General features: G+C 75.3%; 48 protein-coding genes and 1 tRNA gene (1 of these 49 cut by a window edge). 31 read left to right on the top strand and 18 right to left on the bottom strand.

Annotated elements, in window-relative coordinates:
- Positions 1-66 precede the first annotated feature (66 nt).
- On the bottom strand, positions 67-897 hold the full coding sequence (locus tag ACQKQD_RS11330) for an outer membrane protein (RefSeq protein ID WP_427508406.1): 831 nt from the start codon (positions 895-897) through the stop codon (positions 67-69).
- A gap of 1,008 nt (positions 898-1,905) precedes the next feature.
- Here ACQKQD_RS11330 and ACQKQD_RS11325 point away from each other — a divergent pair.
- Together ACQKQD_RS11325 and ACQKQD_RS11320 are read left to right on the top strand one after the other, a co-directional pair.
- Positions 1,906-2,388 (top strand): DUF2721 domain-containing protein, encoded by a 483-nt coding sequence (locus ACQKQD_RS11325; RefSeq protein ID WP_020095112.1) that lies wholly within the window; start codon positions 1,906-1,908, stop codon positions 2,386-2,388.
- A gap of 222 nt (positions 2,389-2,610) precedes the next feature.
- Positions 2,611-2,790, top strand: a complete 180-nt coding sequence (locus ACQKQD_RS11320) for a hypothetical protein (RefSeq protein WP_020095111.1) — start codon at positions 2,611-2,613, stop codon at positions 2,788-2,790.
- Positions 2,791-2,809: 19 nt separating this feature from the next.
- Here ACQKQD_RS11320 and ACQKQD_RS11315 read toward each other — a convergent pair whose 3' ends face one another.
- From ACQKQD_RS11315 to ACQKQD_RS11300, 4 genes are all read right to left on the bottom strand, one after another.
- Positions 2,810-3,070, bottom strand: coding sequence for a hypothetical protein (locus ACQKQD_RS11315; RefSeq protein WP_427508405.1), 261 nt, complete (start codon positions 3,068-3,070; stop codon positions 2,810-2,812).
- A 337-nt stretch (positions 3,071-3,407) separates the two neighbouring features.
- The gene (locus ACQKQD_RS11310) at positions 3,408-3,782 is read right to left on the bottom strand and encodes an energy transducer TonB (protein WP_427508404.1); all 375 of its coding nucleotides are present in this window, start codon (positions 3,780-3,782) and stop codon (positions 3,408-3,410) included.
- Between the two features lie 173 nt (positions 3,783-3,955).
- A complete protein-coding gene (locus tag ACQKQD_RS11305; protein ID WP_056530693.1) occupies positions 3,956-4,198 on the bottom strand; it encodes a hypothetical protein in 243 nt (80 codons plus the stop codon).
- 36 nt (positions 4,199-4,234) lie between these two features.
- Positions 4,235-4,411, bottom strand: a complete 177-nt coding sequence (locus tag ACQKQD_RS11300) for a hypothetical protein (protein ID WP_020095107.1) — start codon at positions 4,409-4,411, stop codon at positions 4,235-4,237.
- A 208-nt stretch (positions 4,412-4,619) separates the two neighbouring features.
- Between ACQKQD_RS11300 and ACQKQD_RS11295 the strand changes: the two genes are divergently transcribed.
- From ACQKQD_RS11295 to ACQKQD_RS11275, 5 genes are all read left to right on the top strand, one after another.
- Positions 4,620-4,799 (top strand): hypothetical protein, encoded by a 180-nt coding sequence (locus ACQKQD_RS11295; protein ID WP_020095106.1) that lies wholly within the window; start codon positions 4,620-4,622, stop codon positions 4,797-4,799.
- Between the two features lie 276 nt (positions 4,800-5,075).
- Complete coding sequence (locus ACQKQD_RS11290; RefSeq protein ID WP_020095105.1) at positions 5,076-6,116, top strand: helix-turn-helix domain-containing protein; 1,041 nt, start codon at positions 5,076-5,078, stop codon at positions 6,114-6,116.
- 63 nt (positions 6,117-6,179) lie between these two features.
- Positions 6,180-6,551, top strand: coding sequence for a hypothetical protein (locus ACQKQD_RS11285; protein WP_427508403.1), 372 nt, complete (start codon positions 6,180-6,182; stop codon positions 6,549-6,551).
- Between the two features lie 134 nt (positions 6,552-6,685).
- Positions 6,686-8,083: an efflux RND transporter periplasmic adaptor subunit gene (locus tag ACQKQD_RS11280; RefSeq protein ID WP_427508402.1), complete on the top strand. Its 1,398-nt coding sequence runs from the start codon at positions 6,686-6,688 to the stop codon at positions 8,081-8,083.
- 11 nt (positions 8,084-8,094) lie between these two features.
- Positions 8,095-11,334, top strand: a complete 3,240-nt coding sequence (locus ACQKQD_RS11275; RefSeq protein WP_427508401.1) for an efflux RND transporter permease subunit — start codon at positions 8,095-8,097, stop codon at positions 11,332-11,334.
- A gap of 45 nt (positions 11,335-11,379) precedes the next feature.
- Here the strand turns inward: ACQKQD_RS11275 and ACQKQD_RS11270 are convergent, their stop codons facing one another.
- The 3 genes from ACQKQD_RS11270 to ACQKQD_RS11260 all read right to left on the bottom strand — a co-directional run bounded on the left by ACQKQD_RS11270 (position 11,380) and on the right by ACQKQD_RS11260 (position 12,278).
- Complete coding sequence (locus ACQKQD_RS11270; protein ID WP_427508400.1) at positions 11,380-11,523, bottom strand: hypothetical protein; 144 nt, start codon at positions 11,521-11,523, stop codon at positions 11,380-11,382.
- Positions 11,524-11,639: 116 nt separating this feature from the next.
- The gene (locus ACQKQD_RS11265) at positions 11,640-11,852 is read right to left on the bottom strand and encodes a TOBE domain-containing protein (protein WP_427508399.1); all 213 of its coding nucleotides are present in this window, start codon (positions 11,850-11,852) and stop codon (positions 11,640-11,642) included.
- A gap of 129 nt (positions 11,853-11,981) precedes the next feature.
- A complete protein-coding gene (locus tag ACQKQD_RS11260; RefSeq protein ID WP_091681431.1) occupies positions 11,982-12,278 on the bottom strand; it encodes a hypothetical protein in 297 nt (98 codons plus the stop codon).
- 612 nt (positions 12,279-12,890) lie between these two features.
- On the opposite strand from ACQKQD_RS11260, the gene ACQKQD_RS11255 reads away from it, so the two are divergent.
- The 11 genes from ACQKQD_RS11255 (at position 12,891) to ACQKQD_RS11205 (ending at position 35,513) form a co-directional block, all read left to right on the top strand.
- On the top strand, positions 12,891-14,000 hold the full coding sequence (locus ACQKQD_RS11255) for an ATP-binding protein (RefSeq protein WP_427508398.1): 1,110 nt from the start codon (positions 12,891-12,893) through the stop codon (positions 13,998-14,000).
- A complete protein-coding gene (locus tag ACQKQD_RS11250; RefSeq protein ID WP_427508397.1) occupies positions 13,997-16,309 on the top strand; it encodes a DUF5682 family protein in 2,313 nt (770 codons plus the stop codon). The genes ACQKQD_RS11255 and ACQKQD_RS11250 overlap by 4 nt, the downstream gene beginning before the upstream one ends.
- Positions 16,310-16,356: 47 nt before the next feature.
- Positions 16,357-20,247 carry a DUF4132 domain-containing protein gene (locus ACQKQD_RS11245; RefSeq protein ID WP_427508396.1) on the top strand — a complete coding sequence of 1,297 codons (3,891 nt, stop codon included), beginning with the start codon at positions 16,357-16,359 and terminating at the stop codon, positions 20,245-20,247.
- Positions 20,248-20,261: 14 nt separating this feature from the next.
- Positions 20,262-24,125: a DUF4132 domain-containing protein gene (locus ACQKQD_RS11240; protein WP_427508395.1), complete on the top strand. Its 3,864-nt coding sequence runs from the start codon at positions 20,262-20,264 to the stop codon at positions 24,123-24,125.
- Positions 24,122-25,252, top strand: a complete 1,131-nt coding sequence (locus tag ACQKQD_RS11235) for a VWA domain-containing protein (RefSeq protein ID WP_427508394.1) — start codon at positions 24,122-24,124, stop codon at positions 25,250-25,252. The genes ACQKQD_RS11240 and ACQKQD_RS11235 overlap by 4 nt, the downstream gene beginning before the upstream one ends.
- A 12-nt stretch (positions 25,253-25,264) precedes the next feature.
- Positions 25,265-27,250, top strand: a complete 1,986-nt coding sequence (locus ACQKQD_RS11230; protein ID WP_427508393.1) for an SWIM zinc finger family protein — start codon at positions 25,265-25,267, stop codon at positions 27,248-27,250.
- A gap of 186 nt (positions 27,251-27,436) precedes the next feature.
- Entirely contained in the window at positions 27,437-30,559 is a 3,123-nt protein-coding gene (locus tag ACQKQD_RS11225) for a hypothetical protein (RefSeq protein WP_427508392.1), read from the top strand.
- On the top strand, positions 30,556-32,220 hold the full coding sequence (locus ACQKQD_RS11220; RefSeq protein WP_091977388.1) for a hypothetical protein: 1,665 nt from the start codon (positions 30,556-30,558) through the stop codon (positions 32,218-32,220). The genes ACQKQD_RS11225 and ACQKQD_RS11220 overlap by 4 nt, the downstream gene beginning before the upstream one ends.
- 310 nt (positions 32,221-32,530) lie before the next feature.
- Positions 32,531-34,381 carry a reverse transcriptase family protein gene (locus tag ACQKQD_RS11215; protein ID WP_427508391.1) on the top strand — a complete coding sequence of 617 codons (1,851 nt, stop codon included), beginning with the start codon at positions 32,531-32,533 and terminating at the stop codon, positions 34,379-34,381.
- Positions 34,378-35,118 carry a hypothetical protein gene (locus ACQKQD_RS11210; protein ID WP_427508390.1) on the top strand — a complete coding sequence of 247 codons (741 nt, stop codon included), beginning with the start codon at positions 34,378-34,380 and terminating at the stop codon, positions 35,116-35,118. The genes ACQKQD_RS11215 and ACQKQD_RS11210 overlap by 4 nt, the downstream gene beginning before the upstream one ends.
- Complete coding sequence (locus ACQKQD_RS11205) at positions 35,115-35,513, top strand: hypothetical protein (protein WP_427508389.1); 399 nt, start codon at positions 35,115-35,117, stop codon at positions 35,511-35,513. Before ACQKQD_RS11210 ends, ACQKQD_RS11205 begins: the two co-directional genes overlap by 4 nt.
- Positions 35,514-35,545: 32 nt before the next feature.
- Here the strand turns inward: ACQKQD_RS11205 and ACQKQD_RS11200 are convergent, their stop codons facing one another.
- The 3 genes from ACQKQD_RS11200 to ACQKQD_RS11190 all read right to left on the bottom strand — a co-directional run bounded on the left by ACQKQD_RS11200 (position 35,546) and on the right by ACQKQD_RS11190 (position 37,677).
- Positions 35,546-36,646: an adenylate/guanylate cyclase domain-containing protein gene (locus ACQKQD_RS11200; protein ID WP_427508388.1), complete on the bottom strand. Its 1,101-nt coding sequence runs from the start codon at positions 36,644-36,646 to the stop codon at positions 35,546-35,548.
- A gap of 144 nt (positions 36,647-36,790) precedes the next feature.
- Positions 36,791-36,866: transfer RNA gene (locus ACQKQD_RS11195), tRNA-Ile, on the bottom strand.
- A gap of 37 nt (positions 36,867-36,903) precedes the next feature.
- A complete protein-coding gene (locus ACQKQD_RS11190; protein WP_427508387.1) occupies positions 36,904-37,677 on the bottom strand; it encodes a DNA-3-methyladenine glycosylase family protein in 774 nt (257 codons plus the stop codon).
- 141 nt (positions 37,678-37,818) lie between these two features.
- Here ACQKQD_RS11190 and ACQKQD_RS11185 point away from each other — a divergent pair, with 141 nt between their 5' ends.
- From ACQKQD_RS11185 to ACQKQD_RS11175, 3 genes are all read left to right on the top strand, one after another.
- A complete protein-coding gene (locus ACQKQD_RS11185) occupies positions 37,819-38,376 on the top strand; it encodes a metallophosphoesterase (protein ID WP_427508469.1) in 558 nt (185 codons plus the stop codon).
- 67 nt (positions 38,377-38,443) lie between these two features.
- A complete protein-coding gene (locus tag ACQKQD_RS11180; RefSeq protein WP_427508386.1) occupies positions 38,444-38,770 on the top strand; it encodes a hypothetical protein in 327 nt (108 codons plus the stop codon).
- Positions 38,771-38,864: 94 nt separating this feature from the next.
- Positions 38,865-39,131: a hypothetical protein gene (locus ACQKQD_RS11175; protein WP_020094806.1), complete on the top strand. Its 267-nt coding sequence runs from the start codon at positions 38,865-38,867 to the stop codon at positions 39,129-39,131.
- Between the two features lie 236 nt (positions 39,132-39,367).
- On the opposite strand, the gene ACQKQD_RS11170 is transcribed toward ACQKQD_RS11175, so the two are convergent.
- Both ACQKQD_RS11170 and ACQKQD_RS11165 read right to left on the bottom strand, forming a co-directional pair.
- On the bottom strand, positions 39,368-40,129 hold the full coding sequence (locus ACQKQD_RS11170) for a sigma-70 family RNA polymerase sigma factor (RefSeq protein ID WP_020094805.1): 762 nt from the start codon (positions 40,127-40,129) through the stop codon (positions 39,368-39,370).
- Positions 40,130-40,235: 106 nt separating this feature from the next.
- Complete coding sequence (locus ACQKQD_RS11165) at positions 40,236-41,240, bottom strand: SDR family oxidoreductase (RefSeq protein ID WP_427508385.1); 1,005 nt, start codon at positions 41,238-41,240, stop codon at positions 40,236-40,238.
- Between the two features lie 184 nt (positions 41,241-41,424).
- On the opposite strand from ACQKQD_RS11165, the gene ACQKQD_RS11160 reads away from it, so the two are divergent.
- From ACQKQD_RS11160 to ACQKQD_RS11135, 6 genes are all read left to right on the top strand, one after another.
- Entirely contained in the window at positions 41,425-42,609 is a 1,185-nt protein-coding gene (locus tag ACQKQD_RS11160) for a YihY/virulence factor BrkB family protein (protein WP_427508384.1), read from the top strand.
- Positions 42,610-42,986: 377 nt separating this feature from the next.
- Positions 42,987-43,697, top strand: a complete 711-nt coding sequence (locus ACQKQD_RS11155) for a Crp/Fnr family transcriptional regulator (RefSeq protein WP_427508383.1) — start codon at positions 42,987-42,989, stop codon at positions 43,695-43,697.
- Positions 43,698-43,810: 113 nt separating this feature from the next.
- Positions 43,811-45,091, top strand: a complete 1,281-nt coding sequence (locus ACQKQD_RS11150) for a LarC family nickel insertion protein (protein ID WP_427508382.1) — start codon at positions 43,811-43,813, stop codon at positions 45,089-45,091.
- Positions 45,088-45,906 (top strand): adenine nucleotide alpha hydrolase, encoded by an 819-nt coding sequence (locus ACQKQD_RS11145; RefSeq protein WP_427508381.1) that lies wholly within the window; start codon positions 45,088-45,090, stop codon positions 45,904-45,906. Before ACQKQD_RS11150 ends, ACQKQD_RS11145 begins: the two co-directional genes overlap by 4 nt.
- Positions 45,903-46,583, top strand: coding sequence for a nickel pincer cofactor biosynthesis protein LarB (gene larB, locus ACQKQD_RS11140; protein ID WP_427508380.1), 681 nt, complete (start codon positions 45,903-45,905; stop codon positions 46,581-46,583). The genes ACQKQD_RS11145 and larB overlap by 4 nt, the downstream gene beginning before the upstream one ends.
- 55 nt (positions 46,584-46,638) lie before the next feature.
- Positions 46,639-47,748 (top strand): aldo/keto reductase, encoded by a 1,110-nt coding sequence (locus tag ACQKQD_RS11135; protein WP_103985980.1) that lies wholly within the window; start codon positions 46,639-46,641, stop codon positions 47,746-47,748.
- Between the two features lie 160 nt (positions 47,749-47,908).
- On the opposite strand, the gene ACQKQD_RS11130 is transcribed toward ACQKQD_RS11135, so the two are convergent.
- Both ACQKQD_RS11130 and ACQKQD_RS11125 read right to left on the bottom strand, forming a co-directional pair.
- A complete protein-coding gene (locus ACQKQD_RS11130) occupies positions 47,909-50,185 on the bottom strand; it encodes a xanthine dehydrogenase family protein molybdopterin-binding subunit (RefSeq protein WP_427508379.1) in 2,277 nt (758 codons plus the stop codon).
- A 246-nt stretch (positions 50,186-50,431) separates the two neighbouring features.
- A complete protein-coding gene (locus ACQKQD_RS11125; RefSeq protein WP_091682586.1) occupies positions 50,432-51,001 on the bottom strand; it encodes a PepSY domain-containing protein in 570 nt (189 codons plus the stop codon).
- Between the two features lie 237 nt (positions 51,002-51,238).
- On the opposite strand from ACQKQD_RS11125, the gene ACQKQD_RS11120 reads away from it, so the two are divergent.
- Positions 51,239-51,487 (top strand): hypothetical protein, encoded by a 249-nt coding sequence (locus ACQKQD_RS11120; RefSeq protein WP_026605197.1) that lies wholly within the window; start codon positions 51,239-51,241, stop codon positions 51,485-51,487.
- Positions 51,488-51,491: 4 nt separating this feature from the next.
- Here ACQKQD_RS11120 and ACQKQD_RS11115 read toward each other — a convergent pair whose 3' ends face one another.
- Positions 51,492-52,268, bottom strand: a complete 777-nt coding sequence (locus tag ACQKQD_RS11115; protein WP_427508378.1) for a 3-hydroxyacyl-CoA dehydrogenase — start codon at positions 52,266-52,268, stop codon at positions 51,492-51,494.
- A gap of 354 nt (positions 52,269-52,622) precedes the next feature.
- Here ACQKQD_RS11115 and ACQKQD_RS11110 point away from each other — a divergent pair, with 354 nt between their 5' ends.
- The gene (locus tag ACQKQD_RS11110; RefSeq protein ID WP_427508377.1) at positions 52,623-53,351 is read left to right on the top strand and encodes an SGNH/GDSL hydrolase family protein; all 729 of its coding nucleotides are present in this window, start codon (positions 52,623-52,625) and stop codon (positions 53,349-53,351) included.
- Positions 53,348-53,665 carry a hypothetical protein gene (locus ACQKQD_RS11105; RefSeq protein ID WP_427508376.1) on the top strand — a complete coding sequence of 106 codons (318 nt, stop codon included), beginning with the start codon at positions 53,348-53,350 and terminating at the stop codon, positions 53,663-53,665. The genes ACQKQD_RS11110 and ACQKQD_RS11105 overlap by 4 nt, the downstream gene beginning before the upstream one ends.
- Positions 53,666-53,676: 11 nt before the next feature.
- On the opposite strand, the gene ACQKQD_RS11100 is transcribed toward ACQKQD_RS11105, so the two are convergent.
- Complete coding sequence (locus ACQKQD_RS11100) at positions 53,677-54,450, bottom strand: GNAT family N-acetyltransferase (protein ID WP_427508375.1); 774 nt, start codon at positions 54,448-54,450, stop codon at positions 53,677-53,679.
- 341 nt (positions 54,451-54,791) lie between these two features.
- Between ACQKQD_RS11100 and ACQKQD_RS11095 the strand changes: the two genes are divergently transcribed.
- Complete coding sequence (locus ACQKQD_RS11095; RefSeq protein WP_427508374.1) at positions 54,792-55,853, top strand: GNAT family N-acetyltransferase; 1,062 nt, start codon at positions 54,792-54,794, stop codon at positions 55,851-55,853.
- 57 nt (positions 55,854-55,910) lie between these two features.
- On the opposite strand, the gene ACQKQD_RS11090 is transcribed toward ACQKQD_RS11095, so the two are convergent.
- A protein-coding gene (locus ACQKQD_RS11090) for a sigma-70 family RNA polymerase sigma factor (protein WP_427508373.1) crosses the window boundary here: on the bottom strand, positions 55,911-55,994 show its final stretch. 636 nt of this gene lie beyond the right edge of the window; only the last 84 of its 720 coding nucleotides appear in the window; its start codon lies off the right edge, out of view; its stop codon occupies positions 55,911-55,913.

Raw genomic sequence — 55,994 nt, 5'->3', positions numbered from 1 at the left:
AGGGGATGCGGCCTGTCCAGAGGCCCGCGCGCCGTCCCGGTGGTCGGGACGGCGCGCGGGTGGATCTCAGTAGGAGCCGAACTTGTAGTTCAGGCCGGCGCGGATGACGGCGAACTCGTCGTCGCGGCGGCCGATGTTGTTGTACACCACCGGGAAGTTGTTGGCGGCGTTGATGACGAACGCACCCTGGTTGCGGGTGTTGCGGTCGAGGTTGACGTACAGGCCTTCGACCTTGAGCGTCACGGCCGAGGAGCGGAAGAAGTTCAGGAACGAGTCGGTGGGCAGGGCGTACTCGATGCCGCCGCCGACCGCGTAGCCGGTGCGGAAGCTGTCGTTGCCGGCATAGCCGCCGAAGGAGCGGTCTGCGCTGCCCGAGCCGTAGGCGAAGCCGCCGGTGCCGTACACGAGGACGCGGTCGAAGGCGTAACCGATGCGGCCGCGCACGGTGCCGAAGAAGTCGAGGCTGGAGAGGCCGCGCGGGTCGGTGACGTAGTAGCCGGGGGCCAGCGGACCGACGAGGAAGGCGTTGTTCCGGCTGCGGCCGAAGTCGAGGTACTGGGCGTCGGCCTCGACACCGACGACGATGCCGGAGCCCGGGGTGAACTGGAAGTTGTAGCCGACCTGGCCACCGCCGGTGAAGCCTTCCTGGTTGCGCTGGCTGAAGAAGGCGGTTGTGCCGTTGCCGTAGGGGGCGGGCACGCCGAAGCTGTTGGTGTTGTTGCTACTGGCGTCGAAGGCGTAGCCGGCGTTGATACCGAAGTAGGCGCCGGTCCAGGTGAAGACCGGGACGGGGGTGAACACCGGCGGCGGGGCGGCGCGGCGCGGCAGGTCGGCGGCCGAGGCGGCGCCGGTCAGGAGAGCCGTGGCGGCGCTCGCGAGCAGAAGCTTCTTGATCATCTGGTCCTCTGTCTCCCGTTGGGCGGGATGTGTGCGGGGCGGACAGAACGCCAGGACGTGCCGGGGCGATAGTGCATCGCTGCAACAGCTGGGAATCGGGTCTTTGACCCCGAAACAGCCGGGTGCGCTGGAGCACATCGCGAAATCGACTGGTCTAGCCCGAGAAGAACTTCGGTATCCGAATGTTTCCAGAAACAAAATGCCCCGTCGCGCTCGAGCGGACGGGGCTTCAGTTTGTCGGTGAACGTTCCCAGGACCAACCAGGAAGCTTCGAGGTTTAATAAATCCTACCGGTCGGCGGCCCGCAAGCCCGATCGCGATCCCGCGAGCGGTTAACATTAATTTACGGGGGTGCCCGCGCATCCCCCGGCGCGCGGGCGCGGGCGGCGCCGCAGATCTCGCGCGATCCCGTCCCGTATTGCGGGGCTTTCGGACGCCATCGCGCCTCTGTGCGGGCACCACTCGCGCGTCCGGCCGCGGATCTGCACAGATGAAACCGGCCGCCCGACTGGCCCGAGTCTTGATCGCGCATCCCCGGGTCTTGGCGCGCGGCCGCGGCCGGATCGATCTCCTCGGAACCGGCAGATCTCGCGGGGGATCGGCGGCGGCGCGGCGCCGGTCTCCCGGCCTGTGGAGAAGGCGCCGCCGCGCCGGGGCGGCGCGGCGGCCGCGGCTTTTCCGGCGCGCCGCAGGCCCTATCTGCCGGCCTCGTCGTCGGTTGAGATTTCAGGAGATGCGCATGCACCCCGTCGCGCTGCCTTCGATGCCGGCCCTCCGGGCCCGGACCGGGATCGAGGATGCCGGCCCCACGCCGGCCGGGAGGCCTCGATGACCGACACGCCGGCCCCGTATCTCGCGGTGGCGTTCCTCTCGGCGCTGTGCCTGCTCGTGGCCGGGCTGCAGGCGGAGGGCCTCCTGTGGTGATCCGCCCGGTCCGGAGCCGCGCCGCCGTCCGTCCCGGCGGCCGGCGGAGGCGGGGCGCGACGCGTCCGCCCGCGTAGCCCGCCGATGTTCGGCTTCTCCCTCAGCGCGACCGAGCCCGACAGCATCGCCCACATCATCCAGGTGGCGCTCGCGCCCGCCTTCCTGCTCTCGGCGCTGGCGACGCTGCTCAACGTGTTCTCGACCCGCCTCGGCCGGATCTCCGACAAGGTCGACAGCCTCTCGGCGGAGGCCGCCCGGGCGACGGAAGCCGAGGCCGGCCGCCTCGCCCGCCGGCTGACCTTCCTGCGGCGGCGCTCCTTCGTGCTGGACGTGGCGGTGGTCCTGGCCTCGCTGGCGGGCGGCCTGATCGGTCTGGCCGTGCTCACGCTGTTCGTCGGCGCGCTGCGCGACGCGGCGACCGCGTCCGTCCTGTTCGCCTGCTTCGGAGCGGCGCTGGTCTGCACCGTGGCGGCGATCGCGGCGTTCATGACCGAGATCCTCATGGCCGGCCGCGGCGTCCGCGACGCGGTCGACCGGCAGCAGGATCAGGTTTCGACGCCGCGGTGAGGCCCGTCCCGGATCGCCCGGACGCGCTCCGCGACCGGGGGTGGCCTCCCGGTCTTCCGGAGATCGCGGGGCGAGCCCGTGCCGCGCGCTGCGGCCGCGCCCGCCGTGCGGGCTGGGCGATCCGGAGCGAACGGGCGGTGATTTCGGTTGCGGCGTGCGCGAGCCGGGCCTTAGTCTCGCGGTGGCCCGACTCCGCCGCCGGCGACGCCCGAGTGTTCCGTCATGAGCATCGCGATCCTGATTGCCTTCGTCGCCGGCGCGCTCTGCCTCGGGATCCTGTCCGCGGTCATCCCGTTCGGGCGGCGCGAGGCCGAGGAGCTGGACGAGGCGCTCCCGTACGAGGACGAGTTCTTCGACGTGGGCGGCCCCGTGATCGATCTGGAGCCGCGCCACCTCACCTGACGGCGCGTCGGTCCGAAGCCTACCGGGCTGCCGATCCCTCGGTGCCGGACGTCGCGGCGTCCTGCCGGGCCGACCAGACCACCCGCCCGGCGGAATCCCGCAGGGCCGCCGAGCCCGCGCGGCCGGCGCGCAGCTCCGCGAAGCGGGCCTTGGCGGCGGCGACCGCCGCCTCCACGAGGGGCCCGGGAATCTGCTCGTCGTGGATGATGATGCCGCCGGCGCTTTCCCGGTGGATCATGCACTGCAGCCGGTAGGGCGCCTGGGTCTCGGGCGTGGCCATGTGGCGATCTCCCGTCCGGTCACGGGACCCGCGCGCCGCCGGAACGGGCGTGGCGCAAGGATCCCGGGCGCCGGCCTCTCTCGGTACGACGCGTCGAGCGCGATCCATACCAGATCGGTCCGGCCCGCGGGCGATCCCGCGCGGTGCCTCTCGCGCTCGCCCCCAACATCCCGCGCGGACGGGCATCGCCCGGCGGTCAGACGCCGTCCTGGCTCCGTCAGGCCGCCTCGCCCGCCGCGTCGTCGGCGTCCGGGATCGTCTCCGGATTGCCCACGAGGGCGTCGCGCTGGTCGGCCGTCGCGACGCCCTCGCGGTGTGGTCGGCCACCTTACCGCGCTCAACCGCGCCTGCGGGTGTAGCGCTCGACCACGCGCTGCCGGTGCGACGGGAGCTCCCGCAGGCGGGAGGGGCCCGCCAGGGCACGGTCCCGGGCCGCGGGGGGCCGGGGCGCGGGCAGCAGCTCCGGCGGGAACCGGGGCGTCTCGACGACGACCGCCTCCAGCACGATGGGCCGCATCCGCGGCGCGGAACGCACCGGTCGGCCAGGCCGTGCCGCGAGGGTGCCGAAGGTGCCGAGGGCCCAGAGCCCGAGGCAGAACAGGCCGATCAGGATCCCGTCCCAGGACGGCTCGGTCCGGCACATCAGGATCCCGGTGCCGGTGAGGGCGGCCGCGGCCGCGAACAGGCGCGGTGTCGGATCGGCGGAACGCATGCACCACCGTCGGTGCGGAGCCCTAGGGACGCGTGAACGGGATCGCTTGAATTGTCGACACCGCCGGATTCTCCCCAGGCTATTCCCAGGTTCTCCCCAAGTTCTCCTCAGGTTCTCCCGGTACGCACCGGCCCCGGCGGCCGGGACGGGCACCGCGGCCCGGCGGACGCGCCTCAGTCCGCCAGGCTGGACGGGGCCTGCCACGCGACGCCGGGATGCTCGCGGATGTCACCGGCCCGGGATCCGGTATCGGCGTCGCTCGTCCAGTCGCCGGGCTCGGCGACGTGGGCGATCTCGGCGTCCGGATAGGCGGCCGCCAGGAACAGGCGCGCCTCGCCCTCGGCCTCGGCCCGGACCGTCACGAGCGGCCGCTCGCCGCCCGCGTCGCGCACCTGCGCGATGAACAGCTTGGTCATGGTCTCCCTCCGGACTCGTCCGCCGGCGCGGCGGGATCAGGCCTGCAGTTCCTCGACGTGGAGGCCGCCGGCCCGCAGGTGGTTCGGGATCCGCGTGCGGTCGCGGAAGCCGGCGGCGCGCGCCATCGCGTCGAGGGCGGCCATCGGATCGAGCGCCGCGCCGCTCCAGAGAATCGCGCCCGTCGCCGCCTGCATGATCCGGAACACCTTCACGCCACGCTCCCGGTCTCGACCCTCGGACAAGCCGGGGGGACTCGCGGGTGTTCCCGACGAACCGTGGCGGGCGCGCTGCGGCCGATTCGCGCCGGCCCGGCCCCGGCGGGAACGGGCGCCGCCGGGGTGCGGTTCTCCAGCCGACGCCGGCACAAGCCGGCACGGCGACGACCCGCGTCGAGACCCCGCTCGGGATCCAAGGAGAGCCATGACCAGCCGCACCGTTCAGTCCGCCCTGCTCGCCCTCGCCCTCGTTGCCGGCAGCGCCGGGATGGCCGCCGCGCAGAGCACGCCCAACGGCAACACCTCGTCTCCCGGCGCCCCCGCGGGCGACAACAGCACCGGCAACGGCGCCACCGGCAGCGGCGCGGCCCCGAGCGGCCGGTAACCGCCGGTTAACCATAAGGGTCGAAGCCCTCGATCCTCACAACCGTGCAACTCACCGTCCCGCGGCCACCCGGCCTGCGGGACGTTTTGTTTCACGGCCCCTTGCCGGCCCCTTGCCGGCCTCTCGCCGGCCTCTCGCCGGCCTCTCGCCGACCGTGCCAGGACGGGGCACGGCGCGGAGTCCGGTGATTGGAACGGAGTGCCACTTTTCTGGGCAGACAGAATCGCCATATTGTCGGCGTGACCGGGCCGCGCTCGGTCAGGACTAACACGGGCGATGCGACCGAAACCGATCCTGCAGCTCAGGGGCGAGAGCCCGGGTCATCGTCAGGCCGACGACTGGCGCGACGCCGTCGCGCCGTTCTGGGATTTCACGATCCGCCGGGAGGACCTGCCCGATTTCCGCGGACAGTCCCGGGTCCGTCACCTCGGCACCGCGATCGTCTGCAGCGCCCGCGCCTCCGGGCTCCGGTTCGTGCGTGCGCGGGCCCTGACCGCCCGGATGGGCGTCGACCACATCGTCGCCCACATGCGCGTCTCCGGGCAGTCCCGGGTCACGATCGGCGGCCGGGAGCGGGACTGCGCCCCCGGCGACATCTGCCTGTTCGACCTGTCGCAGCCGCTCTCCGCCGCCTCCACAGACTACGAGGCCATCACGGTGGTGCTGCCGCGCCCGCTCTTCGGATCCCGGCAGAGCGGCCTCGACGCCCTGCACGGTTCGGTGATCCGGGGCGCGACCCCGTTCGGCCGGATGCTCAGCGACCACCTGCACTCCCTGAGCGCGCACGCGACCGGGTTCTCGGAGCCGGAGGCCGCGGCGGCGGCCGAGGCCACCGCCGCGCTGCTCGGCGCGGCGACCCTGGGCCTGCCGGAGGACGGAGGGGGCACGCAGCCGCCCGAGCGGGCGCCTCTGCTCGTCGCGATCCGGCGCTTCATCGAGGCCGAACTGGCCTCCGCGGACCTGTCCGCCGAGACGATCGGGCGGCGGTTCGGCGTCTCGCGGAGCGCCCTCTACCGGCTGTTCGTCCCCCTCGGGGGGGTCTCCGGCTACGTCCGGCAGCGCCGGCTCGCCCGCGCCTACCGCGACCTCGCCACCGGCGACGGGCGCTTCGCCCGCATCTCCGAGGTGGCGTATCGCTGGCGCTTCGAGAGCCCCGCGCATTTCACCCAGGCCTTCCGCGCGGAGTTCGGCTGCGCCCCCCGGGACGTCCGCGACCGGGCCGCGGCCGAGCCCGACCGGTCCCCGGCCGCGGAGCCGCCGGCCCAGGCCGAGACCTGGGCCGACTTCTACCAGTGGGTCCTCAAGCTGGCGGCCTGAGCGGGTCCGGGGCCGGAACCCGGACCTTGTGCCCCCGGCCTCGGATGGCTCATAAGGGCCGCGATGACCTTCGGGGTTCGGCATAGGCGCCCGGCCGGGGCGCGGGGCTGGTGGGCGCTCGCCGCCCGCGCGCTCGCGCTCGTCCTGGCGCTGGCCGTCGCCGCTCCGGGCGTCGGCTTCGCGGCGGATCTCGCCTTCCACGCGGGCGGCCACCACGACCGGAACCAGGGCCCGGCCCTCGACGCGCCGGCGGCGCCCGCGACCGTCGATCCCGGCCTCTCGGAGCATCTCCATTGCGGCTGCCATCAGGCGGCCCGCCTGGAGGCCACCGAGATCGCGCCCCCGGCCGCTCCGGGCCGGGTGCTGCCGGGCGCCCTCGCCCAGGGCCGCCCCTCCGTCAGTCCCGACCGCCTGCCGCGGCCTCCGCGCGCGTGAGCTGACGCCGCCCGCGGGCGGCGCTCCGCCCGGCTGCCGAACCGGCTCCGGGTTTATCCCCACGCGACACCTGAACGGGACCCTCCGGGGCCGCCGCGCGCGGCACCCCGCCCTCCCGGCCGAGCAGCTTCCCCATGCGCATCATCCTGTCCGTGGCCGCCGCCGCGGCACTCCTGGCCGCCGGCTTCGCCCTCGGCGCTGCCGCCCCCGGCGCCCCGACCCTGCCCGACCGTCTCCGGCAGACCCTCGCGTCCGTCGGGCTCGCCCGAGCCCCGGCCGACGACCACGATCAGCGCTACGCGGCGGCCGCACCGGACCGGCCCAAAGCCGCGCCCGACCTGCACGCGGGCGACGATCACGCCGGCCACGACCACGACCACGCGCACGGCGACGCGCACAACCACGAGCACGGCGACGCGCACGGCGCCGACGAGCCTCACGAGGCGGGCACGATCCGGATGCGGCCCGATCAGGTCGCCGGCCAGGACATCGTCACGCGCAGAGTGGGGGGCGGCACGCTGGCGCGCCACCTCCTCGTCCCCGGCACGATCACGCCCGACACTGACCGGATCGCCCGGGTCCCGGCCCGGGTGGTCGGGACCGTGGCCGAGATGCGCAAGCGCCTCGGCGACGCCGTGCAGGCGAACGAGGTCGTCGCCATCCTCGACAGCCGCGAGGTCGCCGACGCCAAGAGCGAGTACCTCACCGCCCAGGTCCAGGCCGAGCTGCAGACGATCAACTTCGAGCGCCAGCAGAAGCTGCTCGCCTCGCGCAGCGCCTCCGAGGCCGCGTTCGAGACCGCCCGGGCCGCCTATCTGGAGAACCGGCTCCGGGTCGACCTCGCCCGCCAGAAGCTGTCGGCGCTCGGCCTCGACGCCGCCGAGGTGGCGGCCGCCCAGAAGCGCGACGAGGCGACGCCGAACCAGTCGACGCTGCGCCGCTATCCCCTGCGGTCGCCCCTCGCCGGCCGCATCGTCGAGCGCAAGGTCGATGTCGGCACGGCGGTCGGCAAGGAGGGCGATCCGGCCGACCTCTACACGGTGGCGGACCTCTCCACGGTCTGGATCGAGCTGTCGGTGCCGACCGTGGACCTCGCCCAGGTCCGGGAAGGCGCCCGCGTGACGGTCACGCCCGGCCGGACGGGCGAGACGGAGCGCCGGGCGGAGGGCCGCGTGATCTTCGTCAGCCCCTTCCTCAACCCCGACACGCGCTCGGCCCGGGTGGTGGTCGCCCTGCCGAACCCCGACTTCGCGTGGCGGCCCGGCACCTTCGTGACCGCCGAGGTCGAGATCGCGCAGGATTCGGTCCCGGTCCGGATCCCCAAGGCGGCGGTCCAGACCGTCGAGGGCCGGAGTGTCGTCTTCGCGCGCACGGCCGAGGGGTTCGAGAAGCGGCCGGTCACCCTCGGCCGCTCCGACGACGAGGCCTTCGAGGTCACCGCCGGGCTCGAGCCCGGCGCCGAGATCGCGGTCGGCAACGCGTTCCTGCTGAAGGCCGAGCTCGGCAAGGCCGACGCCGGCCACGCCCACTGAGGAGACGGACGATGATCAGCCGCATCCTCGCCGTCTCGGTCCGCCAGCGCTGGCTGGTGCTGCTCCTCGTGCTGCTGGCCTCGGCCTTCGGCGCCGCCGCGCTCACGCGGCTGCCCATCGACGCCGTGCCCGACATCACCAACAACCAGGTCCAGATCAACACCCTGGCCCCGTCCCTGTCGCCGGCCGACGTCGAGCGGCAGGTCACCTACCCGGTCGAGACGGCGCTCGCCGGCATCAAGGGCCTTGAGTACACCCGCTCGCTCTCGCGCAACGGCTTCTCGCAGATCACCGCGGTCTTCGCCGAGTCCCTCGACATCTACTTCGCCCGCCAGCAGGTCGCCGAGCGCATCGCCCAGGTGCGGGAGGAGCTGCCCTCCGGGGTCGAGCCGCGGATGGGCCCGATCTCCACGGGCCTCGGCGAGATCTACATGTGGTCGGTCCAGTACGCGCCGCTGCCTGAGCGCGCGGCCGTGCCGGCGGGCCGGCCGGGCTGGCAGCCGGACGGGAGCTACCGGACCCCGGAGGGCCAGGCGCTCAGGACGGAACTGGAGCAGGTCGCCTACCTGCGCACGGTGCAGGACTGGATCGTGCGGCCGCAGATCAAGTCCGTCCCGGGCGTCGCCGGCGTCGACGGGATCGGCGGCTTCGAGAAGCAGTACCACGTCCAGCCGGACCCCACGAAGCTGACCGCCCTCGACCTGTCCTTCGCGGACGTCGCCCGGGCGCTCCAGGCCAACAACGCCAACCAGGGCGCCCGCTACCTGGAGGATAACGGCGAGAGCTACGTCGTGCGCGCCGCCGGCCGCCTGGAGAGCCCGGAGGCGATCGCCGACGTCGTCGTGGCGAGCCGCGGCGGCGTGCCGGTGCGGATCCGCGACGTCGCCACGGTGCGGATCGGGCGCGACCTGCGCACCGGCTCGGCGAGCGAGAACGGGCAGGAGACCGTCATCGGCACCGCCCTGATGCGGATCGGCGAGAACAGCCGCACGGTGGCGGCCGCCGTCGACGCCCGCATGGACCAGATCCGGCGGGCCCTGCCCCCCGGCATCGTCGTCCAGACCGTCCTCGACCGGACGCAGCTCGTCGAGGCCACGATCCGCACGGTGGGCAGGAACCTCGCCGAGGGCGCGGCCCTCGTGATCGTCGTCCTGTTCCTGCTGCTCGGCAACATCCGGGCGGCGCTGATCGCCGCGCTGGTCATTCCGGCCGCCATGCTGATGACCGTGACCGGCATGGTCGAGGGGAGGATCTCGGCGAACCTGATGAGCCTCGGGGCGCTGGATTTCGGGCTCATCGTCGACGGGGCGGTGATCATCACCGAGAACGCGCTGCGCCACCTCGCCGAGCGGCAACACGCCCTCGGGCGGCCGCTCGTGCTGGAGGAGCGCCTGGAGACGGTGCGGGACTCGGCCGAGGAGATGATCGCGCCGTCCCTCTACGGGCAGGCGATCATCATGCTGGTCTACGTCCCGCTCCTGACCTTCACGGGGGTCGAGGGCAAGATGTTCCAGCCGATGGCGCTGACCGTCATCCTCGCCCTGGCGGCGGCCTTCGTGCTGTCGCTGACCTTCGTGCCGGCCCTGATCGCCATCGCGCTGACCGGCCGGGTCACCGAGGCCGAGAACCCCCTCGTCCGAGGCCTGAAGGCACTCTACCGGCCCGTCCTCGCGGCGGCGATCCGGGCGCCCGCCCCGTTCGTCGGGGCGGCGCTGCTCCTCCTCGCGGGCGCAGGGCTGCTCGCCACCCGGCTCGGGACCGAGTTCATCCCGCAGCTCGACGAGAAGAGCATCGCCCTCAACGCCACACGGATCCCGTCCACCTCCCTCACCCAGTCGCAGGCGATGCAGCTCAAGGTGGAGCGGGCGATCGCCAAGTTCCCGCAGGTCGCCTACGTGTTCTCGAAGACCGGTACCGCCGAGGTCGCCACCGACCCGATGCCGCCGAATTCCTCCGACACCTTCGTGATGCTCAAGCCGCAGGCGGACTGGCCCGACCCGGGCCTGTCGAAGGCCGAGCTGCAGGAGCGGATCGAGGCGTCCTTGAGCGAGCTCGCCGGCAACGTCTACGAGTTCTCCCAGCCGATCCAGCTGCGCTTCAACGAGCTGCTCGCCGGGACACGGGGCGACCTCGCCGTGAAGGTGTTCGGCGACGCCTTCGAGCCGACGCTGGAGACCGCCAACCGGATCGCCGCGATCCTGCGCAGGATCCCGGGCGCCGACGACGTGAAGGTCGAGCAGATCACCGGCCTGCCGGTCTTCGAGATCAGGATCGACCGGACCGAGGCGGCGCGGCTGGGTCTCAGCACCGGGGCGATCCAGGACGTGATCGGCGCCGCCATGGGCGGTCGGGACGCCGGGGTCGTGTTCGAGGGCGACCGGCGCGTGCCGATCGTCGTGCGCCTGACCGATCAGGTCCGCGAGGACCGGGAGGCCCTGGAGAACCTGCCGGTCCCCCTGCCCCCGGGCGCGAACGGCAAGGCCGCCTCCGTGCTCCTGCGGCAGGTGGCGCAGTTCTCGGTGAGCGAGGGGCCGAACCAGATCAGCCGCGAGAACGGTCGGCGCCGGGTCGTGGTCACCGCCAATGTCCGCGGGCGCGACATCGGCTCGCTGGTGGCGGAGGCGCAGGCGAAGGTCGCCGCGCAGGTGACCCTGCCGGCGGGCTCGTACGTCACCTGGGGCGGCCAGTTCGAGAACCTCGCCTCGGCTCAGGCGCGGCTCACCGTGGTGGTGCCGGTGTGCTTCTTCCTGATCTTCCTGCTGCTCACCTCGGCGCTCGGCAGCGCGCGGGACGCGCTCCTGGTGTTCAGCGCGGTGCCGCTGGCGCTCACCGGCGGCATCGCGGCCCTGTGGCTGCGGGAGATGCCGCTGTCGGTGCCGGCCGCGGTCGGGTTCATCGCGCTCTCGGGGGTGGCGGTGCTCAACGGCCTCGTGATGCTGACCTTCATCAAGCAGCTCGTCGCCGCGGGCCGGCCGCTGCGGGCGGCGATCCGCGAGGGCGCCCTCACCCGGCTGCGGCCGGTGGCGATGACCGCGCTGGTCGCCTCCCTGGGTTTCGTGCCGATGGCGCTCGCCACCGGCACCGGGGCCGAGGTGCAGCGGCCGCTGGCCACCGTGGTGATCGGCGGCCTGATCAGCGCGACCCTGCTGACCCTGGTGGTGCTGCCGGCGCTCTACGCGCGGTTCGGGCGCGCCGGTCCGGCCGACCGCGCCGCGCCCACTGCGGAGCCGGTGGCGGATCGCGCCGCCTGACGGCGCCCGCGCCGCGGCCGCGCCCGTCGCCGGGCGGGACGGTCGTCAGGCGGGGAGGATGTGCAGCATCCCGCCGACCATGCCGAGAGCGCCGATGCCGATCAGCCCCACGGCGATGTAGAGCCGCATCCGGCTCTCGTCGGCGGCCGACGGCGGCCGGGGGTCTTCGGGCAGGTCGAACCAATCCATCGGGTGAGCGCAGCCGGTCGGGTGGGCGGGAGGCGCCGCCCTAGGCCGGCCGGATGACGACGGGATGACAACGGGATGACAACGGGATGACGGCGGTATACCGGCCGCGCAGGCCGCTACGGCTTCACCAGCAGCACGTTCACCGCCTTGGCGAGCACGTGGACGGTGTCGCCTTCCTCGAGGCCCAGCTCCTCCAGCGAGTCGACCGTCATGACCGAGGCCATGCGGTAGGCGGTGCCGACCAGTTCCACCTCGACCTGGGCCATCACGTCCCCGCGCTTGATCGCCGTCACCGTGGCGGGGATGTCGTTGCGCGCGCCGTGTTTCATGGGAGCTTCCGGGTTGCGCGGCCCGTCCGGCCGCCGTCCAGGCCTATCGCGGCCGGGGCCTCGGCATCAATCACGACGCCGGGTCCCCGGCCTGGAGACCGCCGGGCAGCGGCCCCGGGCAGGGCAAGATCAGCGACGGCCGGAGGCTCCGGCCGAGCCGCCATCGCTGCCGCCGGGCTGGAATCCGGCCGCGTTCGGCGGCCCCTTCATCCGGCCGTCCTGCTTCGGCATCTCCGAGCCCGGAGATCCGGTCGTCGTGCCCGTCGTCTCGCCTTTGCCCGTCGCGCCCTGGCCCGCCGCGCCCTGGCCCGTGTAGCCGGCCGCGTTGGGCGAACCCTGCATGCGGGTCCCGGTATTCTCCGCGGCCGTGGCGGCCGCGCCTGTCGCCAGGAGGCCGGCGACGGTCAGGCTGATCAGCGTCTTCATGTGCGAATCCTCAAGCGCTTCCCCAGGCCGCCTCTCCGGACGTACCGGGGCAACGCGGCCGGACGGATCCCGTTCACGCCGCCGCGACCGGACCGGCGCGGGCGCCGGGGTTGCGGGACAATACTTGCTGCGATGCGATATTTCTGCATCGAAGACGGCGCGAGCCCGTTCCGCGAGGCAATGTATTGATTTATGTACGGAGTTGAACCGCCGCGCACAATTGCAATCCGCGGCAGAATCTGTTTGAATATTCGGACGCGTTGCATTCCATCGTGGTGACTGAATTCGCTTGCGGCCTATCGGGCTCCGCGAGGAGGTCGAACATGTACGCTTTGGCCAAGACCAGAGAGAGAACCGACTGGGAGCTGGTCGTCGTCTTCGGCAGCTGGATCGTCTTCGAGATCGCGATCCTGATGCTGTGCTTGGTGTCGATGTAGGCTTTCTTCGGGACTATGCCCGATCCGCCGCGCCCCGGGCGGTGCCGGATCCCCGGCCGGGTGGCCGATGCTTGGAGATGTGCGGAGACGCTTGAGAAACCCGCGCGTGCCGGGGCATGCTCTGCCGATCGCAGGAGTCGCCGACAGGGTCGGCGCGACGGCAGGGGACGGGTGCATGGCGAAGGCGGTGCGGGCGGGCGGTGATCGCGAGGCGCGTCAGAGACCCCCGGCCGAGGACGTCCACGCCGCGGAACTCGCGCGCCTGCGCGCCGAGGATCCGGCGCCGCGGCCGCCGGGCTGGCAGCTCTCGCTCCAGGCCGTCCGGCGCTTCATCTGCGGCGACGGCGCGACGCCCGCCAAGGTGGTCTGCGCCCCGGCGCTCGTGGAGCGGGCCATGGTCACCCTGGCGACCTCCCGCGCCCTGCTGCTGATCGGCGAGCCCGGGACCGCCAAGAGCCTGCTCTCGGAACTCCTCGCCGCCGCGATCAGCGGGCGCTCGACCCTGACGATCCAGGGCGGCGCGTCGCTGACCGAGGACCAGATCCGCTACGGCTGGAACTACGCGCTGCTCGTCGCCGAGGGGCCGAGCCCGCGCGCCCTGGTGCCGGGCGCCCTCCATACCGGCCTCAGCGAGGGGCGGATCGTCCGCTTCGAGGAGCTGACCCGCTGCCCGCTGGAGGTGCAGGACAGCCTGCTCTCGGTCCTGTCCGACCGGGTGCTCGCGGTGCCCGAACTCACCGGCGCGGACGGGATGGTCTACGCCCGGGAGGGGTTCAACCTGATCGCCACGGCCAATACCCGCGACCGGGGCGTCAACGAGATGTCGGCGGCCCTCAAGCGCCGGTTCGGCTTCGAGACCGTCTTCCCGATCGCCGATCTCGACGCCGAGTTCGCCCTGGTGCAGCGCGAGGCCACCGCCCTGCTGGCCCGCTCCGGCGTGCCCCGCGCCCCGGATCCGGAGGTGCTCGAACTCCTCGTGACCTGCTTCCGGGAGCTGCGCGAGGCCGTGGACACCGAGGGCACCGGCATGGAGCGGCTCTCGTCCGTGATGAGCACCGCGGAGGCGGTCAGCGTCGCCCACGCCATCGGCGTGAAGGGCCATTTCCTGCGCGGCGATGCCGGCCGGCCGGAGGACATCGTCGCCTGCCTCGCCGGCACCGCCGCCAAGGACGACGCCGAGGACCTCGCCCGCCTGCGCCGCTACCTCGACCAGCGCGTCAGCCGCCGCTCCGGCGCGGCGTGGCGGGAGTTCTACGCGGCGCGGCACCTCCTCACCCCGCAATGAACCCCGCAACGAGCGGTCCCGCGCCGGATCCCGGCCGCCTGACCGTCATCGGCGTGCGCCACCATTCCCCGGCCTGCGCCGGGCTCGTCCGGCGCACGATCGCGGCGCTGCGGCCGGCCTGCGTGCTGATCGAGGGGCCGGTCGACTTCAACCCGCACCTGCCCGACCTCGCCCTCGGCCACGACCTGCCGGTGGCGATCTTCTCGTTCCGGGCCGACGCGGCGGGCAGCGCCGCCTCCTACACGCCGTTCTGCGCCTTCTCGCCGGAATGGCAGGCCCTGGAGGCGGGCCGGGCGGTGGGTGCCGAGACGCTGTTCTGCGACCTGCCGGCCTGGGACCCGGCCTTCGGACGCCGCGCCAACCGCTACGCCGACCCGCACGGGGCGCGCGCCGAGGCGGCCGAGCGGGCGCTGGCCGCCGCCCTCGGCGTCGCCGACCAGGACGCCCTCTGGGACGTCCTCGCCGAGGCGGCGCCCGAGGCGGAACTGCCGGCCCGGCTCGACCGCTACTTCGCCCTGCTGCGCCCGCCCGGCACGGACGATCCCGCCGAGGAGGCCCGCGAGCGCTTCATGGGCGCCTACGCGGCCCACGCCCTGCGGGCGGCCGGCGACCGGCCGGTCGTCCTCGTCTGCGGCGGCTGGCACGCGGACGCCGTCCGGCGCCACGCCGCGCGCGCGGACGGGACCCGGCCCGAGCCGGCGCCGCCGGAGCCGGACCTGCGCACCGGCAGCTACGTGGTGCCCTACGCCTATCCCCGGCTCGACCGGTTCTCGGGCTACGCGGCCGGCATGCCTGCGCCGGGCTACTACGAGCGCGTGGCCGAGTCGGGCCTCGCCCCCGCGGCCGACTGGGCGATGACGGCGATCACCGCGGCCCTGCGCGAGGCCGGGCAGGTCGTCTCCACCGCCGACCGCGTCGCCTGGCGGGTCCACGCCGAGGCCCTCGCCCGGCTGCGCGCCCATCCCGCGATCCTGCGCGCCGACCTGATCGACGCGGCCCTCGCGGCCCTGGTGAAGGACGCCCTCGACCGCCCGCCCGCCTGGGCTGCCGGCCGCGCCGCGCCCGGCCACCCGGCGCTCGCCGCGATGCTGCGGGCGCTCACCGGCCCGCGCGAGGGACGCCTCGCCCCCGGCACCCGGCAGCCGCCCCTCGTGGCCGACGTCGCCGAGCGCCTGCGCGCCGCCGACCTGGAGCCGGGGCCGGCCCGCCGCAGCGTCGACCTCGACTGGGCCGAGCCCGGCGACCGGGCGCGGGCGCACCTGCTCCACCGGCTGGTCCTGCTCGGGTTGCCGGGGATCGCCCGCGAGGGCCCGGACCGCGCCGGGCCCGGCCTGCCGCGGGAGCGCTTCACACTCGTGCGCCACCCGCACTGGCTCGGCGCCCTGATCGAGGCCTCGCTCTGGGGCGGGACCCTGGAGATGGCTGCCTCCGCCCGGATCACCGCCCGGGTCGAAGCGGCGCCCGATTCCCTCGAAATCCTCGCCGGGGCCCTGTCCGACGCGCTGTTCGCCGGCCTCACCCTGGAGGGCGAACTGCTCGCCCGCCTGAGCGCGGGCATCGCGGCGGCGCACGACGCTGCCGCCCTGGGCGCCGCCGGGGCCGGGATCGTGCGGCTGTACCGGTTCGGCGACGCCTTCGCGCCGGCGCGGCCGGCCCTGGCCCGCCTCTGCGCCGTCCTGGCGGCCCGGGCGCTCTTCGTCGTCGAGGCCGTCCAGGACCCCCGCGCGGGGCTCGGCGCGATCCCGCTGGTCCTCGCCTGCCGCGACCTGTTCCGCGAGGTCGGCGCGGAGATCCCGGGCCTCGACGACCTGCGCCCCCCGTTCTCCGCCATGCTCGGCCGCCGCCTCGCCGATCCGGCGACGCCGCCGGCCCTCGCGGGGGCGGCGCTCGGCTTCCGGGTCGCCTGCGGCGCGGCCGGATCGGACCCGGAGGCCGCCCTGGCCTGGCTGCGCCGCTTCGGCCTGCCCGCGACGCTCGGCGACTTCCTCGCCGGCCTGTTCGCCCTCGCCCGCGAGGAGATCGCCGCCGACGCGACCCTCGCCTCCGTCGAGGGTCTGGTGGCCGCCTGGGGCGACGACGACTTCCTGCGCGCGCTGCCGTCCCTGCGGATGGCCTTCGCGTGGTTCCCGCCCCGGGAGCGCGAGCGCATCGCCGTCGCGATCCTGCGCCGGAGCGGCCTCGGCGAGGCCCGGGCCGAGGTCGAGGCCCTGGCCTGGATGCGCCAGCGCGCCCGCCCGGCCGATCAGGCCGAGGCCCTGGCCCGCGAGGCGCGGGTCGCCGCGCGGCTCGCCCGCCACGGGTTGACCTGAGCCGCGACAAGGAAAATTTTACCGCCGCGCCACGGGGAGAGGACTGCATGCAGCGTTACGAGCTGACGGCGGGAACATCGGCGAAGTTCTGGGAGGCCGGAGCCGAGGACAGCGTTCTCATCGTGAGATTCGGCCGGATCGGCACGCAGGGGCAGTCCAAGACGAAGAGCTTTCCGAGCGCGCAGGCGGCCCAGGTCGAACTCGACCGGCTGGTACGGGAGAAGACCGGCAAGGGCTATCGCCCGGCGGGTGAGGCCGCGCGGGCCGGACCGGATCCGGCCTCCGGAGCGGGCGCCGCGGCGACGGGCAACGCCGCCGCATCCCCGGCGGCCGAAGCTCAGGTCGCCGAGGCCCGGTTCGCTGAGACCGGGACCGCCGGGACGTCGCCCGCCCCCGCCGCCGGCGCGGAGGCGCGCCGCGTCCCGATCTTCACCGGTACGCCCCTGCCCACCCGCAGCCGGCCCGGCGCGCCCCTCGACGCCGCCGCCGACTGGGCCGCCTTCGCGGCGCGGATCCGCCCGCTGCTGGAGGCCGCCCCGGACGAGGCGCGCGCGCCGGCCGAGGCCCTCGCCGCCCGGCTCGACAGCGCGCCGCCGGCCCTCGACCCGGACGAGGTCCGCGCCTGGCTGGAGCGGCTCGAGGCGGCCTGCCCGGCGCTGAGCCAGCGCCCCTGGGGCGCCAAGCCCGGACCGCAGGGGCCGGCGGCCCGGGCGGCGTTCACGCATCTCGCCCGCTGGCTCGTGGCCCGCTCCGGCACCGGGGGGACGCTCGTGGCCCTGCTCGACCGGCTGCGGCCCCGTCCCTCCGGCCGCTACGGCTCGCTCCCGGTCTCGGCCTGGGACATCCCCACCACCTTGGGTCTCCGGGCGGCCCTGGTCGCCGCCCCCGAGGCGGCGTACGCGGAGGCCCTGGACGCGGCCCTCCGGCTCGCCGCTTCGGACCCGGAGCCCACCCTCGCCCGCTGGCTCGCGGTGATCTTCGCGGACGACCGGCCCGGCGCCGACCACGCCCTCTCCGCCCGCGCGGTGCTGGCGCGCTGCGACCCGCCTGATCCCAAGGCCTACGGCAATTCCCACGTCGCCCTGCCGCTGATCGTCGACCTGCCGCCCGCGCAGGCCGCGCCCTGGTACGCCGCGCCGTATCACCGGGCGACGCTGGCGACCTGCGATGTCGGGGCCGAGGAGGCCGCCGCGGCGGTGATCGCCGTCGCCGACGCGGCCGGCGAGCCGGCCACCCCCGGCCTCGTCTGGCTCCTGGAGGGGGCGGTCGGCCCCGAGCGCACGATCGTCGCCCGGGCCCTGCTGGAGACCCGCGCCGCCGACGCCCTCGACGCGCTCCTACCCTTCGTGGGCACCAAGCTGGTCCGCGACGCCCTCGACGCCGCCGACGCGGCCTTCCCCGACTGGATGCTGCGGGCCTATCTGCGCGCGCTCCAGGGCAAGGGGGAGCCCGCCTACGGCCCCCGGGCCGTGACCCTCGCCGCGCGCCACGGGCACGAGACCGCCCGCGCCTGGGCGGCGGCCGAGGGCGGCCGGGGCGCGGGGCGCCTGGACCGGCTGCTCGCCGCCGGGAGCGCGCCGCAGGCGGCGCCGGAGGCCCTGCCGCCCGTGCTCCGAGACCCGCCCTGGCGGCGGCGCGGGACCGCGCGCGCCCGGTCGGAACGGGCGGTGGCGCCGATCCCGACGCCCTTCGCGCACGGCTTCGACCCCGACGAGGCCCTCGACCGCAGCACCTTCTACTTCGAGGCCGGGACGCTGGTGGAGTCCATGACGGACCTCGCGGTGCGGATCCGCGCCACCGAGGCGGAGGCCCTCTACGACATGCCGATCCCGCCGCCGGCCGAGCCCGTGCCCGCCGCCGACGCGGATCCGGCCACCGCCCTGGCCTGGCTCGACCGCCGGCTCGACCTGGACCGCGACGCGTTCACCGGCTTCTTCTACTTCAACTACGGGCCCTGGTTCCGGATGGTCGGGTGGCAGCCCGAGCCCCTGGCGCTGATGCTGTGGGAGAAGACCGGGCCGCAGCGCGCCCACTACGTCGCGTGGCGGCGCACCATCGCGGTGATGCTGTCGCGCTTCGGCGCGCGGGCCGTGCCCGGCCTCGTCCGCCTCGTCACGGCGGATCCGGCGCAGCTCCTGCCGGAGGTCGAGCCGGTGGACGCCGCCGACCTCGCCCCGGTCGCCGCCCGGGCCTTCCACCGCACCCGCAAGCTCCGGCCGGCCGCGGCCGCGTGGCTGCGCGCCCATCCCCGCACCGCCGCGCTGCGGCTCCTTCCCGAGACCCTCGGGGCCGCCGGCCCTGACCGCGACGCGGCCGACGCGGCCCTGCGCTTCCTCGCCGCCGAACCCGCGGGGCGCGCCGCCCTCGACGCCGCCGTCGCGGCCTACGCGGAGCGGGATCCCGGCGTGCCCGAAGCGGTGGCCGCCGGCGTCGACAGCGACCCGCTGGAGCAGGTGCCGTCCAAGCCGCCGAAGCTCCCCGACTGGGTGGTCCCCGCCGCCCTGCCCCGCCCGGTCCTGCGGAGCGGCGGCGCCCTGCCCGACGCCGCCGTCACCGCCCTGTGCGAGATGCTCGCCTTCTCCGACCCGCTCGCGCCCTACGCGGGCGTCGCGCAGGTCCGCGCCGCCTGCACGCCGGAGAGCCTCGACGCCTTCGCGGTCGCGCTGTTCCAGTCCTGGATCACCGCCGGCGCCAAGGCGACGGGAGAGTGGGCGATGCAGGCGCTCGCCCTGATCGGGGGCGACCACGCCGCCCGCGACCTCACCCGGCAGATCCGCGCCTGGGGGCAGGCCGGCCTCAAGCCGCGCGGCAAGGCCGGCATCGCCGTGCTCGCCGGGATCGGCACCGACGTGGCGCTGATGAACCTCAGCGCCATCGCCGAGAAGAGCCCGCTGCTGCAGCTGCGCGAGGCCGCCCGCGCCGCCATCGTCGACGCCGCCGAGGCCCGCGGCCTCGACGAGGTCGACCTCGCCGACCGGCTCTCCCCCGATCTCGGCCTCGACGCGCGCGGCGGGCTGGACCTGTCCTTCGGGGAGCGCCGGTTCCGGGTCGGCTTCGACGAGACTCTGAAGCCCGTCCTGCGCGACGCCGAGGGCCGGCGGCTCGCCGCCCTGCCCCGCCCGACCAAGGCGGACGATCCCGAATCCGCCAAGGCGGCGTCCCGGCACTGGGCGGCCGTGCGCAAGGACGCCGAGGCGGCGGCCGGCCTGCAGATCACCCGGCTCGAGGCCATGCTGGCGTCCCAGCGCCGCGTCGCCCCGGGGGTGTTCTGGCCGTTCTTCGCCGCCCACCCGCTGATCCGCCACCTCGCCGGGCGGCTCGTCTGGGGCCTCTACCCGGACGCCGCGCCCGCGACGCCGCCGGCGCACGTCTTCCGCCTCGCGGAGGATCTCTCGCCGACCGACGCCGCGGACGACGCCCTCGCCCTCGACGTCGCGGCGGCCGAGGGCGTGGTCGGCCTCGTCCACCCCCTCCACCTCGACCCGGAGGAACGGACCGCCTGGAGCGGCCTGTTCGCCGATTACGAGATCGCCCAGCCGTTCCCGCAGATCGCCCGCGAGACCTTCGCGTTCACCGAGGCCGAGCGGGGCGCCGCCGAGACCCACCGCTTCGACGGGGTCCGGGTGGGCGGCCGCCGCCTGCGGGGGCTGCGGCCCCAGGGCTGGTCGACCGACACGGGGAGCGAGCACGTCCATGCGGTGCAGCGTCCGGTCGCGCTGCCCGACGGCACCCGCCTCGTCGCGGTCCTCCGATTCGAGGACGGGTTCTGGCACCGGCCCGGCCCGGAGGGCGACGGGATCCAGACGCTGCGGACCCTGACCCTGTCGGAGACCGGCTGGCGCGCCGCGGCGGCCCACCGGTTCGGCGACCTCGACCCGGTGACCGCGAGCGAGGTCCTGCGGACGCCGAGCCTGCTCGCCGCCGCCGGCGACGCGTGAGAGGGAGACAGGCCATGGAACGCTACGAGCTGGTCGAGGGCAGCGCGGCCAAATTCTGGGAGGTCGGCGTCTCCGGCCCGACGCTCACCGTCCGCTTCGGGCGCCTCGGCACCCAGGGCCAGAGCAAGGACAAGACCTGCGCCGACGCGGCCGCGGCCGTGAAGGAGAAGGACAAGCTCGTCCGCGAGAAGACCGCCAAGGGCTACGTCCGCGCCGACGGCGCGGCTCTCGCCCCGGCGCCCGCCCCGGCACCGACCGCCGCCGCCCGGAAGCCCGCCCCGGTGCAGGCGTCCGGGCCGGCCGGCGAGACGGTTGTCGAGGGAGCCGCGGAGCCGGCCGCCGCCCCGCCGCCGGCCGAGGCCCCGCCGGAGCCCGTCCCGCCCCCCGCCCCGGCCGCGGTCTTCGCGGCGGTGCCGCTGCCGACCCGCCTGCGCCCCGGTCCGCGCCCGGACGCGGCGGAAGCCTGGCAGGCGATCGCGGCGCCGCTGGCGGCCGCGCTCGGCGATGCCGAGGCCGCGCGCCTCGCCGGAGCGCCGCCGGACCGGGACGGCCTCGCCGCCTGGCTGGACGCGATCGTCGACGCCGCGGAGGTGCGCCGACAGGGGAATCCGTCCCGGGCCGCCACCGGCGACGCCGTCCTTCGAGGGGCGCTGGAGGCGGTCCTGCGCTACGCCGTGGCCGAGGGCGGGACGGAGACCGTCGCCCGGCTGGCCGACCGCCGCCGCCCGACCCCGAAGACGCCGCGCGCCTACCAGCGCCTGTCCTGGGCCGAGCCGCTCCACCTCGCCCTGCGGGCCGCCCTCGTGCACGCCCCGGAGGCCGATTACGACGCCGCGGTCGCGCTCCTGAATGCCCGGATCGCCGAGGACCACGACTGGCCGGCGGCCTGTGCCTTCGCGTTCATCCTGGCCGACGACCGGGCCGCCCCGCACCCGCTCCAGCCCCTCGCCGTGCTCGAGGCCGCCGCCTCCGCCGGGATCGACGTCACGGCCGACACGGCCTACCTGCCGCTCCTGGCCGACGCGCCGCCGGAGGCGGTCGCGGGCTGGCGCGCCAAGCGCAGCTACCACCTCTACTTCGTCTACTGCGCCCTCGACGCGGCCGAGGCGGCCGCGACCCTGCTGGCGGTGGCCCGCGCCGCCGGGCAGCCGGCCCTGCCGGCCCTCGACTGGCTGCTGCACTACGCCCTTGACGAGCAGCGTCGCACGGTCGCCCTGGCGATCCTGTCGACGGGCGAGGCCGGGGCGCTCCCGGCCCTGCTGCCCCACCTCCACGAGAAGCCCGTCGCGGCCGCCCTCGACGCGGCGCTGGAGGCCGATCCCGCCGCGATCCTGCCCCGCTGCCTCGCGGCCCTCGCGGGCGGCCGGTCCGAGCCCGCCCTGCGCGCCCGGGTGAACCGGGCGCTCGACGCCCACGGGCTCGACACGGTCCGCGGCTGGCTCGCGGCGTCGGGCGGGCGCGGGGCCGGCATCCTCGACGCCCTGGCGGAAGCCCGCGCGGTGCCCCTCGCGGAGCCCGCCGCCTGGCCGCGGGTGCTGCGCGACCCGCCCTGGCGGGCCAAGGCCCGGACCCGGGACGACCTCGTCCTCGCCCTCGCGCCGCTGCCGACGCCGTTCGCGCACGCGGTGCCCGAGGTCGCGCCGAGCTACTGGCGCGCGCGGAACGCCGTCACCCTCGACGGCCCGGAGGCGCTGCGGGCCTTCGTGGCGGCCGCCGAGCTTTCCCATCCGACGCAGGGCTGGAGCCGGATCCCGCCCCCGCTCTCCGAGCCGCCGCGCGACGATCCGCCGGCCCTGATCGCCTGGGTCGCCGGCCGCGTCGCCCAGATCGACGAGGCCTGCCATTACTGGGCGAACTCGCCCTATCGCCAGCTGGTCGGCAGCCTGGAGCGGCAGCCCGAGCCCCTGGCGCTCGCCCTCTGGGCCCAGTCGCGCGTCGTCGCGGGATGCTTCCACGTCTCGCAGTGGCCGGAGATCGTGTGGGCGATGCTGTCGCGGTTCGGCGAGCGGGCGATGCCGGGCCTCGTCGGGCTGGTCGAGGCCGATCCGGTCGGGCTCCTGCCGGCGGTCCTGGCGGTGGACGATGCCCGCCTCGCCGGGCCCGCCGCCCGCGCCCTCACGAAGCTCAAGAAGGCCCGCGAGCCGGCCCTGGCCTGGCTGCGCCGCCATCCCGAGACCGCCCTCACCCGCCTCTTGCCCGACGCCGTGGGCCGGCCCGGGGCGCTGCGCGACGCCGGCGAGCACGCCCTGCGCGTGCTGGCGCAGGACCGGGCGGACGGCCGCGCCATCATCGCTTCCGTGGTCGCGCGCTACGCGGATCAGGCACCGGACGTGACCGAGGCGGTCGCGCAGGTGCTCGACCGCGATCCCCTCGCCCGCGTCCCCGCCAAGGTCGGCAAGCCGCCCGCCTGGGTCGTGCCGTCCATGCTGACCCGGCCGCGTCTGCGGGACGGGACCGCCCTGCCGGACGCGGCGATCCTGACCCTGTGCGAGATGCTGTCCTTCACCAACCCGGACGCCGTCTATGCCGGCGTGCCGATGGTCCGCAAGGCCTGCACCGAGGCGAGCCTCGCGGCCTTCGCGTGGGACCTGTTCTCCGCCTGGATCGCCGCCGGGACGCCCTCCAAGGACGGCTGGGCCCTGCGCGCGCTGGGCTGGTTCGGCACTGACGCCACCGCCCGCGACCTGACCCGCCTGATCCGCCGCTGGCCCGGCGAGGCCGCCCACGCCCGCGCGGTCACCGGACTCGACGTGCTGGTCGATATCGGCACCGACGTCGCGCTGATGAACCTCAACGGCATCGCCGAGAAGCTGAAGTTCAAGGGGCTCCAAGAGAAGGCCCGCCAGAAGATCGCCCAGCTCGCCGAGGCCCGCGGCCTCACCCCCGAGGAACTGGCAGACCGGCTCGCCCCCGACCTCGACCTCGACGAGCGCGGCGGCCTCGACCTCGATTTCGGCCCCCGCGGGTTCCGGGTCGGGTTCGACGAGACCCTCAAGCCCTGGGTCCGGGACGCCGCCGGCCAGAGGCTCAAGGACCTGCCCAAGCCCGCCAAGGCCGACGAGGCCGGCAAGGCCGCGGCGGCGGTGGCCCGCTGGGGCGCCCTGAAGAAGGACGCGCGGGCCGTGGCGAGCCTGCAGGTGGCCCGCCTGGAGGCGATGCTCGCCGGCGCCCGCCGGGTCCAGCCGACGGTGTTCGGCCCCTGCTTCGCCGCGCACCCGCTCGTGCGCCACCTCGCCCAGCGCCTCGTCTGGGCCACCTTCGCGGATGCCGACCCGCGGACCGGTCCGGGCCTGACCTTCCGGGTGGCCGAGGACCTGACCTTCACGGATGCCGACGACGCGCCGCTCGACCTCGACCTGACCGGGGCGGCCCCGGGCCTGATCGGCCTCGTCCATCCCCTGCAGCTCGACGCCGGGGCGCTGGCGGCCTGGGGGGCGCTGTTCGGCGACTACGAGATCGTCCAGCCCTTCCCGCAGCTCGCCCGCGAGACCTACGCCTTCACGGAGGCCGAGGCCGCCGCATCGACCACGAGCCGCTTCGCCGGGACCGTCGTGGAGGCCAACCGCCTGCGCGGCATGGCCGCCCGGGGCTGGCCCCTCGGGGCGCCCCAGGATGCCGGGGTGGTGTGGTGGATCGAGCGCGCCGTGACCTTCCCGGGCGGCGCGGCCGGCCAGGCGTCGCTGACCTTCTCGGAGGGCCTGTTCACCGGCGCGGTGGAGTTCGAGGACCGGGAGCAGACCCTCGGCGACCTGACCCTCGGCTCGCCCTGGAGCAGCCGGTCGGATCCGGGCCAGCGCGCCTTCGGCGAGCTCGCGCCGGTGACGGCGAGCGAGCTCCTGCGCGGGCCGAGCCTCCTCGCCGGGACGCGGCTGCGGTGAGCCTCGACCCGGTCACGCGCTGGCGACTCATCCTGGGCGAGGCGGCGGATTCCGCCTGCGCGGGGGCCGGTTGCGCCCTCTCGGGCGATGCGGCCGGCATGGATCAGGCGCTCGACTGGCTCTACGGCCGCGACGCCGAGGGCGCGTCGCGGGGGGAGCGCCGCCAGGGCGGGCGCGAGGGGTCGACCCTGACGGTGCCGGGCTGGATCAACGCGGTCCACACGCTCTTCCCCCGCGAGACGATCGAGCGGCTGGAGCGCGACGCGATCGAGCTCTACGCCATCGACGACGTGGTCACGAACCCCGAGGTGCTGTCCCGGGTCGAGCCGAACGAGACGCTGCTGAAGGCGGTCCTGCGCTCTAAGCACCTGATGGCGCCCGACGTGCTGGTGATGGCCCGCAAGCTCGTGCAGGAGGTGGTGCGGCAGCTGATGGAGCGGCTGGCGCGGGACCTCGCGGTGGCGTTCTCGGGGGTGCTCGACCGGCGGCGCCACACCCGCCTGCCCGGCGCCCGCGACCTCGACCTGAACCGGACGATCCGCGACAACCTGCGCCACTACGATCCCGAGAGCCGGCGGATCACCGTCGAGCGGCTGCACTTCTTCGCCCGGAACCGGCGCCAGATGCGGCCCTGGCAGGTGATCCTGCTCGTCGACCAGAGCGGGTCGATGCTCGATTCGGTGATCCACGCCTCGGTGATGGCCGCCTGCCTGTGGAAGCTCCCCGGCATCCGCACCCATCTCGTCGCCTTCGACACGGCGGTGGTGGACCTGACCCGCGACTGCGACGACGCCTGCGAGCTGCTCATGAAGGTCCAGCTCGGCGGCGGCACCGATATCGGGGGCGCCGTGCGCTACGCGGCCGGGCTGATCACCGCGCCGGAGCGGGCGATCGTGGTCCTGGTCTCCGACTTCTACGAGGGCGCGAGCGAGGCCGCGCTGGTCGAGCAGGTGCGGGCGCTCTCCGGCCAGCGGACCCGCGTGCTCGGCCTCGCGGCCCTCGATTCGGAGGCGCGGCCCGCCTACGACCGGGCGATGGCCCAGCGGCTCGTGGCGGCCGGCGCCGAGATCGGCGCGATGACGCCCGGCGAGCTCGCCGGCTGGCTCGCCGCCGCGATCCGGGCCTGAGCGGCGCCGCCGATGGCCCGCCCCGACCTCCGCGCGCTCACGGATGACGGCCTGATCCAGCTCGCCAATGCCGGGCTGGTGAAGCGGGCGCTGCGCGAGGTGGCCGCCGGCCAGGGGCCGGACCTCGCGGAGGCCGGGGACGGCACCGTCGAGGCGCGCTTCGCCGACGGCACGGTCACGCGGCTCGGCCCCGGCCGGCCTCCCGGCGAGGCCAGCTGCACCTGCCCGGCGAGCGGGATGTGCCGGCACCGGGTCGCCCTCGTCGTCGCCTACCGGGCCGCCCCGGTCGCGGACGGGCCGGCCGACGGGACCGGCGATGGGGCCGGCGATGGAGATCCCGAGGGTGCGGCGGTGCCGGCCGCGGCGCCGGTTGCCTGGGATCCCGGCACCCTCGACGGCGCGGCCCTCGAGGCGGGGCTCGGCGGCGCGGCGGCGGCGGAGCTGCGGCGCCTCCTGGCGGGTGGGATCACGGTCGGGCTGGAGCGGGGCGCCGTCCCGGCCGCGCGGCTCCCGACCGCGACCGTGCGCTTCCTCGTGCCCGACGCCGTCGGCTACGCCCGCTGCGACTGCGCGGCCGGGGGCGGCTGCGCCCACGTCGCCCTGGCGATCCGCGCCTTCCGGGAGGCCGCGGGCGCCGCCGAGATCCGCCTGGGCGGCGCGGCCCTGGCCGGAGCGGAGGCGACGCCGGCGGAGACGGACCTCACGGAGGCCGCCGACCGGGTGGTCGCCGGCCTGCTGGAGGCCGGGGTCGTGTCCGGACCGGAGGCGCACGGCGCGGCCCTCGCCCGGCTCCGGCGGGCGGCCGAGAGGCGGGGCGCCACGCAGCTCCTGCTGGCGGAGGCGGACCTCGACGGGCAGGTCGCGGCCTATGCCGGGCGCCACGCCGCCTACGACGCGGCCGTCGTCCTGGCGCTCGCCACCGAACTCCTCGGCCGCGTCCGGGGCGGCGAGGCCGCCCTCGGCCTCGGCCAGCCCTACGAGACCGCCATGGGCAAGACCCGCCTCGTCTCCCTGGGTGCCCGGCTCCTCGCCCGCGGGCGCGGCGCCACCGCCCGGGTGGCGCTGGCCGACACCGATACCGGCGCGCTCCTGGCGCTGGAGCGCGCGTTCGCGCCGGGCGAGGCCGAGGCGGATATCGCGGCCGGCCTGTCCGGGCGCCTCCTGAGCCCGGGCCTGTCCGTCTCGGGCACCGGCCAGGGCCAGATCCTGACCAGCGTCGCGCGGCGCCGGGCCGACGGGCTCCTCGCCCTCGGCCAGGGCGCACGGGGCCGCACGGCGCTGCTGCCGCGGGACGCCCTGGTGGCCCTGCCGGCCCCCCTGGCGGCGCGGGACGTCCCGTCGATCCTGCGCCGCCTCGCCGACCGGCCGCCCGTCTTCCTGCGCCCGCGCGACCGGCTGGAGGCCTTCCACGTCTTCCCCGTCGAGGCGGTCCTGGGACAGGCCTGGGCGCCCGGCGCCCAGACGTGGCAGGCCGCCGTCGCGCTGCCGGGGGCGGGCGGCACGCTGCATCTCGCCCGCGCCTACGACCCCGCCGCGCCGCACGCCCTGGACGCCCTCGCGGGCGCCTGCGCGGGGCGCTGGGGACCCGTGCGGCAGGTCGCCGGCCCGGTGCGGATCGAGGACGGCGCCCTGGTCTGCGATCCCTGGTCGGTGTCGGTCGACCGGCTCGTCGTGCCCGACCTCGCCGTCCCCGACGGCGCCGGCCACCCGATCCCGCCGGCGCCGGACCTGGGGCCGGCCACGCTCCTCGACGAGGCGGCCGCGCTCCTGGCGAACGCCCTCCATGCGGGGCGGCGGGCCTTCGCGGCCAGCGCCCGCGCCGGCGGGGCCGACTTGGTCGCACGCCTCGCCGCGACCGGCTATCCGGCCACCGCCGCGCGGTTCTCCGCCTTCCTCTCCGCCACCCTGGCGGCTCCGGGCGCGCAGTCCGAGCCCTTCGCCCGGGCCGCCCTCTGGGTCGCCGCCATGCGCGACGATCCCGGGCCGGAAGAGGCCTGATCACGGAATCGTGCGCGCGCGGTTGCCCCCTCGGTCCCGCTGGGGCAGGTTGCCGCGGCTTCGGGCGCCGCGATTCGCCGGCCGGCCCGTCCCGGTCGTTTCGCGAGGAGCCCGGATGCGAGGACCCGTCGACCGTCGCGCGCGCGCGACGCATCCCTGCCCGGCCGCGCGGGCCGGCGCGGTGGCATGAGGGTCGTCCGCGCGGCGCGCCTCCACCTGCGGGACGCCACCTCCGACAAGGTCTACGACGTCGACCTGATCGAGAACGAGGCCCTCGGGACGCCCGAGCGCTACTTCGTCAACACGCGCTACGGCCGGCGCGGCGCGACCCTGCGCGAGGGCTCCAAGACGCCCCAGCCCGTGACCGCCGAGGCGGCCGCCCGGGTGTTCGACAGCGTGGTCGTCTCCAAGATCAACGGCGGTTACCGGCGGGTCGACGGCCCGGAGACCGCCGCACCCGAGGCGACGTCCGACGGGCGCGATGGCGTGCTGCGGGCGCGGCTCTCCGCCTGCCTGCGCGAGAGCTGGGCCGAGCGTGACCGCGACCGCCTGCTCTGGCGCATCGGCGAGCTGCGGCTGGCCGCGACCGCCCCGGACCTGATCGCCCTCGCGCGGGGCCTCGGCCCGGCGCGGGCGAGCTACGCCCTGGTCTGGGCGCTCGCCCGGGCGGCGGGCGCACAGGCCGGTCCGGCGCTCGCGGCGATCGCCGCCGACGCGCCCGGGAGCGTGGTCCGCGACCTCGCCCGCTTCGCGCTCGCCGCCCCGCTCACCGGGCCCTACCGGCCGCCGGAGGCCGAGCCGGACCTGCCCGGCATGGTCGCCCGGCCGGCCGAGGCGGGCGACGTCGACGGGTTGTGCGGGGCGCTGGACGGCCTCGCCCGGCACGATCCGGGCCGGGTCGGGCCGGCCCTGGTAGCGCTCGGCCGGCGGGCGCAGGCGGCGCCCGGCCTGCACGCGACGCTCTGCGCCGCCCTGCTCCGGCTGCCGGCGCGGCCGCCCTACCTGATCGGCCTGCGGCGCCTCTTCAAGCACGCCGAGATGGCCGACGATGCCGCCCTGTTCGGCGCCACCGCCCAGCGCTTCGAGACCGCGCAGGCGATGTACCAAGCCGGCCGGAGCCACGCCTACGTCCCCGACCTCCGGCGCTACGTCGCGGTGGACGCGGCGCGCCAGGGGCCGGAGGCGCGGCTCGGCCTGTCCACCGCCACCCGCGCCTACATGAAGCGGCGGATCTGGCGCGCCCTGCGCAAGCGCGGCGCCGTCGGGGACCCGGCCTTCGCGGCGCTGGCGGCGGGCTTCCTGCTGGCCCTCGGGCCGGAGGACCTCGACCCGCCGGCGCGCTGGACCGCGTGGGGGCGGCAGCCGGACGGGACCTGGGGCCGGCAGGCCCGGGCGCGGGGGCCGCTCGCCCGCAACTGGACCGCGAGCCAGCTCCTGTATCGCCACGCCCCGGAGGCCCGGCCGCGGACGGGATCGCTGACCTTCCTGGAGACCGGCGCCGTCGATCCCGACCGGCGCGACGAGGCCTTCCCGGATCTCTGGAGCGCCCGCCCGGACCTGGCGCTCCGCCTCGCCGCGGAGGGGCGGATCGAGCCGGTGGCGCGGCTGGGCCTGCGGGTGCTGCGCGCGGACCCGCGGGCCTGCGCGGCCCTGACGGCCAGCGAGATCGGGCGCCTGCTGGCCGCCCCGCACGACGCCGTGCGGACCTTCGCGTTCCGGACCGCCCAGGCGCGCCTCGCCGCCGGGATCGCCGAGCCTGCCGAACTCGCCGCCCTGGTGGCGGCGCTGCTCGCGAGCCCGGAGCCGGAGGCGCGGGCGCTGGCCCTGCGGCGCCTCGAGGCCGGGGCGCCGGTCGCTTGGTCGGATCCCGACCTCGCCGCCGCGCTGCTCACGAGCCCGGAGCCGGACGTCCAGGCGGCCCTCCCGGGCCTCGCCGGGGCGCGGGCGCTGCCCCCCGGGCTCGCGGCGCCCCTGGTGACGCGGCTCGTGGCGTGGCTGCGGGCGATGCCGCCGGAGCCAGACGCGGCCGCGACGGCCGCGATCCGGGGCCTGCGCGCCGCCCTGCCCGTCCTGTGGCCGGACCGCGACCTGCCGGTCGCGTCCGAGACCGCCGCCGCCCTGATCGCCCACCCGTCCGCCGCGGTCAGGTCCGCCGGCCTCGCCCTCCTGGCGCAGTCCGAGGCCGGGGCCGCCGGCCTGCCGCCGGAGAGCTGTGACGCGCTGATCGACGCGGAATCCGAGGACATCCGGATCGCCGCCCTCGTCCTGCTGGCCCGCCTCGACGACGCGCGGCTCGGGCTCTACGCGGACCGGATCGTCGCCTTCGCCAGCGGGCCCGACAGCGCCGTCCGGCGGGCCGCCCGGCCCCTGGTGGTGCGCCTCGCGGCGGCGGATCCGGGCCTGGCTCCCCGCCTCGCCCGGGAGCTGATCGGCAGCCTGTTCCGCGCGGCGCCCGACGACGCCTACGCCGCCGACACCGTGGCCCTGCTGCGCGAGGCCCTGCCTGGGGAATGCGCCGCCCTCGACGACGGCACCCTGTGGCGCCTGCTGCAGGCGCGCGCGGACGGCGCCCGCCGCCTCGGCGCCGCCCTCCTGCCCGACCGGCGCGCCGAGGCCCTCAGCGTCCGCCAGATCGCCCGCCTCGGCGGCCACCCCTACCGATCGGTGCGGGACTGGGCGACGGCGGCCTTCGCGGCCGACCCGGCCCGGTTCCAGGCCGCGGCGGCCGAGGCCGTCCTCCTAGTCGAGAGCGACTGGCCCGACACCCTCGCCTTCGCCCGACACCTGTTCGACGCGTGGCCGGAGGCCGCCTGGACGCCGGAGGCGCTCGCCGTCGTCACCGACAGCGTCAAGCCGGAGGTCCTGGCCCTCGCCCGCCACCTCCTGCGCAGCCGGCTCCGGCCCGAGGACGCGGAGGCGCAGGTCCTGCGTCTCCTAGAGCACCCCGCCCCGTCGATGCACCTCCTGCTCACCGAACTCCTCACCGAGCAGGCCGTGGCGAGCGAGGCGGCCTTCGCGCGGCTGATCCCCCTCGCCCGCATCGTGATGCTGCAGGTGCTGCGCGGCCGGGTCGCCAAGGACCGGATGGCCGCCTTCCTCCGGGCCGAGGCCCTGCGCAGCCGCGCCCGCGCCGAGGCGCTGCTGCCGCTCTTCGCCGACCTGACCCTGAGTGGCACGGCCCGGGACCGCAGCGCCGCGATCCTGGCCCTGCGCGACGTCGCCGACGCGCATCCCGATCTCGCCGTGCCCCTCGTCCGGCGCCCGCCGGAGGCGCGGGGACCCGTCTCCGTCTCGGAAGAGGCCCGATGAACTTCGTCCATCGCTACCTCGGCGAGAGCCGGGCCGTCTCGGACGCGGACGCGACCCGGCTCGGCTTCGTTCCCGACACCCTGCGCGAGCCGACCTACTTCGCCGGGACGGTGGCGCGGCACCTGCCGTTCCGGGAGGCGATCTCCGCCCTGCACCACGTCGTCGTGTCGGACCTGCGCTTCAAGCCGAAGGACCGCACCGCCTACTTCGCGTGGCTCCAGGCCCACGAGCAGGAGCTCCTGGCCGAGGCCCTCGCCGAGAAGGACAGCCTGCGCGCCGAGATCGAGGCGCTGCGCGCCGAGTCCCGGGACATCGCCGCCCGCTCCGACGCGGTGATGCGGTCGTTCTACGACGCGCGGAAGCGGTACTTCGACTATCTCTACCGGGAGAACCTCGACGCCTGGATCGTGCTCGACCCGGTCATCACGGTCCATCCGGACGAGATCTTCTTCGAGGCGTTCAGCCTCGACGAATCGAGCTACGGGCGCCTGTCCTGCGACCACGACACGTTCGCGCGGATCGGCGACATGGCCTGCGGCACGACCAACATCGACTACAGCCACGCCCTCTACGACGAGTTCCAGAAGATCCGCAGCTACCGCGACACCGAGCTGGCGATCGACCCGACCGGCTTCGCGGTCCAGACCTCCGGCGAGGCCGCCTACCGCGAGGACAAGATCGACCTGCCCGATTCCTGGATGCGGGGCTTCCTGCAGGTGTCGAGCGCCATGGCGCAGCCCGCCCACGTGGTGGACCTGCACCCGGTCGACATGCACGCGATCCTGACCCGCCTCGCCGCGCGCCGGGAGCGCCACGGCCCGCGCTCCCTGCGGTTCCTGCTCGAGCCCGGCCGGCCGGTCAGCGTGCTGATCGAGCCCTGGAACGAGCGGCTGACCTTCCGGCGCTCGATCTACCGCGGGGGCGCGGCCGCGGAGATCCGCCTGTGGGGCCGGCGGCGGCTCGCGATCCTGGCCCGGACCCTGCCGCTCGCCCGGTCGGTGCGGCTGCACCTCCTCGGCACCGGGCTCCCCGCCTTCGCGGTGGTGGATTTCGGCGGCCTGCGCTTCACGCTCGGCCTGTCGGGCTGGACCGCCAACGACTGGTCCCGGGCCGGGCAGTTCGACCTGCTCGCGCCCCGGGCCGACGTCGACGCCGACACCGCCGCCCGGGTCTTCGCGGCGCTCCGGCGCCACCACGCCGCCGACACCGGGCAACTCGCCGCCGAGACCGGCCTCGACCGGTCGACCGTGGAGGCGGCGCTCGGCGGCTACGTGCAGGCGGGCCGCGCCATGTTCGACCTCGACAAGCGGGTCTACCGCCTGCGGGAGCTGACCCGGGAGCCGCTGGCGCCGGGCGCCCTGCGCTTCGCCTCCGAGCAGGAGGCCAAGGCCGACCGGTTCCTGGCGGCCGGACTGGTCACCCTCGGGCCCGTCGAGCAGGCCGGCGACAGGCGGCGCCTGAGCGGGACCGTGCTGGACGACGGCCGGAGCCTGACGCCCGCGGTGGAGCTCGATTCCGACGACCGCATGGTCGGCGGCAGCTGCCAGTGCGGGTTCTACACCCACAACCGGCTGACCCGGGGCCCCTGCGAGCACATGCTGGCCGTGCGCCGCCTCGTCCACGCCCAGGTCGAGGGCAAGCCGGTGCGGTGGCAGGCGTGAGACGGACCCGATTGATGCGGCCGCGCGCCTGGCCTATCCTCCCCGCGACGAGGGGCGTCGGCTGGGGCGGACCTTGCATTTCGGGCGGCGATTCGCCGTCCCTGCACCCTGCCCGGCAAAGCGTCACTGGCCCGCTCTTCACTGGGCCGGCACTGACCACCGGTGCGCGTTCGCGGTTTGGGTTCGCTGAACCCAAACGCGCACCGGTGGTCGTGCCGGCGTCGAGTGGACCGGGCCAGTCCCGAGACTTGACGAAGGCATCCCGGCCGACGTCCCCCGTCACGCCTCCTGCCTGCGCCGGAGGTCGCCGATGAGCCAGCAGCCCGGCAGCCTGACCCGCCAGCAGCTCTACGACCGGATCCGCGAGAGCTCGAAGGACGAGGTCATCCTCGAGGAGATGATCCGGCTCGGCTTCTGGCCGGACGGGGAAGCGCAGCCCAACCCGCCGGACGACCTGATCCGCCGCCGCGGCGAGATCGCCCGCGCCCTCGCCGACCTGCACCGGCGGGAGGCGGCGTGGCGCGACCCGGAGGCCGCCCTCAAGGAGATGCATCGCCGCCGCAAGACGGCGGCGCTGGAGCGGCGGCGCGAGACGCGGCTGCGCAACGCCCGCGACCGCCACGCGCGGGCGCAGGCGTGGCACGCGCGCCGGGAGGCGGAGATCCTCCATCTCGGCGACGGCGTCTCGGCCGGCCTCGCGCACGCGGACGCCCCGGCGCGCGGGCCCGCCCCCGGTCTCCCGCCCCTGGCGAGCCCGAAGGCGCTGGCCGAGGCCATGGGGATCGGCCTCGGCGAGCTGCGCTTCCTCGCCTACGACCGGGCGCTCAGCGCGGTGAGCCATTACCGGCGCTTCACCATCCCCAAGAAGGCCGGCGGCCTGCGCCGCATCTCGGCGCCGATGCCGCGCCTGAAGCGGGCGCAGTACTGGATCCTCGACGCACTCCTCGCCCGCGTCCCCGTGCACGCGGCGGCCCACGGCTTCGTGCCCGGCCGCTCGATCGTCACCAACGCCGCCGCCCATGTCGGGCGGGACGTCGTGGTCAATCTCGACCTCAAGGATTTCTTCCCGAGCCTCGACTACAGGCGGATCAAGGGGAAGTTCCGGGGCCTGGGCTACGCCGAGCCGGTGGCGATCGTGCTGGCGCTGCTCTGCACCGAGCCGGACGTGGACGCGGTCGAGATCGACGGCGCCCGCCTCTACGCCGCCCGGGGGCCCCGCCGACTGCCGCAGGGCGCGCCGACGAGCCCCGCGCTCACCAACCTCGTCTGCACCCGGCTCGACGCCCGGCTCGCCGGCCTCGCCGGCAGCCTCGGTTTCACCTACACGCGCTACGCCGACGACCTGACCTTCTCGGCCTCCGGCGAGGCCGCCGGGAAGGTCGGCGCGCTGCTCAAGTACGTCCACGCCATCGTCGCCGGGGAGGGCTTCACCGTCCATCCGGACAAGACCCGCGTGATGCGCCGCGGCCGGCACCAGGAGGTGACCGGGCTCACCGTCAACGAGCGGGTCGGCGTGCCCCGCGAGACCCTGCGCCGCTTCCGCGCCCTCCTGCACGGGCTCGAGCGGCACGGGCCGGCCGGGCGCCGCTGGGGCGCGGCCGGCGAGGCAGGCGTGCTCCGCGCCGCGGTCGGCTTCGCGCAGTTCGTCCGGATGGTCACGCCGGAGACCGGCGCGCCGCTTGTCGCGCAGGCCCGCGCCCTCGCGGAACGCCATTCGGCCCCGGCGACGGCGCCCCGGCAGCCGGACTTCCGCGCCCGGTCCGCGCGGGGCGCGGTGCCCCTCGCCCGCTGGTGGGTGCCGGCCCCCCGCCCCGCGCCCGAGCCGGACCCGATCCTGGCCGAGGCCGAGGCGGCCGCCGCCCGGGAGGCGGCCGAGATCGCGGCCCGCGCGGCCGCGCCGGTGCCGGGCCGCAGCGGCGTGCCGGCCTCGGGGCGCCCGCGCCTCGGCGCCCCGGAACCGGCCGCCCGCGCGGAGGCCGCGCCGGACGCGGGCGCCGAGCCCGACGACGCCCCGATGAAGCCCTGGAAGGTCGTCCTGGGGATCTTCGTCCTGTTCCAGGCGGCCGCCCTGCTGCACCCGGCGCTGGGGCTGCTCGTCCTCGCGGTCGCCCTGCTGCTCGGCCTGCGACGCCTGCTGCGCCGCTGGCGACGGCGCCGATGAGCCCGGCCCGGAGCCTCCCGGCCGGGCACCTCCGGACCAGCCTCGCCGCGCTCTTCGCCCTGGCCCCGGTCCTCTCGCTCGGACCGGGGGCGTCCCGGGCCGACGAGGCGCCCGCCGCACCCGTCTTCAACAAAGCCGAGGCCGCGGAGATCGCGGCGCCGCTGCGGCAGGACCCGGCCTTGCTGCGCAGCTTCGGCACCTGCCCGGCCGACACCTTCGCGCGGGAGCGCCCGTTCTGGCGGTGGGCGTTCGCGCCCCGCCGGCCCACCGAGCGCCGCTGCGCGCGCGAGCCCGCTTCCTGCTACGCGCTCTGCACCCGGTGGTCGAACGCGCCGGCCTGCTTCGACCTCGCCCTCGCCCTGGAGCACCACTCCCTCGACGTCGCCGACATCCTCGACAAGGAGCGGCTCTACGCCCTCGCCTGCGCGGGCGGGTTCCCGGCGGGCTGCACCAACCGGGCGGCCGGGATCCGGAACGGCGGCTACGCGGAGGATCCCTTCCGCGACGCGACGCGCGCCGACACGGATGCCTGCCTCGCCCGGAGCTTCCGTCTCGATTGCGACCGGCGCGGCGCCTGGGGCTGCGCCATGCTCGGCCAAGCCTATCGCCTCGGCGAGGGCGTCGCCGCCGAGGCGTCCCGGGCCCGGGAGGCGTTCGACATGGCCTGCGCGATCAACCCGGACTTCGCGGCCTGCACCTTCGCCAAGCGGCAGCTGGCCGAGATGGGCGCGCCGTGAGCACCGGCGACGCCGGACCGGATTCCGACGCCCTGCGGGCCCTCTACGGGCGAGTCGACCCAATGCCCGAGGGGCCGCCGGCCCCGGGCCACGCGCGCGCCTCCCTGTGCGTGGACGTGGGCGACGGGGACGACGTCGCCGCCGCCGAGCGCTGGATGCTGGCCCATGCCGGCCGGCTCACCCGCGTGCGCAGCACCGGCTGCGGCTGCTGCGTGATCGGCTGGGACATCGAGGGGCCGGCGGCGCTCGTCGCCACCCTGCCGGCGGTGCTCGGGGCGGCGTCCGACTGGGCCGGCCCGGCCGCGGTCCCGCGGCGCGCGGCGCTGGCGCGGGGCCGGCGCTTCTGGGCGCACGGGTGGGAGCGCTGGTGGGAGCGCTGGGTCCGCCGCCGCTGAGACGCGACCGACACGCGGCCCCGACGGGGAGCCTAGCGCGGTTCCGCGACGGCCTCGGCGCGGTCCAGCACCGGCGGCGCCGGCCTCTGCTCCGGGATCAGCCGGTCCGGCGCCGCGCCGCGCTCGAGGGTGGCGACCGCCAAAGGCGCGCCGCGGCCGCGCAGGGCGTGCGTCCCCAGCGCGCGGGCGCGGACGCCGTCGGGCAGCCGGTCCAGCCGGTCGAGGAGATCCTGCGAGATCAGGATGTCGACGCCCAGCGGGCGGCACAGGGCCTCGATCCGCGCCGTCACGTTCACGGCGTCGCCGAAATACGCGATCTTGTGGCGGTCGACCCCGACTTCGGCCGTGACCACCGGACCGCCGTGCAGCGCCGCCCGGAGCCGCGGGACCGTCCCGAACCGGGCTTGCCAGGCCGCGGCGTCGGCCTCGATCCGGTCGAGCACCGCGAACACGCAGGTCACGCAGCGCGCGTCCTTGAGGCCGCGCTTCATCGGCCACGTGATCATCGCGAGGTCGCCGATGAAGTCGTCCGTGGAGCCGGCGTTGCGCCGCACCGGCTCGGCGAGCGTGGCGAACACGGTGCTGAGATACTCCTGGGCGCGCAGGTCGCCGTGGGTCTCCGCGAAGGCCGTGGAGCCGACCACGTCGAGGAACAGGAAGATCCGCTCCTCCTGCACCGGCTTGTGGTAGCGGCCGATCATGAAGTTCACGAACACCTCGCCGCCGATCAGGTCGCGCATGCGCATGACGAAGACCAGCAGGGCCGACACGGCCAGCGAGTAGGCGAGGAACCGCGGCGTGATCCGCACCGCCGTGGACAGGCTGTCGGCGATGAGGCCTAAGGTCCAGACAACCAGGCCGCCGAGCGCGCAGCCGAGCGTGATCAGCACCACGTAGAGCAGTTCGGCGGCCAGCATGTAGACTAGCGCCGGCAGGCGGCGCAGCCGCGTCTGGACGCCCGACAGGGCCAGGCCGGGCACGAAGGCCAGCACCGTCCCGCCCACCGCCAGCGCGTAGACCAGGCCGGCGAGCATCGAGGCCCCGCCGACGAAGAGCAGGTTGTAGAGGAGGCCCGCCCCGCCGGAGGCGAGGAGGAGGGTCAGGGCCCAGAGCCAGCGGTACTGTGGGAGCATGGGCGATCGGCGGGGTCGAGCGTGGCGGTGGGCACGGTTGGACCTACGCGATGGCGGGGGGCGAAGGCGAGAGGGCGCAGGCGGGGGCGTTCGATCCGGGGGGTTGGGACCTGCCACCCGGCGGATCCCGCGATCGGGGAAGGCTGGTGGGCCCGGCAGGACTCGAACCTGCAACCAGACCGTTATGAGCGGCCGGCTCTAACCATTGAGCTACGGGCCCGGGAGGCGCCGACGGATAGCCGATCCCCGGCCGGCCGTCACCCGGATTTCGCCGCGCCGCGGGGGCGCCGGGCCCGGGGTGCCGGGTCCGGCCGGGCCGGCAGGTCCCCAGGCAGGTCCCCAGGCAGGTCCCCAGGCAGGTCCCCAGGCACGTCCCCAGGCACGTCCCCAGGCACGTCCCCAGGCACGTCCCCAGGCACGTCCACCGGTGCGGGCGCCGTGTCCTTGATCCGCCACAGGTAGCGGGCCAGGATCGAGCGGTACGGCGCGAAGGCGGCCGCCACCGCGGTGGTGTCGGCCTGCCCGGTGAGGCGGCGCAGGCAGCCCACCGCCGCCACGTCGCCCGCGGGCCAGATGTCCGGGTCGTGGAAGTGGAAGATGCCGACCATGTCGGCCGTCCAGGGGCCGACGCCGCGGATGCCGCACAGGATCGCCGCCCGCTCGGGATGCGGCAGGGCGGCGAGGCCCGGCCCGAGGAGGCCCGCCGTCTCGGCCGCCACGATCGCCTGGAGCGCCCGCACCTTGTTGCCCGAGATACCGCAGGCCCGCAGCAGCGCCGCGTCCCCGGCCTCGAACAGGCCCCTCGGGCTCGCGCCCGCCGCCGCGGCCGCGGCCTCGATCCGGGCCCAGATTGCCGCCGCCGCCCGGACGGAGAGCTGCTGGTTGACCACCTCGACGAACAGGCGGTCGGCGACGCACGGATGCGCCGGCGGCTCGATCCGGATCGGACGGGCCCGCTCCAGGGCGGCCCGCAGCGGCGGATGGGCGCGCGCCGCGTCCAGGAGATGGGCGTAGATGGCGGGATCCAGCATCGCCGCAGCCTTACCGGCCCGCGGGGCTTCCCGGAAGCGGGCCCGAGTCGGGCTGGAAGCGGGCCCGAAGCGGCGGTGCGGCCGCGCGCCCCGCGCCGGCCGGCCTGGACGGGACGCGCCCGCGGCCCAGGTCTCGACACCATGGCGATCTTCTTCACCGCGGACACGCATTTCGGCGACCCGCACATCCTCCGCCACCGCGGTGCTCGGTTCGGCAGCGTCGAGGCCCACGACGAGGCCCTGGTCGCCAGCTGGAACGCCGTGGTCGGCCCGGAGGACGTCGTCTGGCACCTCGGGGACTTCGCCGCCCATGCCAGCCGGGCGCATTGCGCAGCGATCTTCGCGCGGCTGAACGGCGCCAAGCGCCTCGTCCGGGGCAACCACGATTCGAACCGTGTCCTGGACCTGCCCTGGGCCGAGCCGCCGGTGGAGAGCGCCCGCCTCTCCGTCGCGGACGCGCGCGGGCGGCCGCACCGCCTGTTCCTGTCGCACTACGCGCACCGGGCCTGGCCGGGCCTGTGGCGGGAGACGCGCCACCTCTACGGGCATAGCCACGGCTGGCTCGCCGACACCACGCGCTCCTGCGATGTCGGCGTGGATGCCTGGGACGACCGCCCGGTCACCCTCGAGGCGATCCTGGTGCGCCAGGACGCGGCCGCTTGCGTGCCGGAGGAACTCGCGGCCCACGGCCTGCGCTGATGGGCGGGGACCGGCGCGCTATATCGTGCGCCGGAGCATCGACAGCCCGGCAGGAGGCCGCATCGCCATGACCGACATCCCCGCCCCGCCGCCGGGCCCGGCCGACGCCGCGACCCGGGCCGCGACTCAGGCCGCCACCGAAGCCGCCACCGAACTCGGCCTCGGGACCGACTGGGCCGCCCTCGGCGCGCCGGACTGGGACCGGGTCTGCCGCCGGGCCGGCGCGATCCTCGCCGGGCAGGGCCAGGCGCCGGCGCCCGGCTGGGACGGGGCCCTGGCGCGGACCCTCGGCCGCCCCGATCCCGCGGCCGCGCGGGACGAGCTGGCCCGCGACGCGGCCAACACCGTGCTGGCCGAGAAGGGCGAGGTCTTCGCCCCGGAGGACGATGCCTGAGGCGGACGACGAGACGCCGCCGGTCGTGCCGCCGGGCGTGCCATCGGGCGGACCGGTGGTTGCCGCGGCGGGGGTGCGGGCCGATGTAGGAGGCATGCCTTATCCCGAACACCGGCCTGAACCGCGGCCCGAGCACCGGCGTGCCGCCCCGAGACCGACCGAGCGCTACGCCCCCGGCGCGGCACCCGCCGCCCTGCGGGTGATCCCCATCGCGGGCGGCCCGACCCTCGACGCGCAGACGCGCGTGCGGCTCGGCCACCAGATGCGGGCGATGTATGATCCGGTGATCGACGAGGCGCTGGATCCCCGGCTGGCGGAGCTGCTGCAGCAGCTCGATGCGGATCGGGGCGGCTCGACCTGAGATCGGGGGCGGGCGTGTCCGGCCCGCGCATCCGCTGCGGCTTCCGGTGAAGAGGCTCCCATCGGTGGATCGGGGGGGTGTCACACCGATGGGAGCCCGGCCGAGTCGACGGATCGACCCAACCCGCCCCATATCGCCCAGGCGGCGGCCCGGGCGCTTTCACCTAAGTCAATTTGCTTGCGAATACGGCCGTCGAAGTGTCGAATTGGCGTATTCGATCGTGAGAATCGTCGCGATCAGGCCGAGGTGCCGGTCACCGAGAGCATGACCCCGTCGCTGCCGATCTCGTCGCCGCCGTAGCCGAGCATGCGCGCGAGTTGCTCGCGGGCGCGCCAGACCCGGCTCTTCACGGTGCCGATCCGGCAGTTCATGACGACGGCGGCCTCCTCGTAGCTCAGGTTCTCGATCGCCACGAGGACCAGCGCCTCCCGCATCACCGGCGCGAGCCGATCCAGGGCCGCGCGCACGTCCTGCAGGTCGAGATGGCCCCCCTGCTCGGGGATGCTGGTCAGCCGGTCGGCGTAGCTGCCGTCGGTGTCGGCGACCTCGCGGCCCTGCTTGCGGTGCTGGCTGTAGAAGACGTTGCGGAGGATCGTGAACAGCCACGCCTCCAGGTTGGTCCCGGGGGTGAATCCGCCGCGGCCGCGCCAGCCGCGCAGCAGGGTGTCCTGCACGAGATCGTCCGCCGCGGCCGGGTCGCGCGTCAACGAGACCGCGAACCGGTGCAGCGCCGGCACCACCTGCAGCAGGCCCGCGCGGAACGTTCTGTCGCGCTCGCCCTCGGCCTGCGCGAGGGCGGTCTCCAGGCGCGCGAGCAGGTCGGCGAAGGGGTTCGCATCCCTGTCCGAGTCGAGGTCGATCCGGTCGTAGGCGCGACCGAGGAGCGTGCCGAGATGGGCGCGCACGGCCTCCGGCAGGCCGAAGCGGGTCTCGTCCCCGGCCTCCTCTGCGACATCCGCGATGGGATCGAGGAGCGATGGGCCTTCGGTGTCGGGCATTCGGTCCGGTCGTCGGCGGGCGGGCCGGTCAAGCCCTGAGGACCGGTTGTGGCGCGCCCCGGCCGCCCATGCCGCAACATGGGTTAACGCCTGTCCCGAACAGGGCTCAGCCGCGGGCGCCGAACCGCCGCGCCGCCGCGAGACCGGCGAGGACGGCCGCGCAGGCCCCTGCGGCGGCGAGCCCCGTGCCGAGGGCCGTACTCAGGGTTCCGGCATCGGGGACGCCCTTGCGGGCGCGCCAGCCGCCGTCGGCCCGCGTGCCCTCCGGCGTCGGCGCGCGCAGGGCCCCGTGCGTGCGCGGCCCGGGTTCGGCCCGGTCGAGGGCCCACCGGAACCCGGCACCCATCAGGTGCTCGGTCGGGTACGGAGCCAGCGCGTAGCCGACCTGCGCGAGGCGGGCCGGCCAGCCGACCGCGACCTCGTCGCGCGGGTGGCGCATGAGGCGGAGATAGGTCTCCGCCACGGCCTCGGGCGCGTAGTACAGGTGCCCGGGATTGAGCCGCCGGCCGCTGACATTGGCGCCGTGCTCCAGGCCCGGCGTGTCGACGATGGCGGGAAATACGGCGCAGACGCGGATGTGGCGGTGCCGGGCGAGTTCCTGGCGCAGGCTCGCCGAGAAGCCGCGCAGGCCGAACTTGCTGGCCGTGTAGGCGGCGGCGAAGGGCGTCGGCGCCCAGCCGCCCATCGAGACCGTGTTGATCAGCGTCCCCCGGCCGCGGTCGAGGAAATGCGGCAGCACCGCGTAGGCCCCGTGCACGGCGCCCAGCAGGTTCACCGCGATCGTCTGCCGGTGCAGGTCCAGGGGAGCGTCCAGCAGGGGGCCGAATACCCCCACCCCGGCATTGTTGATCCAGACGTCGATGCCGCCGAAGGCCCGGAGTGCCGCCCGGGACAGGGCGTCCACCGCCTCGGGCTCTGTGACGTCGGTGGGGACCGCGACGGCCTCGGCGCCCGACGCGCGCAGGTCGCGGGCGATTCCGTCGAGCACGTCGGCCCGCCGCGCCGCCAGCACCACCCGGGCGCCCCGCGCCGCGAAGGCCTCGGCCGCCGCCCGGCCGATGCCGCTCGAGGCCCCGGTGATGACCACCGTCCCGCCGTCCAGGCGTGCCATGCCGGTTCTCCGCGTCGTGTGTCGTCGAGTTGCAACTGCACGGCGAACCCTTCCCCGCGCCGCGGCGTTCCCCCTCGCAGCTGCGGCCATTCGGACGCGCCCGGGACGGCGCGTCCGAATGGCCGCCGCGACGCGCGGCCCCGAAGGCCCGCCCCCGTCTGCCCGAACCCTTCCGAGGTCGCCGATGCCTGCCCCCGATCCATCCCCCGCCAGGGCCGCCGCGCCCGAGGGAGGCGCCTCGACGGTCTGGACCCTCGCCCTCGCCACCGCGCTGATCGGCATCGTCGCCCTTCCCCGCCGGTCGGCGCGCGGCGCGGTCGGTGCCTCGGTCGACCGTGCGCCCGGCCAGTCCGCCGACCGGGACGGGGCGCGCCGGACGTCGCCTGCGCATGCGGGACGGGAGGCCCACGCCGTGGCCCGGGCCGAGGCCGATCGCGGGCGGCAGGCCTCGACGCCGACCGAGATCCCCGCCAAGGGCTGGAAGGACATCGCGCTGCGCGCCTATCACGACATCGGCGAGAACCGCCTGTCGCTGATCGCGGCCGGCGTCACCTTCTTCACGCTCCTGGCGATCTTCCCGGCGGTGGCGGCCCTGGTCTCCTGCTACGGCCTCGTGGCCGACGCCTCGACCATCAACGACCAGCTCGCCAGCCTCCAGGGCATCCTGCCCCAGGGCGCCCTGGAGATCGTCGGCGACCAGGTGAAGCGGCTGAACGAGCAGGGCAACACCACCCTCGGGTTCAGCCTGCTCATCAGCATCGCCCTGTCCGTGTGGAGCGCCAATGGCGGCGTGAAGCACGTCTTCGACGCCCTCAACCTCGTCTACAACGAGCGCGAGAAGCGCAACTTCCTCGTGCTCAATCTCGTCTCCCTCGCCTTCACGGCGGGGGCGCTCCTGTTCCTCCTCCTGGCTCTGGCCGCGGTGGTGGTGGTGCCGGTGGTGCTGGAATTCGTCGGGCTCGGCGCGGACGCGTGGTGGCTGGCGCTGCTGCGGTGGCCGGTCCTGCTCCTGGCGGTGCTGCTCGGCCTCGCCCTGCTCTACCGCTACGGGCCGAGCCGGGACGCGCCCCGCTGGCGCTGGGTCACGCCCGGGGGCGCCCTCGCGGCCGTGTTGTGGATCGTCGCGTCGCTGCTGTTCTCCTGGTACGTCGGCCATTTCGGCAGCTACAACAAGACCTACGGCTCGCTCGGCGCGGCGATCGGCTTCATGACCTGGATCTGGCTCTCGACCATGATCGTGCTGGCCGGCGCCCAGGTGAACGCCGAGATGGAGCATCAGACCGCCGAGGACACGACCGTCGGCGAACCGCAGCCCCTGGGCACGCGCCGGGCGCGCATGGCCGATACGGTGGGCGCCGCCGCGGAGTAGCGCGGCGCTTGGCCCTCACCGGGGGGCACGGCCTTCTGAGCGAGGGGGGCTCGCGGACCGCGTCGCCGGCGAGAACGCCGACTTAACACAGGTTGGCGCGCGTTTTTCTGCTGCAGGCACAAGCCGATCAAGAAGATCCGGACTTCGATGTTCGGGCGACGGTTTGGCCCCCTGCCGATAGAAATATCCGTGCCTCATTATTTGACCGATACCCATGGCGGCGCCGTCGTTCGGGACGTTTCGGATGGGCGCGACGTCGCCCGATCCCCCATGGCCCCCCGCTTCGGCGACCTCCCCGGCGCCTGTCCCGGCGCCTGTCCCGGCGACTGCCCGGCCGCCGGCACGCCGGCGCCGCGGTGATCTGACCGGAGGCGGACGTGGACAACCCGTTCGTACGGAAGATGGAGCGGCATGTCCGGCTCGCGCCCGAGGACCGCGCGATCCTCGACGGGTTGGGGCGCCTGCATGTCCGCCACGTCGCGGCCCGGCAGGATATCGAGGGGCAGCAGAGCGACCCGTACCACACGCACCTGATCCTCGACGGCTGGGCCTGCCGGTACAAGCAGTTCCCGGACGGGCGGCGGGCGATCGTCGCGCTGCTCCTGCCGGGCGACCTGTGCGACCCGTTCGTGTTCCGCCGGGCACGCATGGACCACGCCATCGGCGCGCTGACGCCCGTCACCGTCGCGCGGATCGCCCCGGAGCAGATCGGCGACGCGGTCCGCGGCCGGCCCGCCGTCGAGGAGTGCCTGTGGCGGGAGCTGCTCGCCGCCACGGCGATCCACCGCGAGTGGATCGCCAGCGTCGGCCGGCGCTCGGCGATCGAGCGGCTGGCGCACCTGTTCTGCGAGCTGCACCTGCGGTTGACGCGCGTCGGCCTCGCGGACGGGACGACGCTGCCGATGCCGGTGACCCAGCCCGACCTCGCCGACGCCCTCGGCCAGACGAGCGTGCACATCAACCGCACCCTGAAGGAGCTGCGCACCGGCGGCCTCGTCGCCCTGCGCAGCCGCCGCCTGATGATCCGCGACCTCGACGGGCTGCGGGAGCGCGGGCTGTTCGATCCGGCCTACCTGCAGCTCTCCTGAGCGGCGCGGGCGATACGCCGCGGCACCGGAGGCCGCGTGCGCCTTGCCGCGGGGCGGCCGCGGCCGATCTGAGGCGGACCCGTCACCCGCCACCGGCGCCCGCGCGACACACGATGCACATCCACCTCGACGCGCTCGGCGGCGTCGCCGGCGACATGTTCGCCGCCGCCCTGCTGGACGCCTTCCCCGAGCATCGGGCCGGCGTGTCCGCCAGCGTCCGGGCGGTCGACGCGCGCATCGCCTGCGCGGTCAGCGCGCACAACGATGGGATCCTCAGCGGCGCGCGCTTCACCGTGTCGGCGCCCGGGGCGGAGCCCGGGCCCGCGCCGCACCGGCACGCGCATACCGGGCAGCACGACCATCCGCATGCTCACGGCCACGATCACGGCCACGATCATGCCCACGACCACGGCCACCGTCCCTGGTCGGAGATCCGCGCCGCGCTGGAGGCGGCGGATCTCGCGCCGGCGGTGCGGGCGCACGCGCTCGGCATCTTCGGGCATCTGGCCGCGGCGGAAGCCCGCGTCCACGGCATCGCGGTCGACGCGGTGGCGTTCCACGAGGTGGGCGCCGCCGACTCGATCGCCGACATCGTCGCCGCCGCCCACCTGATCGCCGCCCTGGAGGCGCGCAGCTGGAGCGTCTCGGCCCTGCCACTGGGCTCCGGCCGGGTGCGGACCCAGCACGGTCCCCTCCCGGTCCCGGCCCCCGCCACGACGCTGCTGCTGGCGGGCTTCGCGACCCTCGACGACGGGATCCCCGGCGAGCGCGTCACCCCCACCGGCGCGGCGATCCTGCGCCACCTCTGCGGCGACGATCCCGGGCGGGGTCGCCCCCGGGGGATCCTCGGGCGCACCGGCATCGGCTTCGGCACGAAGGTCCTGCCGGGCCTGAGCAACTGCCTGCGCGCCCTTGTGCTGGAGGACGGCGCCGCGTCCCGCCCGGGCCGGCGGGATCTCGCGGTGATCGCCTTCGAGGTCGACGACCAGTCCGGCGAGGATCTCGCCACGGGCCTCGACCGGCTGCGCGCCGAGCCCGGCATCGTGGACGTCGTGCAGATGCCGGTCATCGGCAAGAAGGGCCGGATGATGGCCCGGATCCAGGTCCTGGTCCGTCCGGAGAGCCTGGAGGCGGCGGTCGCGGCCTGCTTCCGGGAGACCACGACCATCGGCCTGCGTTACCACCCCGTGGAGGGCGCGGTGCTCGCGCGCGCCGCCCGCACGGTCGAGCACGAGGGCCGGTCGGTTCGCGTGAAGATCGTGGCGCGGCCGGGCGGGCGCACCGCCAAGGCCGAGGCCGACGACGCCCGCGACCGTCCGGACCACGCGGCCCGGGCCGCCCTACGCCGCGAGGCCGAGCGCCTCGCCCTGGAACAGGAGCAGGAGGAGCGGTGACGCGCCAGCATCTGGAATCCGTCCTCGCCGGGCTCGGCCCCGTCGCGGTGGCGGTGAGCGGCGGGGTCGACAGCCTGACGCTCGCCACCCTCGCCCACCGGCTGGCGCCAAGCGCTACTCTGGTGGTCCACGCGGTCTCGCCGGCCGTGCCGGAGGAAGCGACCGCGCGCGTGCGCGCCGAGGGCGCCCGCGAGGGCTGGTCCTTACGGGTGATCGAGGCCGGCGAGTTCGCCGACCCGGCCTACCGGGCGAACCCGGTCAACCGCTGCTTCTTCTGCAAGACCAACCTCTACGGCGCGGTCCGGCGCGTCACCGACCGCCAGATCCTGTCGGGCGCGAACCGCGACGACCTCGGCGAGTACCGCCCCGGCCTCGACGCCGCCCGGGAGCACGGCGTGCGCCACCCCTACGTGGAGGCCGGGTTCGACAAGGCGTCGGTCCGGGCGCTCGCCCGCGACCTCGGCCTCGGGGCCGTGGCGGAATTGCCGGCCGCGCCCTGCCTGTCGAGCCGGGTCGAGACCGGCATCGCCATCGAGCCGGAGACCCTGACCTTCATTCACGCGGTCGAGCGGCTGGTCGGCGGAGCGCTGGCGACCGACGGCGCCGGACGGGCCGTCCGCTGTCGGGTCCGCGCCGAGGGCGTGGTGGTGGAACTCGATCCGGCGAGTCTCGCCGCCCTCGACGCCGAGGATCGCGAGACGCTCGGGGCGGGCATCCGGGACATGGCGCCGGCCCGTCTCGCCGGCCCGGTCCGCTTCGCCCCCTACCGGGTCGGCAGCGCCTTCCTGGTCGAGCCGCGGGAGGCCCGGGCGTGAGCATCTCCGAAGAGTTCACCCTCGATTTCGCCCGGCCCGAGCGGATCGGGCTGGAGGAGGCGATCTTCTGCGCCGGCAAGAGCCCGGAGCAGATCGACGCGATCCTGGAGGCCGCCCGGGCGCGCGGCGCCTCGCTGCTCCTCACCCGCCTCGACCCGGAGAAGCGCGACCGGCTCCGGGTCGCCGCGCGGCTCGATTACTGCCCGGTCTCGCGCACGGCGGTGTTCGGCGAGGCTCCCCGGATCACCGGCCCGGCCCGGGTCGCGGTGGTGGCGGCCGGCACCTCGGACGTGCCCGTCGCCCGCGAGGCGCTGCGAGTGCTGGCCTATGCCGGACGGGCGGCCTCGCTCTTCGCCGATGTCGGCGTCGCCGGCCTGTGGCGGCTGACGTCGCGGATCGAGGAGATCCGCGCGCACCCGGTGGTGATCGTCGCCGCCGGCATGGACGCGGCTTTGCCCAGCGTCGTCGGCGGCCTCGTGGCGGGCGCGGTGATCGCGGTCCCGACCTCCGTGGGCTACGGCGTCGCGGCGGGCGGGCGCGCCGCGCTCGATGCCGTGCTGGCGAGCTGCGCGCCGGGCATCACGGTGGTCAACATCGACAACGGCTACGGCGCCGCCTGCGCCGCCCTGCGCCTGCTCCACGCGGCGGGACGCCTCGCCACGGGGACCGAACGATGACGCGGCCCGACGCATTACCTCCCCTCACTAGGACATCCTCGAACGGAGACAGCCGATGGAACGCCGCAGCTTCCTCCAGGGCGCCGTGCTCGGCGCGGGCCTCGCTGGCGCCGGCAGCGCGGGTGCGGCCGTGAACGCCCCCGTCCTCCCCGGCAACCGCCCGCAGGACCCCGCGGACCTGCCCTTCGTCACCGATCCCGGCGAGCGCCGGGGCGAGATGCTCTACCGGTCGTTCGGGAAGAGCTCCGAAAAGATCTCGGCGATCGGCATGGGCGGGTTCCATCTCGGCAAGAGCGCCGTGACGGACGACGAGGCGACGCGGCTGATCCATGCCGGGATCGACCGCGGCATCACCTTCATGGACAATTGCTGGGACTACAACGAGGGGCGCTCCGAGCTGCGCATGGGCGCGGCCCTGGCCCAGGGCGGCTACCGCGACAAGGTCTTCCTGATGTCCAAGATGGACGGGCGGACCAAGGAGGAGGCGCTCAAGCAGATCGACCAGTCGCTCCTGCGCCTGCGCACGGACCGGATCGACCTCGTCCAGCACCACGAGATCCTGCGCTACGACGACCCGGACCGGGTCTTCGCCGAGGGCGGCGCCATGGAGGGTTTCCTGGAGGCGAAGAAGCAGGGCAAGCTGCGCTACATCGGCTTCACCGGCCACAAGGACCCGCGCATCCACCTGCAGATGCTGGAGGTCGCCGCCGAGCGCGGCTTCCACTTCGATGCCGTGCAGATGCCGGTCAACGTGATGGACGCGCATTTCCGCTCGTTCAGCCACCTCGTCCTGCCCTACCTCGTGCAGAACGGCATCGCGCCGCTCGCCATGAAGACCTTCGGCGACGGGGTGATCCTGAAGGCGGACGCGCCGATCAAGCCGCTCGAGTACCTGCACTTCTCGCTGAACCTGCCGGTCTCGGTGGTGATCACCGGCATCCAGAACCAGCGCGACCTCGACCAGGCCTTCGAGGCGGTGAAGACCTTCAAGCCGATGGACAAGACTACGGTGGCCGAGCTGCTGTCGCGCTCGAAGCCCTACGCGCTGGAGGGCAAGTACGAGCTGTTCAAGACGAGCGCGACCTTCGACGGCACCGCCAAGAACGCGGCGTGGCTCGGCGAGGACGTGGCGAGCGTGAAGAAGCTCGCGCCGACGATGGAGTAGGCGGCGGGCAAGCGCGTCCGATATTCCCCTCTCCCTTGCGGGGAGGGGTTAGGGGTGGGGGTGGTTCAGAAGGAACCGCCGAGCCCTTTCCGGCCCCACCCCCAACGCGGGATCTGGGATCCCCAAACTCCTCCCCGCAAGGGGGAGGAGAGTCAGCCCCTCACGCCACGTCCTCCAGCCGGATCGGCAGGCTGCGGATCCGGCGGCCGGCGGCGTGGTAGATCGCGTTGGCGATGGCCGCGTTCACCCCGATGATCCCGAGCTCGCCCAGGCCCTTCAGGCCCAGCGCATCGACCTGATCGTCGGGATCGGGCACCAGCAGCGCCTCCACCTCCGGCGCGTCGGCCGCCGTGGGGACAAGGTACTCGGCGAGATCCGGGTTGCGGTAGGCGGCGCCGTCCACCAGCGTCTCCTCAAGAAGCGCCGAGCCGAGGCCCCAGATCATCCCGCCCGTCAGCTGGCTCCGCGCGGTCAGCGGGTTGAGGATCCGCCCCGCCGCGAAGGCGCCGGTGAGCCGGGCGACGCGGATTTCCCCGGTCTCGGCGTGGACGTGGACCTCGGCGAACTGCGCGCCGAAGCCCCAGGAGACGGCCTTCCCGCCCCCACCGAGGGCGAGCCCGATATGGCCCTGCTTCAGGCCCGCGAGCGCCTTCTCCCGGTCGCCGCCCGCCGGCACGAACTCCGCGACCGTCTCGACGCCTTCCGGGCCGACGGCCTCGCCGAGCGCGATCCCGGCCCCGTCCGGCGCCGCGAGCCGGCCGTCCGCGAGGCGCAGGCTACCCGGATCGCGGCCGGCGAGGCGCCCGCCCTGCCCGGTCGCGGCCTGCGCCAGGCTCTCGCGGATCTGACGGCAGCCGAGCGCCAGGGCGCTCATCAGGCTGGTGGTCGTGCTCGACCCGCCCGAGATCCCCGCCGCCGGCAGGTCGGTGTCGCCGAGCCGGACGGTGACCCGCTCCACCGGCACGCCGAGACCGTCCGCCGCGCCCATCGCCAGCAGCGTGGTGATGCCGTTGCCGATCTCGTGGTGCGCGCAGGCGACCTCCGCGGCGCCGTCCGGGCCGAGCCGGACCCGCAGGGTCGCGGCCGCGATCTTGGTGGGCCGCACCGAAGTCGCGCAGCCGAGACCCACCCGCCAGGGCCCGTCGCGCATCGCGCCCGGGCGCGGCACCCGGCGCGACCAGCCGAAGGCCTTCGCGCCGGCGTCGAAGCAGGCCATCAGCGGCCGGGTCGAGAACGGTTTTCCGGAGACCGGATCGACCGCCGTGTCGTTGAGGCGGCGCAGCGCGATCGGGTCCATGCCGAGCGCGACCGCCATCTCGTCGACGGCGCTCTCCAGGGCGAACAGGAACGGCACCTCCGGGGGCGCCCGCATCGGCCCCGGCGTGTTGCGATCGACCCGCACGGCCCGCTCCTCGGTGCGGATGTTCGGGCAGGCGTAGAGGCTCGCCGTCACCTCCGCGCCCTCCATGACGAAGGGATCGAAGCGCGACGTCACGGTCTCGGCCTCGTGGACCAGGGCGGTGAACCGGCCCGTCCGGTCGGCGCCGAGTCGGATGCGGTGGCGCGATTCCGGCCGATAATTGGCGATGGTGAAGCACTGTCGCCGGCTGGGCACCAGCGAGACCGGCCGGCCGAGGCGCTTGGCCGCCAGGGCGACCAGGGCCGTGTGCTGCGACAGGGCGAATTTCGAGCCGAAATGGCCGCCGATCAGCCTCGCCACCACCCGTACCTGCGCGGGATCGAGCCCGAGCTGCGCCGCGAGCCCGTGCTGCACGGCGCCGACGTAGCGGGTCGGCTCGTGGACGGTGAGCCTTTCGCCGTCCCAGGCGGCCCGGGTGGTGAACAGCTCGATCGGGTTGTGGTGCTGGACCGGCGTCGCGTAGCGCGCCTCGACGCGGAGGGCCGCGTCCCGGAAGCCCGCCTCGGCATCGCCCTGGGCGATGTCCGCGTGCTGAGCCTTCAGGTCGGCGAGGCGCACCGTCTCGGCGCCGGTAGCGTCGAAGCCGCCGGCGGCGGGCTCCTCCGCGTAGGCGACCTTCACCGCACCGGCCGCCGCCTCGGCGGCGCCCAGGGTCTCGGCGACCACGAGGGCCACGATCTGGCCGGCATAGGCGACGGTGTTGGAATCGAGCGGACGGTGCGAGCTGTTGGCGAACCCGCCGGCCATCAGGTGCTTCACCGGCGCCACCGCGCCCGCGAAGTCCCGGTGGGTGAAGATCCGGAGGAGTCCCGGCACCCGCTCGGCCGCCGCAAGGTCGAACCCGGTGACGCGGCCCCGGGCGATGGTGCTGGTCACCAGGGCCGCGTGGGCCGTGTCGCGGTCCGGGCCGGTGAGGTCGGAGCTGTAGAGGGCCCGGCCGGTGACCTTGTCGGCTCCCTCGACACGGGTGTGGGGGCGGCCGAGATGGCCGTCGGTGTCCTGCGCGCCGGCGTCCATGCCGCCCTCCCCGTTCGCGGCCCCTCGGGCCGCATCGCAAGGGGGAAGCGCCGTGAGGGCTTCACGGCTCCCCGGACGGTGGAGCGACAGGATGCAGCAACCGAACGGGCCCAGGCGTCATCGCGAGCGGAGCGAAGCGACCCAGGGCAGCGCGCCCTGGATAAGCGTAGCGCTGCCTGGATTGCTTCGCTCCGCTCGCAAGGACGGAGCGGGCTGCGGCAGCCTTCACCGCCGCAGCCCTAGATCTCAGTTCAGGACCTTGCCGTCCGGTCCGACCTTGACCTCCTGCTCCTTGTCGGCGCCGGCGACCTTGATCTCGTACTGGACCGAGGAGCCGTCCTTCTCGACCTCGGCCTCGTAGGCCTTGCCGCCGCCGGCCTTCTGCTCGGCGATGGCCAGCGCGTCCTTCAGCGAGGTCTTGGCGTTCTGGAAGTCGGAGGCCTTCAGCCGGGTGAAGTAGCGCTCGAACGGCTGGTTCTCGGTCTTGTAGAGGGCGCCGGTATCGGCGTTGATCCCGTACTCGACGAGCTTGCCGCTCGGGTAGACGACCTTGATCGCGTAGTGGGCCGGATCCTTGCTGCCGGCCTTCTCGAAGTCGGCGTCGATGGCGCGGCCGCCCTTCTCGTCGCCCTGCGACTCGGCGGTGGCCAGCGCCTGGGCGAGGCTGACCTTGGCGACCTTGGCGACCTGCCACTCCTTCATGTTGCTGTCGGCTTTCGTGGCCGGCTCGGCGGGCGTCGCGGTGGGCGTCTGGGCCAAGGCGAGGCCGGTGGAGAGGGCCAGGAGGCCGACTGCGGCGGTGAGACGGGTGATCATGGCGGTGTGTCCCTTCGCGGGTTCGTTCACGGATGCGTGAAACGTCGGGTCCGGAAATCCGGTTGCCCGCGATCGGGAAAAAATTCGGGTCCCGTCGCCCGGGCGGGGCCGGGTCGGCGCCTGGGGCCGCGCGGGGTCGAAGGCCCGGCGAGACGGACGGCCGGCGCCCCTGTATGACACGCGGGCGATCCGGCGCGCCCCTCGGGGACGGCGGACGTCCCCCCGATGGAGCAGGCCATGACCGCGCACGAGCCCGAGCCGCTGGACGAGTTCACCCGCCTGCACGCCAAGCTGTCCGCCCTGGAGATCGTGCTCGGCGTCCTGATCGGTCGGCTCTCCGAGGAGAACCCGGAGATCCGCGAGGACGTGAAGCGCGACGTGGCGGCGATCCTGTCGGACCTGCCGATCGACGGCCCGAGCGAGGAGATGATCGCCGCCGAGGTCCGCCGCGCCGCCGAGGTGCTGACCAGCGTGTCGATCGGCTGAGCCGTCAGCGCGGCGGCATCCGCAGCGCCCCGTCGAGCCGGATGGTCTCGCCGTTCAGCATCGGGTTCTCGCAGATGTGCCGGACGAGGTCGGCGTATTCCGACGGGCGGCCGAGGCGGGCTGGGAACGGCACGCTCTGGCCGAGCGTGTCCTGCACGTCCTGGGGCAGACCCGCCATCATCGGCGTCTCGAAGATGCCCGGCGCGATGGTGACCACCCGGATGCCGTGCCGGGCGAGCTCCCGGGCGATCGGCAGGGTCATCGACACCACCCCCCCCTTCGAGGCCGCGTAGGCGGCCTGCCCGATCTGGCCGTCGAAGGCCGCGATCGAGGCGGTGTTCACGATCACGCCCCGGGCGCCGGCCGCGTCCGGCGCCTCGCGGGCGATGGCGTCGGCGGCCAGCCGGATCATGTTGAACGTGCCGACGAGGTTGACCGAGACCGCCCGCGCGAAGGTCTCGAGCCGGTGCGGCCCGTCGCGGCCGACCACCTTCTCCCCCGGCGCGATGCCGGCGCAGTTCACCAGCCCGTGGAGGTGCCCGAACGCGTCGAGCGCCGTCCGGACCGCCGCCGCGCCGTCCGCCTCGCGGGTGACGTCCGTCTCGGCGAAGCGGGCCTGCGCCCCGAGATCCGCCGCCACCCGGGCGCCGGCCTCCCGGGCGATGTCGGCCACGACCACCCGCGCCCCCGCCGCCGCGAGGCCCCGCGCCGTCGCCTCCCCGAGGCCCGAGCCCGCGCCCGTGACGATGAAGACCCGGTCCCTGATCATCGCGCTCGCCATCCTGGCTCCCCGCCGCTCCCGGGCGGCCGACGGCGCCCCGCGAGTCCCGAGGTAGCGCGGCGCCGCGGCCGCCGGAAGGTGTCCGGCCCGGCACATGCGCCCGATCGCGCCCGCGCCGCGATTGACGTGTGAATTTTTCCCACATATACGAGGTGAAGATGATCCGATGTACGGGATCATATCAACGCGTGTTTCTTCGAAGTTTATCCGCTGATCCGTCGCGTGGCGGCAAGTCGTTCGGCCGCGCGTGACCTGTCGTTTCCTGTATCCGGGCCGCGGACCGGCCCGCGCCCGTCATCCTCCGGTCCCGGCCGTCCGGGAGCGGCCGCTCCCTCACGCCTGATCAGGACAGCCATGGGCGCCCATTGGATCGAGAATGCGGCCCGGCACTGGCGGCACGGGCGGATCGTCGGGCACCGCTTCGCCGAGCGGCGTCCCGGCATCCGCGCGGTCCTCCGGGCGGCCGCGCCCGGCAGCGTGCTGCTCGCCGGCAATTCCCACGCGGAGCTCGTCGGCGCGCCGGATCTCGGCGGCCGGCCCTGCATCAACGTCGCGGTCGGCGGCAGCACCGCGGCCGATTGCGGCCGCCAGCTCGCGGCGCTGCGCGTCCCGGTCCGCTGCGCGGCCGCGGTGCTGATCATCGGCACCAACGACATCCAGCGCTGGCGCCATCCCGAGCGGGCCCGGGTGGTCGACCGGTTCGAGGCCGATGTCCGGGACATCCTGCGCCGCCTGGAGGCCTGGGCCGCGCAGGTCTTCGTCGCCGCGATCCCGCCGATCGGTGCCGGGGCGACCGGGCGCGATCCCGCCGCCGTCGCGGTCTTCTCGGATCGCCTCGCGGCACTCTGCGCCGCGGGGGGCCGCACCTTCTTCGACCCGTTCGCGCCGTGGCGATCCGGCACCGGCGGCTTCGCCGGTCCGGGCCTCCACCGGGACGGCGTGCATCTGGCCGACTACGCGCCCCTGGCCGCGGCGCTCGCCGGCGCGGTGGTGCTCGATGCGCTCCCGCTCGCGCCCGTCCGGAGGCCCGTGCCGGCCGCGCCCCTGCGGATCCTGCGCGCCGCCTGGATCGGCCGGCCATGAGGCTCCGCGCGCGCCTCGCCGCGGCCCTGCGGCCGCCCGCGCGCGCCGGCGCGCAGCACCTGCCCCGGCGGGTCTGGCCCGGCGAGGAGGCGGCTTGGCGCGACGAGAACGGCGTCCGCCACCCGCGGGCGGTGCGCCGTGCCCTCGCGGCGCTGGCCGCCCTCGAACCCCGCGGTCGCTACGGCGCCCGGATCGAGGGACGGGGCAAGGTCGTGACCGGCCCGGCCAGCGCGCTCGTCCTGCGCGACGCGGATGCGGAGATCGGGTTCGTCCTCGGCCTCACGCCCGACGGGTACGGCGCGGAGCCGTTCTGAGCGGGTCCGGATCAGGGCGGGGTCGTGCACAGCAGGGTCGGCGCGCAGGCCGTCCGGAAGCCTGCCCGCGCGTAGAGGGCCTCGGTCCTGCCGTCGGCCGGGCATTGCAGGAAGACCTGAACCGCCCCCCGCGCCCGGGCCTCGCGCAGGGCCGCGACCGTCACGGCGGTGCCGAGGCCGCGGCGCTGCCGGTCGGCCCGCGTGCTGACATTGTACAGGCCCGCCGTCTCGCCGCGCAGGTAGAGGCTGGCGCAGGCCGCTGGGCCGGCGGCATCGCGCAGGACGAGGTGCAGGGTCACGAGGCCGTGCCGGCCCCGGGCCGCGCGCAGCGCCGGGATGTAGTAGCGGCGCAGATGCGTCCGCACGCCCGGCGCGTCGGACAGGTGGGCGAAGACCCGCTCGAAATCCGGCCCCGGCGCGGGCGTCGCCTGCACGGTGACGGCGCTGCCGGCCGGGGCCGGCGCCGGAAGCTCCCGCGCCACCATCCAGCAAGCCGGGTAGAGGATCGCGGGCTCGAACAGGGCGCGCAGCAGCGCGATCTCGCCGTCGTCCCGGGCCAGGAAGGCCGGCGCCCGGGCTCGCCCGAGGGCGGCCGCGCCCGCCCAGGCGAACTGGTCGGGACGGTGCACGCCGAAGGCGAAGTTCACGGTCGGGTCCGGGATGCTGCGCGACCAGACGTAGCCGGCGCCCCCGGGGCCGTGCTCGACGCCGTCGATCAGGGAGCCGGTGAGCGCGGCCACATGGGCGTCGCGCAGGGTCTCGAAGGTCGGTTCGGGCGCCTGCATGTCAGGCGGCCGTCCGAGCGGAGGCTCGCGCGGGGGACGGCGCCCGGGCCTCGGCGGTGTCCCTGGCTGCGTCCCCGGCCGTGTCTCCGGCCGTGTCTCCGGCCGTGCCCGGACCTGCCTCCGCAGCCGTGTCCGCGCCCGCCTCCTGGCCGTGCCTGTCCATCCGCTCGCTCCTGCGCCGCTCGGGCTTCGACGGAGTGACGGTTGAGGCGGGGTGCCGTTCATGCTGTCGCACCCGGCGCCGGCGGACAGCGCCCGCACGAAACCTCTGAACGCCGGACGGGCCCATCCGTCAGGGAGGTGCCGGCGACGCGGAGGTGCCGGCGACGCGCGGAGGACGGATGACGGACGCTTCGAGCCAGCGGATGCGCGACGTGGGGGCGCATCCCCCGAAGCCGCGCGATGACGGGGCGCGGGAAACCGCGCGGGACGCCGCGCCGGTGTCCCTCACCCTGGAGGGGACCCGCGAAGTGCCGGTGATCCGCCTCGCCGAGCCGGTCGCGCCGGCGGCGGCCGCGGAGGCGATCCTGGCGCGCGCCGAGGCGCTGACCGCCCAGGACATGCAGGTCCTGCGCATCGTCGTCGTGGCCGATCCGGCGACGTCCGGACGGCTGCTCGACCTCGGCGCGGCCCGGGCCCTCGGTGACGGCGACGGGGTCGAGATCCTGCCGGGGCTCCTCTGGCAATGCGCCGCCCGCTGGCTCCCGCGGGCCCGGCCGCCCTTCCCCGAGCTGTTCACCGCCACGGCCGGCCGCCGCCACCCGCTGCGGCCCCGGACGCCGGCCGGCACGGTCTACGCACGGGCGATCCCCTGGCTCGACCGGCGTCTGAGCTTCCGCACGACGACGGAGCCCGGCGACGTCGCCCTGTTCTCGACCTGGATGAACGACCCCCGGATCGCCGCGATCTGGCAGGAGACCGGTACCCTGGAGGCGCACGCCGCCTACATCGCCGGGCTCCAGGCCGACCCCGCGACCCTGCCGCTATTCGGCTGCCTCGACGGCAGGCCGTTCGGCTATTTCGAGCTGTACTGGGCGCGGGAGAGCCGCCTCGGGCTGCTCTACGAGGCCGGCCCCTACGACCGCGGCTGGCACGTCGCGATCGGCGACGCGTCCGTGCGCGGGCGGCCCGCGCTCTCGGCCTGGCTGCCGTCGCTGATGCACTACCTGTTCCTCGACGAGCCGCGCACGCAGCGCGTCGTCGGCGAGCCGCGGGCCGATCACGCCCAGCAGATCCGGAACCTCCACGGCTCCGGCTTCGCGACGATCGCGACCGTCGACTTCCCCCACAAGCGCGCGGCCCTGGTCGCGCTGTCGCGCGAGCATTTCGTGCGCGACCGGCTCTGGGTGCCGGGGGCGGCCGCCGCTGACGCCGCGCCTCGGCCTCCCGCGGTGCCCGCCTAGACCGCCCTCCGCGAACAGGGATGCGCGTCCGGTGACGCCGCTCGCCCCCGCCCTCGCCTACGGGCCCGTCGCCGGCGGGCTGATGATCGCCTGCGCCGGGCCGCGGCCGAGGTCCTGGCCGACGGGCGCGGTCCGGCGCCG

Origin of the sequence: Methylobacterium sp. NPDC080182 (assembly GCF_050281105.1) — a bacterium.
Taxonomy (GTDB): domain Bacteria; phylum Pseudomonadota; class Alphaproteobacteria; order Rhizobiales; family Beijerinckiaceae; genus Methylobacterium.
The sequence above is the reverse complement of the archived record's forward strand: the minus strand, read 5'-3'. Positions and strand labels throughout refer to the sequence as shown.

Coding starts and splice junctions, on each gene's coding strand:
- ACQKQD_RS11330 (WP_427508406.1), bottom strand. CDS start 897: ATGATCAAGAAGCTTCTGCTCGCGAGCGCCGCCACGGCTCTCCTGACC.
- ACQKQD_RS11325 (WP_020095112.1), top strand. CDS start 1,906: ATGTTCGGCTTCTCCCTCAGCGCGACCGAGCCCGACAGCATCGCCCAC.
- ACQKQD_RS11320 (WP_020095111.1), top strand. CDS start 2,611: ATGAGCATCGCGATCCTGATTGCCTTCGTCGCCGGCGCGCTCTGCCTC.
- ACQKQD_RS11315 (WP_427508405.1), bottom strand. CDS start 3,070: ATGGCCACGCCCGAGACCCAGGCGCCCTACCGGCTGCAGTGCATGATC.
- ACQKQD_RS11310 (WP_427508404.1), bottom strand. CDS start 3,782: ATGCGTTCCGCCGATCCGACACCGCGCCTGTTCGCGGCCGCGGCCGCC.
- ACQKQD_RS11305 (WP_056530693.1), bottom strand. CDS start 4,198: ATGACCAAGCTGTTCATCGCGCAGGTGCGCGACGCGGGCGGCGAGCGG.
- ACQKQD_RS11295 (WP_020095106.1), top strand. CDS start 4,620: ATGACCAGCCGCACCGTTCAGTCCGCCCTGCTCGCCCTCGCCCTCGTT.
- ACQKQD_RS11290 (WP_020095105.1), top strand. CDS start 5,076: ATGCGACCGAAACCGATCCTGCAGCTCAGGGGCGAGAGCCCGGGTCAT.
- ACQKQD_RS11285 (WP_427508403.1), top strand. CDS start 6,180: ATGACCTTCGGGGTTCGGCATAGGCGCCCGGCCGGGGCGCGGGGCTGG.
- ACQKQD_RS11280 (WP_427508402.1), top strand. CDS start 6,686: ATGCGCATCATCCTGTCCGTGGCCGCCGCCGCGGCACTCCTGGCCGCC.
- ACQKQD_RS11275 (WP_427508401.1), top strand. CDS start 8,095: ATGATCAGCCGCATCCTCGCCGTCTCGGTCCGCCAGCGCTGGCTGGTG.
- ACQKQD_RS11270 (WP_427508400.1), bottom strand. CDS start 11,523: ATGGATTGGTTCGACCTGCCCGAAGACCCCCGGCCGCCGTCGGCCGCC.
- ACQKQD_RS11265 (WP_427508399.1), bottom strand. CDS start 11,852: ATGAAACACGGCGCGCGCAACGACATCCCCGCCACGGTGACGGCGATC.
- ACQKQD_RS11260 (WP_091681431.1), bottom strand. CDS start 12,278: ATGAAGACGCTGATCAGCCTGACCGTCGCCGGCCTCCTGGCGACAGGC.
- ACQKQD_RS11255 (WP_427508398.1), top strand. CDS start 12,891: ATGGCGAAGGCGGTGCGGGCGGGCGGTGATCGCGAGGCGCGTCAGAGA.
- ACQKQD_RS11250 (WP_427508397.1), top strand. CDS start 13,997: ATGAACCCCGCAACGAGCGGTCCCGCGCCGGATCCCGGCCGCCTGACC.
- ACQKQD_RS11245 (WP_427508396.1), top strand. CDS start 16,357: ATGCAGCGTTACGAGCTGACGGCGGGAACATCGGCGAAGTTCTGGGAG.
- ACQKQD_RS11240 (WP_427508395.1), top strand. CDS start 20,262: ATGGAACGCTACGAGCTGGTCGAGGGCAGCGCGGCCAAATTCTGGGAG.
- ACQKQD_RS11230 (WP_427508393.1), top strand. CDS start 25,265: ATGGCCCGCCCCGACCTCCGCGCGCTCACGGATGACGGCCTGATCCAG.
- ACQKQD_RS11225 (WP_427508392.1), top strand. CDS start 27,437: ATGAGGGTCGTCCGCGCGGCGCGCCTCCACCTGCGGGACGCCACCTCC.
- ACQKQD_RS11220 (WP_091977388.1), top strand. CDS start 30,556: ATGAACTTCGTCCATCGCTACCTCGGCGAGAGCCGGGCCGTCTCGGAC.
- ACQKQD_RS11215 (WP_427508391.1), top strand. CDS start 32,531: ATGAGCCAGCAGCCCGGCAGCCTGACCCGCCAGCAGCTCTACGACCGG.
- ACQKQD_RS11210 (WP_427508390.1), top strand. CDS start 34,378: ATGAGCCCGGCCCGGAGCCTCCCGGCCGGGCACCTCCGGACCAGCCTC.
- ACQKQD_RS11200 (WP_427508388.1), bottom strand. CDS start 36,646: ATGCTCCCACAGTACCGCTGGCTCTGGGCCCTGACCCTCCTCCTCGCC.
- ACQKQD_RS11190 (WP_427508387.1), bottom strand. CDS start 37,677: ATGCTGGATCCCGCCATCTACGCCCATCTCCTGGACGCGGCGCGCGCC.
- ACQKQD_RS11185 (WP_427508469.1), top strand. CDS start 37,819: ATGGCGATCTTCTTCACCGCGGACACGCATTTCGGCGACCCGCACATC.
- ACQKQD_RS11180 (WP_427508386.1), top strand. CDS start 38,444: ATGACCGACATCCCCGCCCCGCCGCCGGGCCCGGCCGACGCCGCGACC.
- ACQKQD_RS11175 (WP_020094806.1), top strand. CDS start 38,865: ATGCCTTATCCCGAACACCGGCCTGAACCGCGGCCCGAGCACCGGCGT.
- ACQKQD_RS11170 (WP_020094805.1), bottom strand. CDS start 40,129: ATGCCCGACACCGAAGGCCCATCGCTCCTCGATCCCATCGCGGATGTC.
- ACQKQD_RS11165 (WP_427508385.1), bottom strand. CDS start 41,240: ATGGCACGCCTGGACGGCGGGACGGTGGTCATCACCGGGGCCTCGAGC.
- ACQKQD_RS11160 (WP_427508384.1), top strand. CDS start 41,425: ATGCCTGCCCCCGATCCATCCCCCGCCAGGGCCGCCGCGCCCGAGGGA.
- ACQKQD_RS11150 (WP_427508382.1), top strand. CDS start 43,811: ATGCACATCCACCTCGACGCGCTCGGCGGCGTCGCCGGCGACATGTTC.
- ACQKQD_RS11135 (WP_103985980.1), top strand. CDS start 46,639: ATGGAACGCCGCAGCTTCCTCCAGGGCGCCGTGCTCGGCGCGGGCCTC.
- ACQKQD_RS11130 (WP_427508379.1), bottom strand. CDS start 50,185: ATGGACGCCGGCGCGCAGGACACCGACGGCCATCTCGGCCGCCCCCAC.
- ACQKQD_RS11125 (WP_091682586.1), bottom strand. CDS start 51,001: ATGATCACCCGTCTCACCGCCGCAGTCGGCCTCCTGGCCCTCTCCACC.
- ACQKQD_RS11120 (WP_026605197.1), top strand. CDS start 51,239: ATGACCGCGCACGAGCCCGAGCCGCTGGACGAGTTCACCCGCCTGCAC.
- ACQKQD_RS11115 (WP_427508378.1), bottom strand. CDS start 52,268: ATGGCGAGCGCGATGATCAGGGACCGGGTCTTCATCGTCACGGGCGCG.
- ACQKQD_RS11110 (WP_427508377.1), top strand. CDS start 52,623: ATGGGCGCCCATTGGATCGAGAATGCGGCCCGGCACTGGCGGCACGGG.
- ACQKQD_RS11105 (WP_427508376.1), top strand. CDS start 53,348: ATGAGGCTCCGCGCGCGCCTCGCCGCGGCCCTGCGGCCGCCCGCGCGC.
- ACQKQD_RS11100 (WP_427508375.1), bottom strand. CDS start 54,450: ATGCAGGCGCCCGAACCGACCTTCGAGACCCTGCGCGACGCCCATGTG.
- ACQKQD_RS11095 (WP_427508374.1), top strand. CDS start 54,792: ATGACGGACGCTTCGAGCCAGCGGATGCGCGACGTGGGGGCGCATCCC.